The sequence below is a fragment of the Paraburkholderia monticola genome, from assembly GCF_001580545.1.
In the GTDB taxonomy this organism is placed as follows: domain Bacteria; phylum Pseudomonadota; class Gammaproteobacteria; order Burkholderiales; family Burkholderiaceae; genus Paraburkholderia; species Paraburkholderia monticola.
This window is the reverse complement of the sequence record NZ_LRBG01000022.1, coordinates 346028-403698: the sequence shown is the minus strand read 5'-3', so window position 1 is coordinate 403698 and position 57671 is coordinate 346028. Positions and strand designations below refer to the sequence as shown.

The window sequence follows — 57671 nt, the reverse complement described above, 5'->3', positions numbered from 1 at the left end:
GCTCTCAAGGAGCGGATTGATTGCGCAGACGATCCCGGCTGCTTCCCCGCCCCAGATCACAAGGTGCGTTTCAGGGAGGTTGGGCAGAACGTATGCGACAACCGAGTCGCGCTGTACTCCCAGACGCGCAAACATGTTCGCGGTTCGGGTGACATCCCGGACGAGTTCGCTATACGTCCAGCACTCGGCGTTCCGGTAGTCGTTGGACGCTGCAAAGAATGAAAGTGCCGGTGCCGACGGATTGATGGCGGCGCCCCTGCAGATCATCTCGTAGGTACTCGACGGGAGATCCGCCAGTTGTCCCTGCATTTCAATGGCAAGGACATCGTGTACATTTTCAACGCCTTTCATGCTGCCTCTTCCACAACGACGTTCTGCTGTACGCCCAGGTTGATCGAGCGGTCATAGCTGACGATATGCGCCTCCACGAGGTCACCCACGCGCAGGTACTGTGGCCTCGCCTCCTGCATCTTCAGGAAAAGCCCCCATCTTTCCGCCTCGGGCAGTTGCGCCGCGGCGCGCTGCTTCTCAGGTGACGGAATGCTCAGCGCACAACCGGAGGGCGTGCCGGTGGCGAGCAGGTCTCCGACGCGAAGATCATGTACACCGGAAAGCTCCGTTAAGGTTTCTGCCGGGCCGTAGACGAGGCCCGAGGTGCAGTCACTCTGGCGGACAGTTCCGTTTACCGTCAGCGTCAGCACAAGCTCCTTCAGCTTTGGAATATCCTGTTTCTCCAGGAGGCAAAGGTAAGGGCCGACAGGGCCAAACGTGCGATAACTCTTGCCCTTGTAGAACTGCATTTGCGGAATCTGGATATCGCGCGCTGAATAGTCGTTGACGATCACCGCGGCGGCGATGTACTCATGCAGGTTCTGGTCGGTGATAGCTGCGCGGGACGTAATGTCGCGTTTGAGGACGAGACCGAGTTCGATCTCGTAGTCGAGGAACTGCACCTCGTCTGGCTTAACCACGGGCGAGTTGGCCGGAACGATGCAACTCGTCGCCTTCGTGAAGATCATGTTGAATTTCTTCGCGTCCGGGTCCATGCCGGACTCGATCATATGCTGGCGATAGTTCGCGCCCTGGCAGATGAACTGCTGATTGGCGGTGACGGGCGACAACCATTGCACTTCCGATTCGGGAATCGTCGGGCCGCTCAGCAGGAACAGCCGCTCGACCGGGTTAGCCTCGATAAACTCGGCGGTGGACTTGAACTCGCCCGGAATCGGCGTGATAGCGCCATCAGCGACCACACCCCACTGGGCGCGGTCCTGATGCAAATAATGCAGGACGTGAAGTGCCATTTTTCGATCTCCGTATTCGATGGAAAAGGTTGGTTCAGGCAAAAATCTTTGCCAGCGTCAGCAGCTTGCTCAGCGTCAGGTCGGGGCTGCGGCGCAGGTTCCTGAAAAGTGCCACGATGCTCGCAGCCGTGAATTTGGGCTTCGTGAAGCTGCGCGGCATCGTCGGTCCCCACTGCGCCATCGCTTCGCGGCTTACCGCGTGCACACCCGCCGGCGCGTCGGCCGTAAAGAGATCGCCGTCGCAATAGTGTTCGTGCTTGTCGCCCCACGGGTCCTGCCAGTAGTCGAAGATCTGGCTGCCCAGGATATGGCGTCCGATCCCCCAGGCATGCGTCCAGCCCTTTTCGCGCAGGACGCGCTGACCCATGCCGACCGCGTCGGCATCAACGACTTCGTAGGCGCTATGGCTGTAGGTAGGCAGGAAGCCTTGTGCTAGCGCGAGCGTATGGTGATCGGCCGGCTTGTCACCAAGATCGAGCCGCATGAACGCGACAACAGGTGAGCCTTCGGGAAGCACCTGCACATCGCTCGGGATGAAGCCGAAATGCTGCGTGTACCATGCGCAGGTCTTCTGATAGTCAGCGAGTTCGAGCACCACATGCCCGAGCCGGATAACTTCGGGCGAGCACTCAGGCGGTCGCTGCGTTCCGTTAATCCGGACGGCCGCATCGACAGAGTTGAATGGCAATGGCGGCCGGTGGGACAGCGTCGAAGCTGGCGCCTGGCCCCATATTGCATCGACGCGAAAGCCGGAAGGGTCGGTCAACCGTACGATATAGCCGCCGCCGGGCAAAGTCGACGGTTCGGCCTCAGAGGCGCCTGCCAGCTTTGCAAGTGCATCAAGACCGGCCCTGTTATCGACCTGTAGCCCGAAACCAACGAACCGGGATTTCGGCGCTTTCCGGACGACATAGCAGAAATGCGAAGCACCCGTTCCTCGCAGCAGGAGGAGCGATCCATCGCGCGATACAGTTCGAAGCCCGAAGTCATTGAGAAACTGCTCGGCTTGCTCGAGGTCTGGCCGGTCGAATATCAGATAGGCCAATGCCGACGCTTTCGTCGTGGGATCGGGGTGACGGGCTGGCTTTGCAGTGATGAGTTTCATGATGGAAAGGAATTCAGACGGTTCAGATGGCGCATTCGGCTTCCAGCGTTGGCGCGCTGATGGGGTTGCCCAGCAAGGCAAGACTCTCGCGCACGAGACGGTTTGCATCGGTCGCCGGGCCGTCGTGGACGATCGTCTTGTCGGGCCGGACGACCGCAGCCCACCCGAGGGGCACCAGCCCGGGAAGAAATGCGCCTTCCAGATCTTCCCAACTGTCGCGCGGCGCAAGATGCAGCCGTTGCCCCCGATGGGCGATCTGGACAACACGCCCTCCGGCACGCGCAAAGCTTGCGGCAGTCTCGTGATCGAGCGCAGCCGCCGCATCCACGCCAAACCCGATCAGCGCGAGGCCCTGCCCGAGCACGTCGTCGCTTAGACGCGTAGTGCCATCCGAACCTCTCACCCAGCCTTGCGCGATGACAGCGCCACGAACGAGCTTCGTCGACGAGCGGCCCTTGACGAACAGCCCCCGGCGGAATGCATTCTTCGGCTTGATCTGCAACTCCTCGAATTGCGCGCGCAGGCGGGGCACCAGTCTCGACAGACGCATCAACCCGTGAGTCAACAAGGCGACGACACCACTTCGGGGCATGACGAGCCCGCCCATGAACTTCGCGAGGGTGATCATCGCCTTCGCGTGGGGGCGCCGCTCCTCGTCATAGGTATCGAGAATGCCTGGATCGGCACGTCCTTTCACCACCCATTCGAGCTTCCAGGAAAGGTTGGCGGCGTCCCGAAGACCTGCGACCAACCCCTGCCCGACGAATGGGGGCGTGATGTGGGCCGCGTCGCCCGCCAGGAACACCCGGCCCCTGCTGAATGCATCGACAGCGCGCGCATGGAAGCGATACACGGCCTTGCGCTCGATGACCATGTCTTCCAGATTGCCCCAGGGGGAAAGCAACTCCCGGATACGCGTCTCGGATTCCATGTCCTCGCGACGCTCGCCAGGCCGGAGCATGAATTCCCAGCGTTCACGGCCGCCGGGCGCGACCATATGCGGGATCGGCCGACGGTGGTCGCAGATGAACTCGATGTGATCGATCGGACGCGGTACGTGGCAGGCATCGACGATCAGCCAGTCCTCGGCGAACGTCTTGCCCTTGAATTCCTGTCCAATGAGCTGGCGTACCAATGAACTCGCCCCGTCCGCACCGACCAGATAGCGGGCCCGTACCAGATGAGTGCGCCCCTGGCCAAGATCTAACGATGCGAGCACATGATCCCGTTCCTCAGTGAAGCCCTTGAGCTCGACCCCTAAGGCGATATGCGCACAGTCGTATGCCTCGAGTCGGGCGCGCAGACATCGCTCCAGGTCTGGCTGGTAGAAGGTGACGAGCTTCGGGTGGCCATCCAGACTGCCCAGCGAATTCACCCTGCCGAACAGGCCCAGCATAGGCGACCGCATGCGGACGTACGGTATGGCAATCGTCTCGAAATCGCTCTCCGCCACGCCGGCAAGCTGAAGAATGCGCAGCGCTTCGTTATCGAGCGCGATCGCACGGGGCGCCATGAATACCTCAGTCGACCTGTCGACAACCATCACGTTCACGCCGTGCCGTGCCAACAGATTCGCAATCGTGGCACCCACCGGCCCGCAACCCACCAATAAAACATCTACGGCCGACGGAAATGTCCCGATCGGCGCACGACCCTCGCCCTCCCGGCTGCGCGGCGCGGAACCATCTTTTGCTGCTGTCTCCACAGTCACTCCGTCTGTTGTTTGTTGGACCGACGCAAGGCGCGCCGTTGATGACATTAAAGTCATAACTGATCGTTTTGTCAATGTAGACAATAGCATCTATAATTTGACATGGCTAGAACTGGACCGATCATGCCGAACACTTCAAATCGCCCGACAGCAAAACGTCCTACCCGTGCGGCGCCAGTCTCCCCGGCTGCCGTTCCCGAAGAACGCGAGCCGCGTGGCGCGCGTCGCAAGCGCGAAACGCGCACCCGCCTGCTCGATGCTGCACTCAGGCTGATGGCCGAAAAGGGCATGGAAGGCGTAGCCGTCAACGAAATTACCGAGGCCGCCGACGTCGGCTTCGGCTCGTTCTACAACCACTTCGAGTCGAAGGAAGCCATCTATGCGACGCTTGTGGACAACGTGTTCGAGGAGTTCGCCGATATGCTCGATCGCCTCGCGGCGGGCCTGTCCGACCCCGCAGAAGTGATCGCCGTCTCGGTGCGTCATACCCTGATGCGTGCGCGGCGCGATCCCGTATGGGGACGCTTCCTGATACGCGAAGGGTTTTCGGCAGGCATGCTGAGCCGCGGGCTGGGTCAGCGGCTACTGCGGGATATCGGAAATGGCATTGCCGCCAAGCGCTTCGTGGTTACCGACCCCTTCATTGGCTTTCTTTCGGTGGGCGGCACCGTGCTCGCGGCCATTGCGGCCGAGCTGAATTTCGTCGCGCCGGGCGCGCCGGCGGTGCAGTTGCTCGACGAGCTTGGCTTCAGCGGAGAGCACTTCGCCGAGCGTACGGCAGCAACGCTGCTGCAAACACTCGGACTCAAGCGCGCGGAGGCGGAGAAGATTGCAATGCGAGCGTTACCACTCGTCGAGGCGCAAGTCGATGGGGAATAAGGCGGGCGACGATTAGGTATGTCGCGGGCGATATCCACGGCCAGGTGTTGAATGTAGATCCGCTAAAGAGCCATCGCCTTACGTGGCCGGCTCACGCGAGTTGACCTCGACATCGACTGCCAAACGCAGTGAAATGGACAGCCTGTGTACGCCACCATCGAGCGGTACACGCACGCCTTCAGCACCGCAATCAACACTGGCGCCGTCAAGAACGGCACGCATCGCGTGCGCCTCCGAGGTAGACTCCACGCGGATCTCATAGCGCGTAGAGCTTATGTTGACCGTTGCTTCAAAGCCCGGCCACGCGTCGGGAATACACGGGTCAACCACCAGAAAATCCCCTTCCCTGCGAATCCCGAGAATGCCCTCGACACCCGCCCGGTACATCCATCCCGCCGACCCCGTATACCAGGTCCAACCGCCGCGCCCGACATGAGGCGCCACCGAATAGACATCGGCTGCGACGACGTAGGGCTCGACCTTGTAGCGCTCAACCTCTGTTGGCGTACGCGCATGATTGACGGGATTCAAAATCGAAAAGAGCTCTGCGGCCCTGTTACCGTCTCCCAGTTTCACAAATGCGAGAATTGCCCACATCGCGGCATGACTATATTGGCCGCCGTTCTCGCGCAGCCCCGGCGGATAGCCCCTGATATAGCCCGGGTCCAGCAACGTTTTATCGAAAGGCGGTGTGAACAGCAACGCGATTCCGTCCTCGCGACGGATAAGATGTTTCTCCAACGAAGCCATCGCCTGTGCGGCGCGTATCGGATCGGCCGAGTTCGACAAGACAGCCCACGACTGGGTAATCGAATCGATCCTGCACTCCCCGTCGCTATTCGAGCCGAGCCAGCTGCCGTCGTCGAAAGTCGCACGACGGTACCACTCGCCGTCCCAGGCCTCACGCTCCAGCGCACCACGCACCGACGCCGCATGGCTGCGCCAGCGCGCGGCACGCTGCGCATCGCGCGCTTCGGCCAGCGGTGCGAATAAATCGATCGTGCGCAAGAGCAGCCAGCCGAGCCACACGCTCTCTCCCTTGCCGTTTGCGCCGACGCGGTTCATCCCGTCATTCCAGTCCCCCGTGCCGATTAGCGGTAAGCCATGTTCCCCCGTCAATTCGATGCATTGATCGAGACCGCGAGCGCAATGCTCAAACAGCGACGCGGATTTTTCCGCGATCATGGGCTGGAAGAATGCGTCGTGTTCGCCGGGTTGCAGCAGCGGCCCGTCGAGGAACGGGACGATTTCGTCGAGAACCGCGTCATCGCCCGTACAGAAGATGTATGTCGCGACCGAATATGCGAGCCACACGCGATCGTCGGAGACTCGAGTGCGCACCCCCTGCCCCGAATGCGGCAGCCACCAATGCTGGACATCTCCTTCGCCGAATTGCCGCGACGCGGCGCGCAGCAGATGCCGCCGAGTTTCGTCGGGCCGCACGTGGGTCAGCGCCATCGTGTCCTGCAACTGATCGCGGAACCCGTAAGCGCCGCTCACCTGATAGAAGGCCGCGCGTGCCTCGACGCGGCACGCAAGCGTCTGATACAGCAGCCAACCATTCAGCATCAGATCCATGGCCCGGTCGGGCGTCTTCACCTGAACGGCGCCGAGCACGCTGCGCCAGTGGCGTGTCACCTCAGCAAGCACAGCATCGAGATTCGCACTGCGATAGCGCTCGATCAGTACACGTGCATCATCGACGGATGCGCATTGGCCGACGAAAGCAACCATCTCGATGACCTCGCCCGCGTCCAGATCGACGAACGTCTGCAATGCTGCGCACGGATCGAGCCCCGCGCCCGTCGCGCCCGATAACGGTACATGGCCCGTCAGCGCCGCGGGCGCGGCGGCTTCGCCGTTACGACCGAGGAATTCGGTGCGATCAGCTGTCCATGCTGTTTGCCGGCCGCCGAGGTCGGCGAACGCGATGCGCGTACCGAACGCGATATTCCATGGATTGCGCGCAAACATCGCGCCCGTAACCGGGTCAATTTCCGTCACGATGAACGGCGCCGACGCGCCTCGCGACGTGCCCAGCACCCATTCGTTCCACGACGTCACGGAAAGCCGGCGTGCGACGCCCGACAGATTGCGCAACGTCAGACGGGAAATCTTCAGCGGATCGGCAAGCGGTACGTATTGCAGCAGGTCGAGTGCGATACCGTTCGCGTTGTGTTCGAAACGGCTGTAGCCGTGGCCATGACGCGCAACGTATATGCCGCTGTCGCGGATCGGCAGCGCGGTGGGCGTCCAGATATCGCCCGTCGCTTCATCCCGCACGTAAAGGGCTTCCGTGGCGGGGTCTTCAACGGGGTCGTTCAACCATGATGTGAGCTGGTTCTCACGACTGCTTTCAGCCCACGTATAGCCGCTGCCTTCCGCCGCGACCTGAAAGCCGAAACGGGGATTGGCAATCACGTTCATCCACGGCGCAGGCGTGGCGGCGCCCGCCCCAAGCACGATCACGTACTCAGAACCGTTTTTGCCGAAGCCACCCAGACCGTTGAAAAATTCCAGTCCAGCTGTCATCGAAGGCGGTACGTCAGACTGATCAGGAGGCGCCGGCCACGACGACAGCAGCGGCTGCTTCCTCCGGCGCGGTGACGATGGCTGACCTCGGGTATCCAACAGCGTCCCGAGCTGTGCGGCAATGGACCCCCGGCGCGCGATCAACGCTACGCGCGCGATTGATTGCAAGAGCGCCCTCGACTCCACACTCATCAGATCCGCACGCAACGTATAGATCGCCCCCGGCGCGAGTTCATCGTCGAACCGCGGACGTGACTGGCTGCTGCGCACGGCCGTTTCGATCGCCTCCTGCAATCCCTGAATGTATGACGAGGCCCGCTCGTTGACGATCACGAGGTCGACGGCCAGCCGTTTCATTCGCCAGTATTCGTGCGCCTTTAACAACTGCCGGACCTGCGCGATATCTTCGAGGTCGCCGATACGGAGCAGCACGATCGGCAAGTCGCCAGAAATCCCGAGCGGCCACAAGCCCGCCTGCGTACCGCCGCCGCGAACGATTGCGTCCGGCTGTGCCCTGAAGCGCGCGTCGCTATAAATGATCGGCGCGGCGAGCTGCTGGAAGTCCGCCGCCTGCTCCGCCTCGATGCCGAGATAACGCAGTTGCACCTGAGCCTGTGTCCACGCGAGCGTTTTGGCCCGGTCGAATGCATTGCGATCGTGGTGCTGATCGATGAGATCGAGCAACTGCGCGCGTGAGGCGGCTACCATCGTCCAGAACGTGACGCGCACAATCTTGCCCGGCGGCACCAGCAAACGATATCGAAGCGCAAAGACAGGATCGAGCACGGTGCCCGTCGTATTGGAGAGCGCCTGGTCCTCGACGATCGAGGTCGCGGTGCGCGTGTTGCGCCCCCTGCCCAGAAAGCGCATGCGATCCGTTTCGTATTGGGGCTCGGCGACTATTTCACCCTCGACAACCGCGAAATGAGCGGCCCAAATCTGCGTATCGTCATGCGAACGCGGACGACGCGTCGCCACCAGCGCCCCGAATTCCGCAAGATGCTCGGTCTGCACGAACATGCGCGAAAAAGCAGGATGCGCGATGTCGGCGGCCTGCGCTCCCAGTGCGAGTTCGGCATACGAAGTCAGTTCGATATCCCTAGTGCCGCGCCCGCTGTTCGCGAGCGAGACGCGGCGGACTTCACCGTCCGCCTCACCCGACACGAGTACATCCATGCTGGTCGTGAGCGATCCTTCGCAACGGGTGAACTCCGCGTGATCTTCACCGAACACGACGCCGCTCGTTTCGGGTTCGCCAGCGAGCGGTCGCGAACTGGCGGACCACACCTGCCCGCTGGACATATCGCGCAGGAAAATGGCCGTCCCCCAGTCGTCAAGCGTCGCGTCTTCGCGCCAGCGCGTGATGGCCACGTCACGCCAGCGGCTGTAGCCGGCGCCTGTCGCTGTCAGCATCACTGCGTACCTTCCATTCGACAGCAGATGTGTAATGGGCGCTGCGCTGCCGGACGCGGGCTCGATGATGCGACGTACCGTCGACGGCGCAGTCCCTGCTTCGGCGGCGGACGTGCTCACTTCTTCGGCGCGCGGATGCGCCACCGCGACATTGCGCGGCATGCGCTCCTGCAATAGCAGTTCGCTCGCCTGAATCATCGGTTCACGATGAAAGCGCGTACGCATCACCCCATCGAGCAAGGTGTTCGCAATTGCAACGATCGTCATGCCCTGGTGATGCGCCATGAAGCCGCGGATGAGCGCGAAGCTCTCCCCTTCGGCCAGACGCGCACGGGTGAAATCGAGCGCTTCGTAGTACCCGTAGCGGCCCAATGCGCCGAGCGCGGCGAGTCGCCCGTAGTTTTCGCGGGCCGCCTGCGGCGCCACCATCGCCGCCAGTCCCGTTGCGTAGGGTGCGATTACCCGGTTCTCGGACAGTCCGCGTTTGAGACCGAGGCCTGGCACACCGAAGCTCGAATACTGGTAGGTGAACTCCAAGTCACGAGCTTCGTAAGCAGACTCCGATACGCCCCATGGAATGCCAAGCGATCGTCCATACGATCTTTGCCGCTCCACCACCAGACGGTTCGTCTGTTCCAGCAGACTGCCGACTGGTTCGCGCGCGACCAGCGACGGCATCAGGTACTCGAACATCGACCCCGACCATGAAATCAGCGCGGATCCATTGCCGATTGGTGTGGCCGAACGCCCGAGGCGGAACCAGTGACGCGTGGTCACATCGCCCTTCGCAATCGCAAACAGACTGGCGAGCCTGGCTTCGGACGCGAGCAGATCGTAGCAATTCGCGTCGAGGCTGTTATCCGGATGCGAGTAACCAATCGACAACAGCTTACGTTCCGGATCGAGCAGAAATGTGAAGTCCATACCGAGCGCAAGCGCACGGGAGGCGTTGGCTAGCGCGGTCAACCGTGCCTGCAGAAAATACGGCGCGATGGCGAGTTGCCGTTGGTCGCGACTGTGTTCGAAGATGCTTCGCCGCAACGCTTCGATCCAGAACGTCAGGTCTGCACCACTATCGTCGCCGTCGGCGGGCACGATGGCACGGGTCGCCTCCGCTGCCTTCTTCGCCAGCCGCGCCAGCGACCCCGAAAGCGCACGGTACGTCTGCGGACCGCGCAGTTGCGCATGGATTTCTTCGAGGGTCGCGGCAAGCTGTCTGCCACGCTCTCCACTGGCAGCAGGCAGCGCGGCCACAGTCTCGCGCGCGAGCTGCAGGCTATCGAGTATCCCGGATCGGGCAGACGGCGCAAGCGCCGAATGCGCCCATTCTTCGCATGCGTTGGCCAGTACGATCAAATGGCCGGCGAGATTGCCGCTATCGACCGACGACACGTAAGCCGGCGCCAACGTCCGCAGGTCCTGTGTGTCATACCAGTTATAGAAATGGCCCTTGAAGCGCGGGAGTTTTTCGATCGAAGCAAACGCGGCCTCGAGTCGCTCGACGGTTTCCATCGTCCCCGCCCAGCCGAAATCGCGCGCTGCGACTGCTGACAGCAAATACAACCCTAGATTGGTTGGTGAAGTGCGGTGCGCGACGACCGGCTTCGGATCTTCCTGGAAATTGTCAGGCGGCAGCATGTTCTCTGCGGCAGTGACAAAGGTCTCGAAGAAACGCCACGTACGGCGCGCGATCAGGCGCAAATCGCGCGCGTCCGACTCCGATAGCGCAAGACGCTGCCCGACCGTCGGCGAACGGCTCGCCCACATCGCAAGCGCCGGCGCAGCCAGCCATAACAACGCGAACGGCATCACGAGCGGCCACTGCGAGGGCGCGAGTGCAAGCGTGCCGATGGACAGCGCAAGCCCAAGCATGGTGCCGGCCGCCATCTGCCGATAAAAGCCGTGCAGATCGAGACGAGGGCTGCCCTTGGACTGCGCCGCCGTCGTCCATTCGAGTAGCCGTCGATGCGTGACGTACAGCCGCACGAGCGTCCGGACGATCGCATCGCCCATGCGCCACGCGTGATCGGCGAGAAAAGCGATCGAAAGAAATGTTTGCAATGTCGCGAGCCGCAGGTCGCCGCCCAGCACGTCGAGGTGATTGCGCAGACGGATACCCGTACGCGGCGGCACGATTGCGAATAGCGACGGCAGGAAAGCGGGAACGGCGAGCGTGGCGAACACCATCAGCGCGCCCGCAATGCCGGCCCGGATCGGCATCAACCAGCACAGGCCGAGCGTGGCGACCATGAGCGGCGCCAGCAGCGAGCGACGCAGATTGTCGAGCATCTTGAAGCGACCAATCACCGGCATGGCTAACCGGTCGCGGCCTCGATACCCAACGACCCACGGCAGCAACTGCCAGTCACCGCGGGTCCAGCGATGTTGACGTTTGGCCGTCACGTCATAACGTGACGGCACTTCCTCCACGACCTCGATATCCGATGCCAGCCCGGCGCGCGCGAAGACCCCCTCGAACAGATCGTGACTGAGCAGCGTATTTTCGGGTACGCGGCCATGCAAGGCTGCTTCGAATGCATCCACGTCGTAGATGCCTTTGCCCGTAAACGAGCCCTCGCCGAACAGGTCCTGATAGACGTCGGAAACGGCTGCCGCATACGGGTCCATCCCGCCGGGGCCGGAGAAAACGCGCTGATACACCGAACCTTCCTCGCCGACGGGCAGCGAAGGTGTCACACGAGGCTGAAGAATCGCATAGCCGTTGACGACGCGTTGTTCGACGTCACTGAATGTCGGCCGGTTCAGCGGATGCGCCATCTTGCCTATCATCCGCAAGGCGGCATCCCGGGGCAGACGCGTATCGGCATCGAGCGTGATGACGTAGCGCACGTTGGATGGTACTTGCGGCGGGCGTCCGCCGATAGACACGAAAGTTGTATCCGTCGCGCCACGCAACAGCCGGTTGAGTTCGTGTAGCTTGCCGCGCTTGCGTTCCCAGCCCATCCATTTGTTCTCGCTCCTGTTGAATACGCGGCGGCGGTGCAGCAGCAGAAAACGGTCGCCACCTTGAGCTGGCTCATAACGCCGGTTCAGTGCTTCGATCGCATCTGTAGCAACGGCGAGCAAATGCGCGTCACCCTCTCGCACCTCCTCGTCGGCATCGACGCCGTCAACCAGTAGCGCGAATGACAAATCTCCCCCGGCTCCCGCGAGGTGATGCACTTCGAGGCGTTCGATCTGCTCGCGCAGGTCGGCTTCATTGCTCAGGAGCGACGGCACCGCGACCAACGTCCGAAGCCCCGACGGCACACCTGCGGTCAGTTCGAGTCCCGGTAACATGACCGCGCCGAAGCTCCAGGTCACCGCGCGGTTAACAAGCGCGGTTGCGATCTCAGTGAAGGGCAGGAATGCGCACAGGGCAAACAGCACGACGAACCACGCATCGAGATGGCGCGGCGACTGATTCCAGAGCACCCACGACGCCACCATGAGCAACGTCGCGGCCAACGTCAGGATCATGCCGACATAGCCGCCCATGCCGAGGCCGATATTGAATCGGGTAACGCGCAGCCGCATGGGCGCACGGAATCCGATTGCCTGCTCCAATGCTCGCCGACCTTCCGCAATCAGGTGGTAGCCGGGGTCGCCGGCGCGTCCTGCATGCTCGGGATCGCACGCCTGCGCCACTGCTGCTTGCGCCGAGTGAAGCGCGAGATCGACGATTTCCAGTTCCGTGGCGGCCGAACCGCGCGCCAGTTGCTCGATCGCGCTGCGGTACAGATTGCGGGTCGGGAAGTCCATCGCGCCGAAGGAGCTTCCCGCGCGCAGTCGTGCATCGACGAGACTCACACTCTCGAACAGTTCTGTCCAGTCGATATCAGACATCAGGCGCATGCTGGTAATCACATTGCGCACCGTGACATTCGACGCGCCCTGCCGCTGCTGGGCATGCTGCACAACTTCATCGACAGACACCCCCTGGAGCCCGAGCCGCTCCTCGAGCCACCCAAGCGCGGGCATGGTGCGCGGATCCTGATCGCGCAACCGTTTAGCGAGTTGTGCGGCGAATAGCTCCGATAACACCCCGGAGGAACGCGTGGAGATATCCGCTTCCAGCGCCGAGCGGGCATTTCCCGTTTGCAACAGACGGCTGGTGAGCGCATCGGCATCCTCGCGCGCGCGCCGACCTGCCGTGATCTGGTCAGCGAGTCGCCGCAGGTTCTCAATCAGGACGACGCGCAGGGTGATCGCCACTGCCCACAGTTCCCCGATCGTGAGCGGCTGAACGCGCTGGTATGCGTCGATGAAACGTTGCAGCACGCGCGGGTCGAAGTGACTGTCTGTATGCGCAACGAACGCCCAGGCCAGGCCAAATACGCGTGGATAGCCGGCGAACGGCCCAGCCGCCAGCTTGGGCAACTGACGATAGTAACCGGGCGGCAGGTCGTCGCGAATCTCACGGATCTGCTGCTCGACGACGTGATAGTTGTCGAGCAGCCATTCGGCAGCGGGCACCACGCTCCCGCCATGTTCCAATTCTGCGGCGCTCGCACGGTAAGCTGCGAGCAGGACGGCAGCATTGTCGTTGAGGCGGGTGTGCAACGATCGCACGACAGGTGGCCTCTTCGTCACCGACTGCGCGGCGGCAAGGCTCTGCGCATGCTGCTCGAGGCGTTCAACGCTAAACAGTTCGTCGCGCACGGGCGACGTGTCCGTCCACGGCGGCGAGCTTGACCGAAATCGTGCGACATACTGATGGAACTGGTTCACGGGGGTGCTTCCTGCAACATCGGTGGACGCACTGGGAGGGTTCCCATCGGCGCGATACCTTTGAAGCGCAAACCGCATACCACGGTGACGTGGTCGCACGGCTCGCCCAGTCGACACAAGGTCTCCTTATTCCGTATCAACGGGATCAAGCCCAACGTGTGTCAAAGGAAGTCATGCTTTCCCGTGTGCTTGATTACACATAAACGGCCGAATGGAGAGGCGGACGCGTCATTCATCTCCCGGACACGGTGCGCGCGACTGAGCCGGACGTCGGTACGGTGCCGTACGGGCATGCACCTGCGTCGACGTGCGGCGATGAAGAATCCGGTCATGGGGACCACGGTGCCGCTAACATTGAAACGTGTCCGGCCCTATTGCCCGAGCCCCCCAGAAACACGGCACGATGCAGCGTCTGACACGCCCGAACTATAATCTGGAGGAGCGCGCCCCGCGCTACCGACAGGTTGCGGAGACGGCTGCGACACCGTCGCGGGGGGTTCCCCAGGAGGTCGAGGAGTGGTACATGGCAAACGTGGATCCCGCAAGGGAAAATCATCTGCTCGCCGTTCTGCAAGAAACGGAGTGGGCGCGGCTGTCATCTCATCTGGTGCGCGTCGATATGCCCTTGGGACAGGTCGTATACGAATCCGGTGATCGCCTCGATCACGTCTATTTTCCGACGACTTCGATCGTCTCATTGCTCTACGTAATGGAAGACGGTGCGTCTGCGGAAATTGCGATCGTCGGCAATGAGGGGCTCATTGGTATCGCACTGTTCATGGGTGGCGAGACAACGCCGAGCCGGGCGATCGTGCAAAGCGCCGGCGAGGCGTACCGGCTCGATGCGCGGATTCTGAAAGAAGAGTTCCGCCGTGCCGGCCCGGTCCAGCGACTGCTGCTGCGTTACACCCAGGCGCTCATCACCCAGATGGCACAGACAGCCGTGTGCAACCGTCATCATTCGATCGATCAGCAACTCTGTCGATGGCTTCTGCTCAGCATCGATCGCCTGCCGTCCAACGAACTGAAGATGACCCAGGAACTGATCGCCAATATGCTCGGCGTGCGGCGTTCCGGCGTCACTGAGGCGGCATTGAAACTGCAGGATGCGGGACTGATTCGCTACAGTCACGGGCATATCGAAGTTCTGGATCGCCCCGGACTGGAAGCACGCGTATGTGAGTGCTACAGCGTGGTGAGGCGGGAATTCGACCGCCTGTTACCCGATCTGAAAGCCGTGTAGCAGTTACGCCGTGTCTGCCCGCAAAACGCTCCCTGGATCTCGATGATCACGCCACTGCATAGTCGGGAACGACTGCGATTAAATTCGCACAAGCATGGCGTGCTTTATGGCGCCGCAGAGGCGGTTGCGCCGGTTTGTTAGAGTCGCAATGCCGCCCTTTCCGCCGACCAATACCCCGCCTTGCCGTAGAACGCGTACAACTGCGTTTCGAAATCGCGCTCCAGCGGAATCCTGTTGTCGTAGTCCGGGCTACCCTTGATGACGTCGCGTGTCAGTTGTGTCGAAACAGTCGAATCGAGCCAGTCAATCAGGAAGATCCACTCGGTTGCCAGCAACACTTCCTTTGACGCCCACCAGCTTTGCGTATCGACGGTGAGATAGCGAATAGTCCAGGCCTCATCGTCGAAAATGAATCCGGACACATGCCCAATGTCACCATCGGCCGCCTCGACGTGGTAACCATCCACCGCGTCCGTGCTATGAAGATGGCTCGCGCCCGGCGGCTTGTCGCCGAACAACGCGAGTTGCGCGAGCGTCTCCGGTGACACAGCCGATAGCGCCGCACGGCTGAACGCCGGATAGCTGCCCGCGCCCCACACGTCTACGCCACCCCAATACACGGGGTAACCGTAGTAGCGAAGATACTCGGCTTCGTGTTGACGTGAGACGGGTTCGTCGGTATCGACAGGAGGGCTGTCGCTCACCTGCTGCCGCGTGAGATCGACGTGGACGCTCAACGACCCCGGATCCATGCGGATGACCGAATAAGGCGAAATCAGCACGCGGCGCCCGTCGATCCAGTTTCCCGTTTTGACAACCAGGTAGCGGATACCCCATGCATCGTGATCGAAATAGACCTCTTCGATACTGCCTATTTCGCCATCGCTCGCGGCCACCGTACGTCCCTTCAGACTCTCGATACTTCGCAACATGATTCGATGCTCCTGCTATGTGTGGGACGGCATCAATGAATGCCTTCACCATTGCCGAACGAAGGATGAATATCCGCTGCGACGACCTTGCCCGTCACAGCGTCTTGAGTCGGGTCACTTTTGTACCGTCCACCGTCGCGCCGGCCATCAGGCCGCCATTCGTCAGCACGAATGCGTCGATCTGACCGGTTGCCGTGCCCGTGTCGACATCGCCGTTGGCGCCGATCTTCAATACCGCCACCGATGCATCAGCCCCCGCTGACCAGCCTTCGCTGCTGCGAAACCGATCGAGTGCGCTCGCGGTCATGAACAGAAAGACGATCGCCTTCGATTGCGCGCCGGCTTGCAAGCCAACCGAAGCACTCGCGGTGCTGTAGTACCCCACCGATTTTCCACCGACACGCAGCGCCCCTTCTCCATACTGACCGCCCAATCCGATACCGGCATTGATAACCGTCGGAAACACGAGCAAGCCGTTCGACTTGCCGACCAGTTCGCGGGCGCCCGGAGCCACGTTATAGAGCCGGGTGAGCGTAGAGTCGACACCGGAGTCGATGGTACGGCGCTTGTCCTTCTGCTCGCCCATCGTGTCAGACCCGGCAGGCGTCGTCGTACAGCTGGATAGCGACAGGCTGACCGCGATCATCGATCCCGGCACGCCCCAGAGGAATGTTCGTCGGTGCATACCCGTCTCCTTGTTTAACGGATGCGTCCGACGCTACGCGAGAGCCGGTACGGAAGCGGTACGGCAGCGTACAGACACGCCGCTGCGCACTCAATAGGCTCGAGCCTGGCGGTGAACCAACGGTTGGCCGTCCGGTGTAGTCGTGATGGATCTACTCATGATGATTCTCATGGGAAAGATGTGGGGCCCAACTTTCCGCTGCCAGTTCACCCAATGGTGACGGACACGGCAAAACGAAAGGGAAAATATGAGGCAACCCGCCAGCCCGCAGCAGGGCGCGCTGCTGCGGTGGAAGTCGGTACGGTGCCGGACGGATTCCGCGACCGCCGGCGCGTAACATAGAGTGAAGATGCACGCACTGCCGACGCCGGTTCAGCGGGCCACTGTGTGGTCACGAGGCAAGGCATGCGACGGTCGCACGAATCTCGACGTGTCGGCCGCCGCCTCCCACGACAGTGTTCCAGTCGCAATGTGGTGCCGGTCCGGGTCGGGGCCGACGGAATGCTCGACGCAGCCTTCAGAAACTAATCCGGCAAGGACATCTTCGATGGCGAGGTCCTTGCCGTTCCGCTCTAACTCAGCGAGGGTCGATGTGTCACATCATCACCTTGAAGACGATCTCGCTCACCTCGAACGCATAGTCCCGCAACTCGCCGCTGACAGCCCGTTTGGACTCGCCTATTGGCGCGGCCGTATTGCAGCGCTGGAAGCGGTTCAGGGTTCGCTTCCAGATGGTGCGCGGCGAGTGACGCGTCTACTGATTGCGTTCAAGCGGATCGAAAAACAATCCGCTTGACAGTCACGGCATCCTGCACAGGCGTCGCACGGAAACTTTCGTTGCCACAGACGTCCGATGGCAGGAGTTGCGCACGAAGCCGACATTCGCGTCCAGGCGCTTTGCCCGGTTGGGAGACTCGGTGCGGGTTCGCCGCCCGGTATGAGTGTATTAGTCCATCCGCGTCGCTGCAGATCGAAAAAGCCGCATCATTCTCTTCCGCCGCCGTTGATCCCGCTTCCACTTCTCCAGACCTGCTTGCCCCGTTCGGAGAGCTCGCCGCAGCTATGTGTCGCGTCGCTCTCCGTCCCTTCTATCGCCATCTCGCCCCCGGCCTGTTCCTGTGCCTTCTGCTTCTGCTTGTGACGCGCCGCCACGGCTTCGTCATGCGATCTGCCTGCGTAATTCAGGGTCATTTTGCCAACTCCTTTACATAACAGTCTTTAGTCCAGGACGCACCCGCCGCCGTGCGTCATTTCCGGGGCTGCGGTTCCAATTACTTCCGTAGCCCATGCAATAAATGGTGTTCATCGAGCCAGCGGATCTCCCGCTTTCGCAGAATGTTACGCCGATACCGACGCTGCGCAGCGGCGAACGTGAGCGCCAGCCCAACCACGATGCCCCACATTGAGTGCGTCACATTGTCCTTACTGGTTATTCCCGATTTGAGGCAGGCAAATGACGTGGGCAAGGAATCGCACGTTCCCATCCCGGCGCTTTCAGGAAGCACCCCGCACCGTGAGTCGTGTTCCTGAAATGAACCGGAAACCGATGGTTAGCCATCCTGCGTTTTCAGTTCGTGAATAAGTGCCAATGCGACGAATGCAGAGCGCGTCATCCGGCGATCTCTTGACTTTGCATCGACTTGCTGAAGAAGGCCCTCGAGCAGATTGACCTGAATGCCTACGGATTTGGAGGTAACACGCGCCAGATCGATGTCGACAAATACCCAGATCCCGTTGCCATCGTCCATTTGGAGCGCTTGCAATTCCGTTGTGTTGCAGGTGGGGGCGGGGATAAGTTGCTCGCTGCGGTCATACATTGCTTCCACGGTCGCCTGGGCATTGTGCATCAGTTCGTTAAACGAATCGCCACACGCATCAGCGGTGGGGAAATCGGGGAAGCTGGCGCGAAAGCCCGTATTGCCATTCCGGTGGACGTACAGCGGATATTGCATGATCAGCTCCTTGGAGTGGAGCGCCGACAGACGCTCGCTGTGCAACGCCACGCCAGGGATGTTGGATGTACAACCGGCAACTGACTGAGTCCGCACCCATGCTTCATTAGACGCTTCGTGTACGAATACGCAATGACTTTCTTGTGTCATTGCAACGCGATATCGAGGAAAGGCCGAAGCCACTTACCTATGGAGGAATCGCCCGGGCGGAGGGACACGCTCTGCCTCGATCTCCCGTCGTTCGGGCCTACGGGGCCATTGCGCGTTAGACTATTCGGGCCGCGGGTGACGAACGCGCGTGTAGGCTCCCCATGCTCCCAGTTGTGCCCAGACACGCTTGCTCCAAGGCTTCCGCAACATGTCCGCATCCGCATCAATGGCCGTCGCATTCTGCTCTGGCGCGACAGCCGCGCCAGATTCGGTCGCAGGCGCCCCGGCTTCTCTCAGTTTCCTGTTTTCCGCCATTTCTTCAGTGTCCACCTGGTCATCAGTCATGCTGCTCTCCCACTTTTATGAAAATCGGTCCGGGCACTGGCTTTTTTGCCTGTGTCGGGGACGGTGAAGGGACTTCTCATCGAATGGTGTCTCAAGTTCGTGGGACACCTTGAGCCTGACGCAGACTGGCCGCCTCAAGTGATCTCATTTCGTCGCTGCGTCGACTGCTATGGTGGTCTTTGAGGCGGGGGTGTGCAGACCGCGGGCCCTCAAGACACTGCCGGTCAAGTGGATGCCGACGAGTAACTCAGACGGGCTACCGCCATCAGAACCGAGGGACTAGTGTCGCTTCTTTCACTGGGGGTCCGGGCGTCCAGCAAGATTCGGAGCTGGCAGATTCATGCGCATTCCCGCGACATGGCCACAGATTATGAAATTGAGTACCGGTTCTGCGGACCGCTGACATACAGCTTCTTCGCGATTTCGAGGATCTTTTCGCGACCTTGGTCGAAGGCACCGAGTATCGACCGCTCATTGGATTCCACGCCAGGTTGCAGATTTCTTAGCATGGCTTCGTCGACCAGGAAGGTGATTTCCCGCGAATTGTCGTAACCCCAGAAACACACACAATGCCGGGAAGCATCGTAGCTCCGGCTGGGGTTGGGGAATTGAAGCGCCACAATCAGCCCGTAACGGGCGTGGCCAGGTAGCGCCACTTGCTAGCATTGGAGTCGATGGCAGCATAACTGGTGCGTCTCTTTTCCGTTCGCAATGCATCCGCTCTGTCGAGTGCCTGAGCCTGCATTTTGCGCTCGATGGCATACGCGCTCTCGCTGGTAGCTGTGACCGGGACGGATTTAATTGGCGATCGCATGATGGAACTCAGTTGAGGAGGTCGCTCAAGGCGACCGGTTCCTTCACTGTATACCCTTTGGGCGGCGCCACTGTCTTTTCTTGTCTGAACCAGGGGGAGTGCGAGTAATGGGGACGCGACTGAAGCTTATGTGGGACTGAACCCGGCTTGGAACAGACAGTCTCGCTCCGGAAAGCCTGTGCAGACGGTGCACACACTGGCGACTCGTCAAACGCTCGCTAGCGAGCTCCGCCGCGGCGCGACGGTCGGATTCATTGCAAGCACGGCGGCTCTGGCGATTCAGCGCGCTCCGGCTTTCTTTGCCCTGCAATGCGCATCCTCGCCACGCGAGGCGCACACTGAATCGCAAGGTGCCAGGACGGCGTCTATATCATGCTTTCAGCCGCATCCTCCCAGTTCCGAGATCCGCTGCTGACCGCGTTGAGCGGGCATTTCCATCATAGAAATCCGAAAGAGGAGCGATGTCGTGCGAGATCCTTTTTTGCTTCGACGACGATACGACCGAAGAAGCCGCGAGGATCATGCGGGAGAGCCACGGGCAGCGTCGGGCCGCTCTCGATCGTGCTGATAACATCTCACCGGCATCGTGTCGATGACCAGGTTATTCGGTGACGCCTCCGCGCGCCGACCTTACGAGGTGATCTTCTACAAGACGTTTTTTGATCATCAAGGGCATCCGCATCACAGTGAGTTGATGCGTACTGCAGTAGACCAGGGCACAAAAGAACAGGCAACTGCGACGGCCACTCGTCAGTTTGAAGAGATGAACGAGATCAAATCCTGGAATCAGCTCGCGAACGGAAGTTACGAGGTGGCGCGCTCCATCGGATCTATAGCGAGCACGGGGAATCGAACGTGGGCCTTCACCGTCGACCATCGCCTAAATCACGGTGCCGATATACGTCAGTGTGCTTCGTAGTGGAAACACGTCCCGCAGATTCCGTCGTTACTTTCGCCTCGTGACGCACACGCGGCAGCCGAGCGCCCTTCATGACAAAAAAGTCAGCGCGACGGCATTGTCTGGAATTGGACATCACGTCCTTTTCTTTGCGGCGCCGTCTGACAGGTCATCCGCTCGAAGCGTCGCGTTGGCCGCCACCAGGAGCCTCGCACCCTGCTCGAACAACGCTGTATCGATCGCGTCGAACGTCTGCGCCAGCACCTTTCGGCTTGCCTTGCTCTCGCCGCTCGTTTCTCCGACAGTGACCGCTTCCTTCTTCAGGCGTTTAACGAGCTTCGCGGCACATCGACTGTCCAATGTCTGATTCGCTACAAGGCTCTGGATGTGACTGGCCAGTGCAACGAGCGCCGACTGGGTGGTTTGAGTCCCGGCGAATTCCGCTTCAGTGTGTTTCTTGCTCACGATGCTTCTCCAATGTCTATTCCCGGCGCCCTTCTTGGGCGCCGGGCATATCGCATGCGCAAATTAGTAAACGGCCTGGAATCGGACCGTATTCAAGGCTTCTCCCACAGCAGCCAGGGTTGTTGCGCCTGTCCGACTGAACAAATAGATGGCGCCGGGCATCGCCCGGATCAGCGCCGCATGCTCCACCCTCGAGACCAAGAGATAGGCACCCACGGCGACAATGACGAGCGCAATGCGACTACTACCGCTGAACTCGACATCAGCCGAGGCACGGTCGCGGACCACCGAGCCGCGATCACGAGCCAGCATCACAGGCGTTCCACCTCGGTGGCCCGCGAGAAAAGCAAAGTGCTTACCTTCGTTTTGCGTGCAATGTCTTCCTAGGCGATTTCTGATGATCGGGGGCTCCGCTGATTTTTGTCACGCCGCCGATCGAGGGCGGATCGCTAGCTGGAAATGAGTCCTCGACAGCTTCGTCGATGTTGTGTTCACTCTTTTCACTATTCGGCTGCTTCTCGGGATACTGGGTGCGCATGATGACCTCCGCTGAGGGTAGCTGGGGCGCTATGCCCCGGAGTTTCGAGGCAAAGCGTGGCGTTATGGGCGAAACCACGCCGTGCGCCTGGTCGCGGTGCGCGCAACATCACCGCCGGACTTCTGATGGAACGAAAACCCGCAGGGTTAATCCACGGACTGGTTGTTCGCGAATGCGCGCCTTACAACGGCGGTCACGAAATGGCCGGCGCACGCAGGTGTAACGTCATGTTCTCACCGGCTACCGAACAGGTCTGTACGGTAGCGGTCAAGAATGCTTACCCACTGCAGTGTTACCCCGGCAGCCATCGCGACCCGTCGATCGCGAATCCCTGTATCGACGGACGCATTACCCAGCGTTCCATGCAATCCTCAGATGAGCGAGGACGGGTATCTTGATCACGTCGCGCGCCGCCGCAAAAAGCACCGTAGCAGCAAGCAGCCCCGCGACCACTGCGACGGGCAGCGACGTCATCGCGATTCCACCAACGGCCAGGACCATGGCGATCACGACATCCGTCACCGACGATGCGACCAGCCAGAGGCTGGGACAGGAGCCCCACCAGCGCCGGCGTTGATGAATCGCATACAGCGTATAGGTGAGGATGCGCTGGAACGTCACGCGGCCTTCCTTCACCGCTGCCACGATACCGCCTAGCCCGGGTTCGGTCAGCACCATCCCGGCAGCGGATTTGGCGGCGTCCGTTGCCGTCAACACCGCGATGCCGATTTGTGCGTGGCACAGCGCGGGCGCGTCGTTGGCGCCGTCACCGCACATGCCGACAATATGGCCGCTATGCTGGAACGCCTTGCGATCGAAGGTCTTCAAGGTGGAGAAACGGTGGGCCTGCCACAACGCCTGCATTCTGAATCAGGCTTCCGGAATCCGGCTCGCGTAAGTCGCGACTGAAAACGATTCGTTGTCGCCGTTGAACGTCCCATACGGGCGGAACTCGGAAGCCCAATCAAGTAGTCAGGTCTCCTTTCGCCTCTGTCGAGCAGGATGTAGCAGTTAGCCCGAGAACAGCATCCCCAGAAGCAGTTCAGTTCTGGATGTTTTCCTCGCAATCGTCCCAGTACCTCATTGGATCGTGATGCTGTGGATAGCGCAAGTTGAGCCACGCTGACAGCCTGGGCCAATCTGGATGGTTGGTACCAGTTTGAGCAGACCAGGTCGACGACCTCTGAAGAATTTGGCCGTTCTGGCGATCACGGACAAGCAGGCTGCCTAGTCCGCTTGAACTGTTCGCCTGTGACTCAACAAGATACCGTGGCAGAACCCTGAGTTCGGCATCCTTGGCCCACCCATATATGGCGCGGACCACGCCGGACGGATCTCGCAACTCGCTGGGGCCGCTTTCCGGGCGAACGGCGGTCCATCCTTCAGGAAACTCGGCGACAACCTCATTTTTACCCTCCCTCACCCACTTAACGCGCCATGTCCGCTCGATCGTCTCACGCATGCGAGACACCGACTCGTAGCCGGCAGGCAACTCGATCGCCATCGGAAGAGTGATGAGGTTGTCTTTCCAGAGTCTGGTTTCGTCGTCGACGCGCTCGACCGCGTCAAATACTCCTGCCTCGAACGGGTTTTCGGGACGGCTCGAAACTTTCACGCTCCCGCCGGGCAGACCCTCGAAAAGGCGCTCAGCATCATGGCGGGTAAGTTTTGTCTTGCCTTTCTTCATTGATCTCCCTGCAGCAAAGTTGTCTCGCTCACGCCTGCGCCCTAATGACCCCAGTCGGGCGCCACTTCCTCTCACGCGCGTCTGAAGGCGCTCACGATGCTATTCTGCGCTATTCGCCCGTTTCCGGCTTGCACGGCGACGATGGCAGGGCTTGTGCCGCCGTCCTTGCCGCTGGATATCGGATGGATCGATCCACGCCAAGGATTTGGGGATGTGCGGACGAGCGACTATCGAGTTCTCGCAAACTCGCTTTCTACGGCGCTGTCACCTTGGCGACGGTGTTCGCGAAACATGGTGTGATGACGAAGACGAAATCGCCTTATCACGGCCACCGGTTTCCTGCGGCGGTCATCAGCCGTGCGGTGCGGTGGTACTTCCGCTTCCAGCTCAGCCTGCGCGACATTGAAGAGCTGCTGTTCGAGCGTGGAGTGACGGTCAGCAACAAGACGATACGCCGCTGGTGCGAAAAGTTCGGCGCGCGCTTTGCCTATCGGGTAAAAGCGGCGCGCCGCAATCCCGGTAGCACGTGTGACCTCGACGAGATGTTCGTCACCCTGCGTGGCGAACCGTACCTGCTGTGGCGTGCAGTCGACGAGCACGGCGTCGAACTCGACATCTTGCTGCAAAAGCGACGCGACACGGTCGCCGCCAAATGTTTCTTCAAGCGTGTACTGCGCTCGAACCCGGTGCCACGGCAGATCGTCACCGATCAATTGCGCGGCTATCCGGCGGCGAAAGCCGACATTCCGGAGTTGGTCAACGAAGCATGTGTTCGTCAAGGCTGCGGTCCGTGTCAACAACCGAGCAGAGAACAGCCATCAGCCCACACGCGAGCCCGAGCGGCGCATGCGAGGCTTTCCCGATCCGAAGCGTACGCAGGCCTTTCTGTCTAGCTTCGGTCCGATCCGGCAGCACTTCGCACCGAAACGACATCTGCTGCGCGCTTCACTCTATCGCAAACACCTCGCGGCACGGATTGACGCTTGGCGCGAATTTACCAATGTCACCCAAACTCCGTCGAATGCTTTCTGAGCCGGAGTGCCTTATGCATCATCAACGACGAAGTCCCGCAAGTCGACAGTGCCCTGCAACCCTCTCCTCCTGAGCGCACGGGCGTCGCTAGCACGCCCGACCCGGGAAACGTCTTCGTACGTGCGACAGCCGGTCGATCCGCCAACCGCCTGGACGTGCAATTCCTTCGAACGAGTTCATCGGCAAGGTCGAACGGCAAAAGCGTGTCGCTCGTCCACCATAAAGGTCACATCGTTGCGACACCCACGCCCAGTCATGGGCACCAGTCGCGGCGCGTCCATCCTGATATTGGAGAACGAGATGAACCTGTTTCGACGTATTGCCGGCAAGGCGACCGCCGCTTTGATACTGGCGGGTGCATTGCACGGTGTGGCCCATAGCGTGACGCCTATTCCTATCGAAGATCATACGATTACCGTCAACGGCCTGAAGCTGCACTATCTGCAAGCCGGACATGGCGATGGCATGCCGGTCATCCTGCTCCATGGCTACACCGAAACTAGCCACATGTGGGTGCCGTTGATGGAGCAGCTTGCGGACCGCCGTGTCGTCATCGCGCCCGATCTGCCCGGCGCCGGCACGTCCGCGATCCCCCCGAGCGGCTATGAAAAGAAGGTGATGGCGCAGGACATTCATGCCATGGTGCAGCAGATCGGCTACCACAAGGTGAAGATCGTCGGCCATGACATCGGCCTGATGGTGAGCTACGCCTATGCGGCGCAATATCCCGACGAAGTGGACACCGTCACGCTCATGGATGCCTTCCTTCCCGGCGTGGGCGACTGGCAGAAGGTCTGGCTGTTGCGCGACAAATGGCACTACAACTTCTACGGTGAGACGCCGCTGAAGCTCGTTCAAGGCCGCGAACGGATTTACTTCGAGCACTTCTGGAACGACTTCGCAGCGGACCCGAAACATTCGCTCAGTGAGTCAGACCGCGAATACTATACGCACGTGTACGCCCAAAGTGGCCGGATGCGCGCGGGCTTCGAATACTTCCATGCATTCACGCAAGACGCGCAAGACTTCTCCGAGTTCGCGAAGACGCCGCTCACGATGCCGATGCTCGTCCTCACCGGTGAAAAAGCCTCGGGCAAGTTCCTGATCGATCAGGCACGTCTCGTCGACACCAATGTCGAGGGGGAGATCATCAAGGGCTCGGGCCACTGGCTCCTGTCCGAGGCGCCAGACCAGACGATCCCCCTGATCGTCAACTTCACCAATACCGTAGGTTCTCACTGAGGAGCATCACGATGGGTCTTCTCGTCAACGGCCAGTGAGTGGACCGCCGGTATGAAACCAGATCGACCAACGGCCGGTTTGTGGGCAAGGATGTGGCGTTCCACCACTGGATCACGGCGGACGGCTCGGCAAGCCCCACTGCGCGCGGCAGCTTCAAGGCCGAAGACGGCTGCTATCACCTCTACGTGAGCCTCGCCTGGCGTTGGGCGCATCGCACGCTGATCGTGCGCGCGCTGAAGGGCCTTAAATCAATGATCAGTGTTTCGTCGGTCAGCTGGCTGATACTCAAAAATGGCTGGACGTTCGAAACCGGACCCCGGTGTAGCGCCGGTCAACGTCAACGGTGCGCGGCTCATGCAAAACATGTACACGTCTGCCGATCCCGGCTACAGAGGGCGTGCGACCGTGCCGGTGCTCTGGGACAAGCAGAAAAACCATCATGACCAACGAATCGTCCGAGACCATCCGGATGTTCAACACGGCCTTCAACGGCCTCGGCGCAACGCCTCGCGACCACTATCCCGCTGCGCTGCGCGCCCAGATCGATGAGGCGAACGCCCGTGCGCACGACACCGTCAACGGCGTCTACAAGTCCGACTTCGCGACTACTGCCGAGGCATACCTCGAAGCGGTTCGCCCGCTATTCGACACACTCGACTGGCTCGAGGCACGGCTCGAGAAGCAGCGCTTCCTCGTTGGCAATGCGCTGACCGAAGCGGATATCCATGTAAGGACAGGTTCAGGCAGGAGAACTCCCGTGACATCCGCGCCGATAGTATCAACTTCCCTGGCAATTTAGACACAAAATTACTTGCGTGAGCCTTCAGTTTTTCACGGAAAGACAACGCATACTCACTATCAAGATAAGTTTTCTTCTACTTTTACCGTTGTCTTCAAGGACACCCGGAATCCGCTTATGCTCTTCCTGACAAGCGTGGTGAAGGCGTACGGGGGTTTCCGATTGCCTAGCAGAACTCTTCCAGCCTCTTCTGAGCGTTTGAACCGGCCAGCCACACCCGACAGCATCCGGATCGACCCAAGCCGTTATGCGCCACACGGCAGCTTCGTAGGCCACGGCCCTGATTTCCCCGTTCGCGTAGCGTCGTCAGTGCTCTCCAGCAATACACCAGAAAGCGTATTCGTTCGAACGGCTGCATCCACCGGTTGAAACCGCAGCCGGAACCCACTCAGATCATGAATTTCCCGTAGACACCAACAGCAGAGCTTTCACGCGCGACGCGCGAACGCCAACTGTTTGGAAGACACAATATGAAAACCAGGACCCAGTCAACGAATTTACTTCGCAATCCTCCATTTCCTGATCGAGTGCGCGAAAGGCTCGACATTGGTGTTTGCGATCGAGAACGTCTCGCTATCAAAGGTGTTCTAATCGCATGCCCGTTGCGGAAGTGTTCGACGCGATGGCAATGGCCTATCGCTGCCTGAAGCTTGCCCTGGAGAATCTCCTAACGAATGCGCTATTTGAAATACCGTCAAAAATTGGCAGCTGCAGCTGATAGATGGCGAATCCCAAAAACGAACAAACGCCGCGCTGGGCGCGGCGTTCGCTGGTTTTCCCGATCGACCCCGATAGCAGCCGATAGTCTCCAATAGTCTCCGTCACTCCCACTCGATCGTCGCCGGCGGCTTCCCCGAGATGTCATACACGACCCGGTTGATCCCGCGCACTTCGTTGATGATCCGGTTCGACACATGCCCCAGCAGTTCATGCGGCAGATGCGCCCAATGCGCGGTCATGAAGTCGAGCGTCTGCACCGCGCGCAGCGCGACGACGTACTCGTAGGTACGGCCGTCGCCCATCACGCCGACGCTCTTCACCGGCAGGAACACCGCGAACGCCTGGCTCGTCAGGTCGTACCACGACTTGCCGGTTTCCTTGTCGATCGTGTTGCGCAGCGTCTCGATGAAAATCGCGTCCGCGCGACGCAGCAGGTCCGCGAAATCGCGCTTCACTTCGCCAAGGATCCGCACGCCCAGACCCGGGCCCGGGAACGGATGGCGATACACCATCGAATGCGGCAGACCGAGCTTCACGCCCAGCTCGCGCACTTCGTCCTTGAACAGTTCGCGCAGCGGCTCGAGCAGCTTCAGGTTCAGCGTCTCCGGCAAGCCACCCACGTTGTGGTGGCTCTTGATGGTCTGCGCGCCCTTCTTGCCCTTGCCCGCCGATTCGATCACGTCCGGATAGATCGTGCCTTGCGCGAGCCACTTCGCGTCGGTCAGCTTGCCCGCTTCGGCCTGGAACACTTCGACGAACTCCGCGCCGATGATCTTGCGCTTCGCTTCAGGATCGGTCACGCCGGCGAGCTTGCCGAGGAATGCCTCGCTCGCGTCGACGTGAATCACCTTCACGCCGAGGTGATCGGCGAACAGCGCCATCACCTGCTCGGCTTCGTTCAGGCGCAGCAGGCCATGATCGACGAACACGCAAGTCAGCTGATCGCCGATCGCGCGATGCAGCAGCGCCGCCGCCACCGACGAATCCACGCCCCCCGACAAGCCCAGAATGACGTGCTCGTTGCCGACCTGCTCGCGAATCTTCGCGACGGCTTCGTCGATGTAGTGGCCCATTTCCCAGTCGGCCTTCGCGCCGCAGATCTGCAGTACGAAGCGCTCGAGCATCGCGCGGCCCTGCACCGTGTGCGTGACTTCCGGATGCCATTGCAGGCCGTAGAAGCGGCGCTGTTCGTCGGCCATCGCGGCGATCGGGCACGATTCGGTCGATGCCATCAGCGCGAAGCCCGACGGCATTTCCAGCACCTTGTCGCCGTGGCTCATCCACACCTTCAGCATGCCGTGGCCTTCGGGCGTGGTGAAGTCGCTGATGCCTTCGAGCAGGCTCGTATGGTTGCGGGCGCGCACTTCGGCATAGCCGAACTCGCGCAGATGGCCGATGTCGACCTTGCCGCCGAGTTGCTGGGCCATCGCCTGCATGCCGTAGCAGATGCCGAGCACCGGCACGCCGAGTTCGAACACCGCTTGCGGCACGCGCGGCGTATCTTCCTCGGTGACCGAGCTCGGGCCGCCCGAGAGAATCACGCCCTTCGGCGCGAAGTCGCGGATGAACGACGCGTCGACGTCGTAAGGATGGATTTCCGAATACACGTTGGCTTCGCGAACGCGACGTGCAATCAGTTGGGTGACTTGCGAACCGAAGTCGAGAATCAGGATCTTGTCATGCATGGCAGCGGACGGAATCAGAAATGAGCGGATACGGAATGCCGCGCGCGAGGCGCGGCGTCGAATTCAAAGCGGTCCACGCGGCCAAGGTCTCGACGTAGCGCGGACAGCAAACATTACGATGAAGCACACGGGTGCGGCCCACCGCGGAGCTTGCCGCTTGCGATGCGCGCGAACGAAACCCGGTAGCTTCGGCAAACGGATTGGCGCGCGGCGCGTCAACCATGAAACGGCGGGCGGGGTGCGCCTGGCACTTCATTGCTGGTGTCGCGCGCGGCGCGTTCGGACTCGCCCAGGCTGGGCTCGCCCGCGGCCGGATGAAGCGGTGGGTTGGCGACGGAAGCCGCGGCAGCCGGATTGACCGGCCGCGTGACCGGCACGACGGGCTCAGGCACGGGCTCGGCGTGATAAACCGGAAAGCCCGCGGTGACACGTGGCTCGCGCGCGCTGTCGCGTTCGAGTTCACGCTGCCGTGCGGCGTCCTTCTCGGCCTGCTTTTCCGCCTCTTTGGCGGCACGCTTGTCAGCACGAGTTTCAGCACGACCTTCAGCCTTGCTCGACGAGGACTTGACCACCGTCCCCTTCTCGCGCCGCCGCACCGCGCCCGACAAGCGCACGCCACCGAGCCCGATCACCACCAGCACGACGCCGGCCAGCACCGACACCATCTGTCCGAAGCCGGTCAGCGACGGCGTATGCAACCCCAGCAGCCAGACCAGCATCAGCACGCCGATCAGCCAGTGCACATGCCCGACGACCTTCGCGACCGTCGAGGTCAGCGCCCCGTCGAACGACGCGTGCACCGCGAGCCACGCGAGCCCGATCAGCGCGACGCCGAAGGCCTGGCCGACCAGCACCGGCTCCGTTGGCACCAGTTGCAGCGCGTTGTACAGCGAAGTCCACGGCGTCAGCACGAACAGCAGGCCGAACGCCAGCAGCACCAACGCATCCAGGATCAGTACAACACGCAGCAGTGGCTTCATGGGCGTTTAGTCCACGTGGTAGTTGGGCGCTTCCTTGGTGATCTGCACGTCATGCACGTGCGACTCGCGCAGGCCCGCGCCGGTGATCTGCACGAACTCGGCCTTCTCGTTCATTTCGGCGATGGTGCGGCAGCCGCAGTAGCCCATGCTCGCGCGCACGCCGCCGATCAGCTGGAACAGGATCGCGTTGACGGAGCCCTTGTAAGCGACGCGACCTTCGATGCCTTCCGGCACGAGCTTGTCGATGTTCGCCGAGTTGTCCTGGAAGTAGCGGTCCGCTGCGCCGTCCTTCATCGCGCCGACCGAGCCCATGCCGCGGTACGACTTGTACTGGCGACCCTGGAACAGGAACACTTCGCCCGGCGACTCTTCGGTGCCAGCGAACATGCTGCCCATCATGACCGCGCTCGCGCCGGCCGCCAGCGCCTTGCTGACGTCGCCCGAGAAGCGCACGCCGCCGTCGGCGACGACCGGCACGCCGGTTCCCTTCAGCGCTTCGGACACGTTGGAGATCGCGGTGACCTGCGGCACGCCGACACCCGCGACGATCCGCGTCGTGCAGATCGAGCCCGGGCCGATCCCGACCTTGACGCCGTCCGCGCCGTATTCGACGAGCGCCTTGGCGGCCGCGGCCGTTGCGATGTTGCCGCCGATCACCTCGACGTGCGGGAAGTTCTGCTTGACCCACTTGACGCGCTCGAGCACGCCCTTGCTGTGGCCATGCGCCGTATCGACGACGATCACGTCGACGCCCGCCTGCACGAGCAGTTCGACGCGCTCTTCGTTGTCCGCGCCGACGCCGACCGCCGCGCCCGCGCGCAGCTTGCCGTGCTCGTCCTTGCATGCGTCCGGGTGCTCGGTCTGCTTGGTGATGTCCTTGACGGTCATCAGGCCGCGCAGCTCGAAGGAGTCGTTGATGACCAGCACGCGCTCGAGGCGGTGGCTGTGCATCAGCGCCTTCGCTTCGGCGAGTGGCGTGCCTTCCTTGACGGTGACGAGGCGCTCGCGCGGGGTCATGATGTTGCGCACCGGCTCGTCCAGACGCTCTTCGAAGCGCAGGTCGCGGTTCGTCACGATGCCGACGAGTTGCGAGCCCTCGACGACCGGGAAGCCGGAAATGCCATGCTGGCGCGACAGCGCGATCACGTCGCGCACTTTCATTTGCGGCGGCACCGTGATCGGATCGCGCACGACGCCCGACTCGAACCGCTTGACCTTCGCGACTTCACGCGCCTGCTCGGCCGGCGTGAGGTTCTTGTGGATGATGCCGACGCCGCCCATTTGCGCCATGGCGATTGCCAGACGTGCTTCCGTGACCGTGTCCATCGCGGCGGACACGAGCGGCATATTGAGGGAAATGTTGCGGGTCAGCCGGGTCTTGAGGCTGGTGTCGCGCGGCAGAACATCGGAGAAGGCCGGGACGAGGAGCACGTCATCGAACGTGAGTGCTGTTTGGATCAGACGCATGGCAAATCCTATAGGCGCAAAAGCGAATTATACGCGATACCACCCCGGTTTTCACTGCGCGAACAGCAGCTTAGCGAATTTCGGACGATTTTTTACCGATCCGCCATGCGCCGATTTCGCTTGCCCGTTCGCGTCGGGTTCGATCGGGTTTCGTTTGCGCGTTCGCAGGCAAAAACGGAGGCGAACTGAAGCGGCGCCGCGGCGCGAGATCTGATCGGGCGGCCACCGAAGCGCCCGAATGCAGGATCGAACAAGACGCTGCGCCCGCAAAACAGCTATCCTGCCGGCCATTCCAGTTTATCCAGCAGGGGCAGTCGATGCAGCGCGGTGTCGTATATGGGGTCATGGCCGGAGCCTTATGGGGCATGGTGTTTCTGGTGCCGCGCGTGCTGCCCGACTTCTCGCCGCTGCTGCTCGTCGCCGGCCGCTACTCGATGTACGGTGTCGTGTCGCTCGCCGCGGCGCTGCCGATCGCGCGCTCGCTCGCCAAACGCCTGACCCGCGAGGATCTGATCGCGCTCGTTAAGCTCGCGCTGGCCGGCAACATCGTCTATTACCTGCTGCTCACGGCCGCCGTGCACCTGATCGGGATCGCGCCGGCTTCGCTGATCGTCGGCGTGCTGCCGGTCACGGTCACGCTGGTCGGCCGCCGCGATCACGGCGCGGTGCCGCTCGCGCGCCTCGCCTGGCCGCTCGCGACCGTGATGGCGGGCATCGTCTGCATCAATATCGACGTCTTCACGGTGACCGGCGCGACGCCGGTGAGCGTTGCGACGCGCCTCGTAGGCCTGGCTTGCGCGGTGGGCGCGCTCGTCTGCTGGACCTGGTTCGCGGTCGAAAACGCCCGCTACCTGCAGCGTCAGACGCACTTCACCGGTAACGAATGGTCGGTGCTGTGGGGCGTCGTGACGGGCGCGCTCGGCGGCGCGTTGTGGCTCGTGGTGGCGGTGCTGCCGTCGGGCGGCCCGCAGGGCGAGCTGGCCGACGCGCGCTGGCACACGTTCTGGCTGCTCAACCTCGTGCTCGCGATCGGCGCGTCATGGCTCGGCAACGGTCTGTGGAATGCCGCGTCGAAACGGCTGCCGCTGACGCTGTCCGGCCAGATGATCGTGTTCGAGACGCTGTTCGCGCTGCTCTACGCGTTCATCTACGACGAACGCCTGCCGCGCCCGCTAGAACTCGCGGCGATCCTGCTGCTGGTCGCGGGGGTCTGGTGGTCGGTGCGGCGGCATTCGGACGACGATTCGTCGGGTGCGGCGCGCATCGAAGGGATGGACGATAAGGCGCAGACCTCGGCGCCTTGATCTGAAAACGATGAGACACGGCAGGCGCGCGCAGCGTCGCCCGCCGCCCCGCGCCGCTTAGCGGGAATCCTTGTTCTGCCAGCGTCGCCCCTCGATTGACCCCGCCTTACGGGTCTTTTCAACGCGGCGTTGGCGCGATACCTTCGGATCCACCAGCAACGGCCGGTAGATCTCGACGCGATCGTGGTCGGCCAGCACCGTATCGAGCGGCTTGAGCTTGCCGAACACGCCCACTTTCTGCGTGTTCAGATCGATCGACGGGAAGCGCTGCAGAATCCCGCTTGCCTCGATGGCCTGCTGCAGCGTCGCGCCCGCGGGCAACTCGACCGTGAGCAGCGTCTGCGCGCCAGCGAGCGCATAGCAGACCTCGACGGTTAGCCGCGCGCTCATGCCTGACCATAGCGCTGATTGGCGCGCTTCACGAAAGATTCGACGAAGGTATTGGCGATGTGATTGAACACCGGCCCGATGATCTTCTCGAGCAGGATGCTGGTGAACTCGTAGTGCAGCGCGAATTCGATCTTGCATGCGTCGGCGCGCAGCGGCGTGAAGACCCAGAAACCGGTGAACTTGCGAAACGGGCCGTCGGCGAATTCCATGTCGATGCGCGTGGGGCGCTCCATCGAGTTGCGCGTAGCGAAATGCTGCTTGATGCCCTTGAAGTTGATATCGATCCGCGCCTCCATGCTGGTGTCGTCCCGGTGACGAATTTCGATGCCCCCGCACCACGGCAGGAAGTTGGGGTAATCGTCGACGTCAGTGACGAGGTCGAACATCTGCTCCGCCGAATGGCGAATCAACACGGTTTTCTGGACATCTGCCATAAATTGAACAGCGCGTGGCAAGGGTGGACGAGCGCCGCGGGCTTTCCTTGCCCCGCTTTGCTAAAATCGTGATTTTAAACGAGTTGGGCACTTTCCATTCATGAGCATTATCGACAACAGAAAGGCCTTCTACGACTATTCGGTCGAGGAGCGCTATGAGGCAGGCCTCGTGCTCGAAGGATGGGAGGTCAAGGCGTTGCGCGCCGGGCGCGGCCAGATCAAGGAAGGCTACGTGGTGATCCGCAACGGCGAGCTGTTCCTGATCGGCACGCACATCAGCCCGCTGCCCGAAGCGTCGACCCACATCCATCCCGATCCGGTGCGCACGCGCAAGCTGCTGTTGCACAGCGAGGAAATCAGCAAGCTGATCGGCAAAGTCGAGCAGCGCGGCTACACGCTCGTGCCGCTGAATTTCCACTACAAGAACGGCCGCGTCAAATGCGAGATCGGCCTCGCGAAGGGCAAGAAGATGCACGACAAGCGCGAGACCGAGAAGAAGCGCGACTGGGAGCGCGAGAAGGCGCGTTTGATGCGCTCGCCGACGTAAGCGCGATTCGTTGCCAGGTCATGGAAAAATGGCCCGCACATCGATGTGCGGGCCATTTGTTTTTGCATGTTGTGGTCAATGCGCGTTCAATGCACGCTGATGGCGCGCTGATCGCGTTGGCTCGTCAGCGCGAGTCGCTTCGCGACGGTTCCGCTGTCGGCCGGCCCTTGTTCACGATCGTCAGTGCCGATGCGATCATCGAGCTCATGTTCGACATGTCGCCGGGCACGATCAGCGTCGTGCCCTGCTTCGCGAGATTCGAGAACGCGCTCACGTACTGTTCGGCCACCTTCAGATTCACCGCGTCCATGCCACCGTTCAGCTGGATCGCCGCCGCGATCTTCTGGATCGCCTGCGCATTCGCCTCGGCGACGGCCAGAATCGCCGCGGCCTGCCCTTGCGCCTGGTTGATCGCCGCCTGACGCTCGCCCTCGGACTTCTGGATCGCCGCTTCGCGCCCGCCCGACGCGATATTGATCTGCTCCTGCTTGCGCCCCTCCGATGCCGCGATCAGCGCACGCTTCTCACGCTCGGCGGTGATCTGCGCCTGCATCGCGTGGAGGATTTCCTTCGGCGGCGTCAGATCCTTGATCTCGTAGCGCAGCACCTTGACGCCCCAGTTGGCCGCCGCCTCGTCGAGCGACGACACGATGCTGTGGTTGATGAAGTCACGCTCCTCGAACGTCTTATCGAGCTCCAGCTTGCCGATGACCGAGCGCAGCGTGGTCTGCGACAGCTGCGTGATCGCGAACACGAAGTTGCTCGATCCGTACGACGCCTTCATCGGATCGGTGACCTGGAAATACAGCACGCCGTCGACCTGCAACTGCGTATTGTCGCGCGTGATACAGACCTGGCTCGGCACCTCGAGCGGAATTTCCTTCAGCACGTGCTTGTACGCGATCCGGTCGACGAACGGAAACGCAAAGCTCAGACCGGGCGTCAGCGTCGCGTGATAACGGCCGAGCCGCTCGAGCACCCACGCATGCTGCTGCGGCACGATCTTGATGGTCTGCGCCGCGAGCACGATCACGACGATCAGCAGCACTGCCCCGACGATGGTTGAATCCATATCGCTACCCTCCGGTTCTGTTTCGAATTGTTGTGCGCAGGTAGGTCATGCCTGCGTGTTCAGCTTAAGTCTTTGTGCCTCGCCTTGCGGCGTCCGGATCGTCAGGTCGCGCTCGCGCGGGCCTTCGGCTGCCGGCTCGCGACGACGACGAGGCAACTGCCGCGCAATTCCCTGATCTCGTAGAGCTGCGCGTCTTCGGGTTCGCCCGGGACCAGTTCGACGTCCCATGCCGCGCCGCGATAGGTCGCGCGCGCTTTGCGCCCCTGCCAGGCCGGCACGGTCAGCGTCTGTCCGATATCCAGATTGACGTCCGGATTGCGCGACGCCTGCTCGCGCTTGCGGCGGCCAAAGCGCGAGCGTCGGAGCGCGACGACCGCCGCGAGCGCGACTAGCGCCGCCACCACGAATTGCAGGTCGGCCCCGGCGCCGGCAATGCGCGCAAGCGCAGCCGCCACGAAGCCTAACGCGATCATCAACAGATAGAAGGTGCCGCTCATCAGCTCCAGCACGACAAGCACACCCGCCCCGATCCACCAGAACAGTCCACCAGGCGCCACGTCCACCTCCACAAAGCAAAACACCCCGGATCTACCGGGGTGTTTATAGCACGAAGCGAACATGCATTTAACGCGTGGCGAATACCGCCTGCAAAGCAGGCGGCACCTCGCGCGTTACTGCTTCGCCTTCGCCAGTTGCTGCCACGTCTCGATGATCGTGTCGGGGTTCAGCGAGATCGACTTGATGCCCTCGTCCGTCAGCCATTGGGCGAAGTCCGGGTGATCCGAAGGCCCTTGACCGCAGATGCCGACGTACTTGTCGAGTCGCAGACAGGTCTCGATCGCGCGCTTCAGCATGAACTTGACCGCCGGGTCGCGCTCGTCGAAATCGACCGCGAGCAGTTCCATGCCCGAGTCGCGGTCGAGGCCGAGCGTCAGCTGCGTCAGGTCGTTCGAGCCGATCGAGAAACCGTCGAAGAACTGCAGGAATTCTTCGGCGAGGATCGCGTTCGACGGCACTTCGCACATCATGATCAGGCGCAGGCCCTTCTCGCCACGCTTCAGGCCGAACTTGCCGAGCAGCCCGACCACGCGCTCCGCCTGCTTCAGCGTACGCACGAACGGCACCATGATCTCGACGTTGTCGAGGCCCATCTCTTCACGCACCTTCTTCAGCGCGACGCATTCCATCTGGAACGCTTCGGCGAAGTCTTCGGCGATGTAGCGCGACGCGCCACGGAAGCCGAGCATCGGGTTTTCTTCGTCCGGCTCGTAACGCGAACCGCCGATCAGCTTCTTGTACTCGTTCGACTTGAAGTCCGACAGACGCACGATGACGGGCTTCGGATAGAACGCCGCCGCGATCGTCGCGATGCCTTCGGTCAGCTTGTCGACGTAGAACGCGCGCGGCGACGCATGACCGCGCGCGACGCTTTCGACCGCCTTCTTCAGGTCCTGATCGACGTTCGGGTACTCGAGGATCGCCTTCGGGTGCACGCCGATGTTGTTGTTGATGATGAACTCGAGACGCGCGAGACCCACACCGGCGTTCGGCAGTTGCGAGAAGTCGAACGCGAGCTGCGGATTGCCGACGTTCATCATGATCTTCACCGGAATCGGCGGCAGTTCGCCGCGCTGCACTTCAGTGACTTCGGTTTCGAGCAGGCCGTCGTAGATCTTGCCTTCGTCGCCTTCCGCGCACGACACGGTGACGAGCGCGCCATCCTTCAGTATGTCGGTCGCGTCGCCGCAGCCGACCACTGCCGGCACGCCCAGCTCACGCGCGATGATCGCCGCGTGGCAGGTCCGCCCGCCACGGTTCGTGACGATCGCCGACGCACGCTTCATGACCGGCTCCCAGTTCGGGTCGGTCATGTCGGCGACGAGCACATCGCCGGGCTGCACACGGTCCATTTCCGACGGATCGTGGATCACACGCACCGGACCCGCGCCGATCTTCTGACCGATTGCGCGACCGGTGGACAGCACGTTCGACTGGCCCTTCAGCTTGAAGCGCTGCTCGGCCTTGCCCCCGCCCTGGCTCTTCACCGTTTCCGGGCGCGCCTGCAGAATGAAGATCTTGCCGTCGCGGCCGTCCTTGCCCCACTCGATGTCCATCGGACGCTGGTAGTGCTTCTCGATGATGACCGCGTACTTCGCGAGCTCGATCACGTCTTCGTCGGTGATCGAGAAGCGGTTGCGCTGCTCGTGCGCGACGTCGACGGTCTTCACGCGGCCCGGCTCGCCCGGCTTCGTGAACTCCATCTTGATCAGCTTCGAGCCGATCGAGCGACGGATGATCGGGTACTTGCCTTGCGCAAGCGTGGTCTTGAAGACGTAGAACTCGTCCGGATTCACCGCGCCCTGCACGACGGTCTCGCCGAGGCCATAGCTCGACGTGATGAAGACGGCGTCCTTGAAGCCCGATTCGGTGTCCAGCGTGAACATCACGCCCGCGGCGCCGACGTCCGAGCGCACCATGCGCTGCACGCCCGCCGACAATGCGACTTCAGCGTGCGTGAAGCCCTTGTGGACGCGATACGAGATAGCGCGGTCGTTGTACAGCGACGCGAACACGTGCTTCATGCGATCGAGCACGTCTTCGACGCCGACCACGTTCAGATAGCTTTCCTGCTGACCGGCGAACGATGCATCGGGCAGGTCTTCCGCGGTCGCGGACGAACGCACGGCAAACGACAGCTCTTCGGGCGAGCTCTTTTGCAGCGTGTCGAACCCCGCGCGAATGTCGGCCTCGAGCTGCGGCTGCATCGGAGCGTCGACGATCCATTGACGGATCTCTTTGCCCGCTTCGGCGAGCGCCTTCACGTCGTCGACGTCGAGCGTTTCGAGACGTTTGGCGATGCGTTCGGTCAGATTGTTGTGCTGCAGGAAGTCACGGAATGCGAGCGCGGTGGTCGCGAAGCCGGTCGGCACGCGCACGCCGGCTTCGGCGAGCTGGCTGATCATCTCGCCCAGCGACGCGTTCTTGCCGCCGACGATTTCCACGTCGGTCATCCGCAACTGCTCAAACGGAACTACATACGCCTTGTCCTTTGCGACGGTAACTGCGTTAGTCATACAAGCCCCTAAGTGTGAAAGAAATTCACGGCTGTGCAAGTGGGCTTGAACACGGGCGGCCCATTGGAAGCTCGACCCCGTGTCTTGCACAACCTGTTAGATAAGCAATCGCCTTCACGATAGACATGCGCAGCAGGGGCGCGCCGGCCATGGGTGTGCCGAAAACCGCGGCGAAGAACGCGGAAGAACGGACTTACCGCTCGATCTCTTACGTTCAACGCATATTGACATCCGATAATGCGACGTTGAACGTTCGTTCGCGGCAAGTTAGCCGCCAATCGCCTGCAATTGCTTATCCAACAGGTTGCCGCTATTCTACCGTGCCGACTCCTGAAATGTGGCAGTCGGTGGAGAATTGCGCCTCGAATCGCGCCCCGACCCGGCCAGCAGGCTTTTGCGAGGCCGGCCGCGCGGGCGCGAGGCTGGCGCTCACGGCGCGCTGCGTCGACGCCGCCGTCTTCGGCTGACTGCCGGAGCGCGCGTCGGTCGCCGCGCGGTTTGATTCGAGCGCGTTTTGGCGCTCGCGCTTTCTGGCTCATTTGCCGTTCACGTTCACAGCCCCACTGATGCCGCCCACCGTATTCATCGTCTCAGACGGTACCGGGATTACTGCCGAAACCTTCGCGCATTCGATCCTCTCCCAGTTCGACCAGAAATTCCGCCTGGTTCGTGTGCCTTTCGTCGACTCGACCGAGAAGGCCTATGCGACGCTCGAGAAAATCAACGAAGCGGTCCTGCAGGACGGCCGTCGTCCGATCGTGTTCACCACGCTCGTCGATAGTTCGTCCAATCAGATCGTGAAGGATTCGAACGCGCTCGTGCTCGACATGTTCCAGACCTTCGTCGAGCCGCTCGAGCAGGAACTGGAGCTCAAATCGAGCCACGCGATGGGTCGCGGTCACCAGAACGCGGACACCGAGGAGTACAAGAACCGGATCGAGGCGATCAATTTCTCGCTCGCGCACGACGACGGTCAGTCGAACCGCAATCTCGCCGACGCCGACGTGATCCTCGTCGGCGTGTCGCGCAGCGGCAAGACGCCGACGAGCCTCTATCTGGCGATGCAGTACGGCGTGAAAGCAGCGAACTATCCGCTGATTCCCGAAGACTTCGAACGCAGCAAGCTGCCGACGCCTTTGCTCGGGCATCGACAGAAGATGTTCGGGCTGTCGATCGATCCGCAGCGGCTCTCGGAGATCCGCAACGAGCGCAGGCCGGGCAGCAAGTACGCGGCGCTGGAAAACTGCCGCTATGAGATCAACGAGGCCGAAGCGATGATGCGGCGCGAGGGGATCAAGTGGCTCTCGTCGACGCACAAGTCGATCGAGGAGATCGCGACGACGATCCTGCAGGAGATCAAGCTCGATCGACCGTCGTATTGAGTATTGAGGTGTAGTTGGGGCGTTGCGTTGCCTGACGAAGGCCCGCGCAACGCCAGGCGCGCGTCTACTTGTTACGCCCGCGCTGCTGCCGGCACTGCTCGAACACGCAGATCGCCGCCGCGGCCGCCACGTTCAGCGACTCCATGCCGCCCGGTTGCGGAATCGTCACACGCAACGACACGGCATCGCGCCACACCTGCGAGACGCCCGCCCCTTCGTTGCCGAACACCCATGCAAGCGGCTTGCCCAGGTCGCAGTCGTAGATCGCCTCGGCACCGTGCGAATCGGTGATGACGATCGGCACCGCGAGCCGTTCGATCAGCGCGCCCGCTTCGACATCTTCATGAATCTGCAGCAGGAAATGCGCGCCCATCCCCGAGCGCAGCACCTTCGACGACCACGCATACGCGGTGCCCGGCGCGCAGAACACATGCTCGATCCCCGCGGCCGCCGCGCTGCGCAGAATCGAACCCACGTTGCCCGCGTCCTGCACGCCGTCGAGTACGAGACAGTTCTGCGCGACGTGCTCGGGCAGCGGCGCATCGAGCTTCTCGACGAGAAGCAGAATCCCGACCCCATGCATGACATTCGACAACTGCCCGAACAACGCATCGGGCAGCGTGACGAGCCGATGCTCGTCGATGCGCGACACGATCGCCTGCGCCTCGTCATGACGCAGCGCGCCGTCGGTGACGACGCAAAGCTCCGGCTGACCGGCCACGTCGAGATACGCGCTCGCGAGATGGAAGCCCTCGAGCAGCGCATGGCCGCTGCGGCGCTGTTGATGCGTCGAGCCGGCTAGTGCCTTCAGGCGCTTGTAGAGCGGATTGTCCCGCGAGGTGATGGCTTTCACAGGCAGCGAAGGCGGTGAGAATGGAAAAGAAATGAGCGGCGAATCAATGGCGGTGGAGCGCGGCTTGCGCTTGAGGCGCTCCGATGGGCTCGCTCACGCGAAGCCGGCCTCGCCGAACGCGTCGCCGTCGAGCAGCAGTGCGTCAGCCACGAAAGCGGCGTCCGACGCGGGCAACTTCACGCCTGCGCCGAACCGCAGATGCGCTTCGCGCACCGGCGCGAACGAGCGCCGATGATGCTCGCACGGTCCATGCTCGCGCAACGCCGCGAGATGCTGCGGCGTGCCGTAACCGGCGTGCGCGTCGAAACCATACATCGGATACGCGTGATGCAGTTCGACCAGCATGCGGTCGCGCGTGACCTTGGCGAGAATCGACGCCGCCGAAATGCTCTTCACGAGCGCGTCGCCGCCGATCACCGCTTCGCTGCGGATGCTGAGCGTCGGGCAACGGTTGCCGTCGATCTTCACGAGCGTCGGCACGACCGCCAGGCCCTCGACCGCGCGTTTCATCGCGAGCATGGTGGCGTGCAGGATGTTCAGCGAATCGATTTCCTCGACCGTCGCCGAGGCGATGCAGTACGCGAGCGCACGCTCGACGATCTTGTCGTATAGCGCTTCACGCTTGTTCGCGGTGAGCACCTTCGAATCGTCGAGGCCGCGAATCATCGGCTTGGCCGGATCGAAAATCACCGCCGCCGCGACGACCGGGCCGGCCAGCGGCCCGCGCCCCGCTTCGTCGACACCGCAGACGATGTCGTCAGCGCTCTCGAAGTTTAGGCCGACCTGCGCGGCCACCCGAACGACGCCCGCGGTCTTGCGGCGCGGCGTGCGCGCGGCGGTCATGGCCGCCCCGCCCGCTGCTCGACGACGCTCGCCACGACCTCGGCCGCACGCTGCGCGGTGTTCTGCTTCAGCACGTGATGCATCTCCGTGAAGATTTCCGTCAGCGTGCGCCGGTTCGCTTCGTCGCGCAACTGTTTCAGGGTCGCCTCGGCGAGCGCCTGCGGCGTCGCGAAATGCTGCAGGATCTCCGGCACCACGAAACGGCCGGCCAGAATGTTCGGCAGGCCGACGTACGGCAGATAGCCCTGACGGCGCATGATCTGGCCGGTCAGCCAGGGCACCTTGTACGAGATCACCATCGGCTTTTTCAGCAGCGCGGCTTCGAGCGTGACGGTGCCGCTCTTCACGAGGACCGCGTCGGCGGCGGTCATCGCGAGCTGCGACTGGCCTTCGGTGATGGTCAGCGCGAGACCCGGATGCGCATCGACGAGCGGCCGCAACAACGCGCGCAACGCGGGCGTTGCCGCCGGCATCACGAAGCGCACGCCCGGCTCCTGGTGCTGCATCATCTCCATCGCCGCGAAGAACGTCGGGCCGATCAGATCGATCTCGGAGCGCCGGCTGCCCGGCAGCACCGCGATCACCGGTCCGTCTTCCGCGAGACCGAGCGCACGGCGCGCGCCGAGGGTGTCGGGTTCAAGCGGGATCTGGTCAGCGAGCGGATGTCCGACGTACGACGCCGCGACGCCCGCCTTTTCGAGCAGCGCGGTTTCGAACGGGAACACGCACAGCATGTGGTCGACCGCCTTGGCGATCTTCTTGATGCGCCCGCCGCGCCACGCCCAGATGGACGGACAGACGAAGTGCACGGTGGGGATGCCGGCATCGCGCAACGCGTGCTCGAGCCCGAAATTGAAATCGGGCGCGTCGACGCCGACGAACACCGAGGGCGGCTCGGCGAGCAGCTGACGCTTCAGCTCGTTACGGATACCGAGGATTTCAGGGATGTGCCGGAGTGCTTCGACATAGCCGCGCACCGTCAGCTTTTCCATCGGCCAGTGGGCGTCGAAGCCGGCGGCGATCATGCGCGGACCGCCGATGCCGTAGTACTGCGTGGCGGCCGGCAAGCGGCTGGCGAGGCCGTCGAGCAGCGACGCGGCGAGCAGGTCGCCGGACGGCTCGCCGGCCACCATCGCGACGCGCAGCGGACTGGGTTGCAACGTCATCGGTTAGCGGATGATGCCGCGCTGCGACGCTTCGACGAACGCGAGCAGCGTCTGCACGGGCGCGTCGCCGTCGCCGCCGGCCGAACCGAGTTCCTTCAGTTGCACCTTCGCTTCTTCGAGCGACAAGCCGTTCTTGTACAGCACGCGATACGCGGCGCGCAGCACCGAGATCGCATCCGCCGAGAAACCGCGGCGGCGCAGACCTTCGACGTTGATGCCATGCGGCTCCGCCTTGTTGCCCGCGGCGATCACGTAGGGCGGCACGTCCTGCACGAGCGCCGACGCGCCGCCGAGCATCGCATGCGCGCCGATGCGCACGAACTGATGCACGCCCGACATGCCGCCGATGATCGCGTAGTCGCCGATCGTCACGTGGCCGGCCATCTGCGCGTTGCTCGACAGGATCACGTTGCTGCCGACGTGGCAGTCGTGACCGATGTGCACGTAGGCCATGATCCAGTTGTCGTCGCCGAGCGTGGTGACGCCCGAGTCCTGCACCGTGCCGGTGTGGATCGTCGTGAACTCGCGGATCGTGTTGCGGTTGCCGATCACGAGCCGGGTCGGCTCGTCCCGGTACTTCATGTCCTGCGGACGACCGCCGACCGACGCGTAATGGCCGATGCGGTTGTCTTCGCCGAGCGTGGTGTAGCCTTCGATCACGCTGTGCGAGCCGACCGTGCTGCGCGCACCGATCGTCACGTGTGCGCCGATCACGGCATAAGGCCCGACTTCGACGGTTTCGTCGAGCTGCGCGCCCGCTTCGATGATCGCCGTGGGATGGATCCTGCTCATGCGTCCTCGCTTCTGATTCTGTTGCGTTGTCTGGATGGCCTGGCCGCCGGGCACACCGCGCGCGTGCCGTGCCGCGCCGCGAGCTGCCCGGACGTCGGCTTTACGCGTCTTTGTCCGTGTGGCGCACCGCGCACATCAGGTCGGCTTCCGCCGCAACGACGCCATCCACTTCGGCGCGCGCCTTGAACTTCCAGATGCCGCGCATGTGACGCTCGAACGTGCAGTTCAGGATCAGCTGATCGCCCGGCTCTACCACGCGCTTGAAGCGCGCGTTGTCAATGCCGACGAACAGGTACAGCGTATTCGACGGATCGCTCGGCTCTTCCGAGAACGTCAGTAGCGCCGCGGTTTGCGCGAGCGCTTCGAGGATCAGCACGCCTGGCATCACCGGCCGCGTCGGGAAATGTCCCTGGAAATACGGCTCATTGATCGACACGTTCTTCAACGCTTTGATGCTCTTGTGCGGTTCGAGTTCGAGCACCCGGTCGACCAGCAGGATCGGATAACGATGCGGCAGCAGCGTGAGAATCTTATGAATGTCGAGATTGATTTTTTCGGTGCTCATGGTGTTTCTGCTCACGCATTGACTGCGCGATGATGACTGCGGATGCTGGTGCAGGTGGGTTGAAAACGCGCGCGACCGGCGCCTCTCATGACCGGCGGCCGTGCCACCCGGTCACGGCCGCCGGCTTTGCTTCCTGATGCTCGACCGCCATTTTACGCGGTGCCGGCGGGCGGCCGTGATAACTGTCAGATCTTGTTGCCTGCGGGTTGACCCGCGGCGCCATCAGTGGCATTGCCGGCCTTGTCGGCCGTGGCGCTCTCCAGCGCCTTGATGCGATCGCGCAGCTTGTCGATGTTGCGCAGCAGCGCGGCGCTTTTGTTCCAGTCCGCGTGGTTCACGGCCGGGAACGCACTCGTGTACATGCCCGGCTTCAGCAGCGACTTCGACACGCCCGATTTCGCGGTGACGATCACGTAATCGGCGAGCGTCACGTGTCCGGCAATGCCGACCGCGCCGCCGATCATGCAATGACGGCCGATGGTCGTGCTGCCCGCGATGCCCGCGCAGCCCGCGATCACCGTGTAGGCGCCGACCTTGCAGTTGTGGCCGATCTGCACGAGGTTGTCGATCTTCACGCACTCCTCGATGATCGTGTCGGCCATCGCGCCGCGGTCGATCGTGGTATTCGCGCCGATTTCGACGTCGTTCGCGATCGACACGCCGCCGACCTGCGGAATCTTGACCCAGCTGCCGGTGCGCGCGTCGCCCTCGCCGACGAAGTCCGGCGCGAAGCCGAAACCGTCCGAGCCGATCACTGCGCCCGCGTGGACGATGACGCGCTCGCCGAGCTTGCAGCCGTGGTACACGGTCACGTTCGGGTACAGATGCGAATTCGCGCCGACCCGCGTGCCGCGGCCGATCACGACGTTGGCGTCGAGCCGCGCGTGCTCGCCGATCACCGCGCCCGCTTCCACGGTGACGCGCGGACCGATGACGGCGCTCGCGGCGACCTGCGCGGAAGGATCGATAGTTGCGCTCGGATGCACGCCGGGCACCGCCTTCGGCGCGGCGAGGTCAATGAAGGTTTGCGCGATGCGCGCGAAGTAAGCGTAGGGATTCGGCGTGACGATGAAGTTTCGACCTTCGCACGAAGCGAGCTTCGCGAGGTCGCCGGCATTGATCAGCACCGCGCCGGCACGGGTCGTTTCGACCTGCGACAGATACTTCGGATTGGCGAGGAACGCCAACTGGTCCGGGCCTGCCTGATCGAGCGGCGCGAGACTGCTCACGCGCTGCGACCCGTTACCGACTACCTCACCGCCGAACCGCTGGACGATGTCCTCGAGCGTAAATGCCATGCCTATCCTGTCTCCACCTGTTCAATCAATGCAAGGGCACGCGCCGACGCGCGCCGGGCGAGCGTGCGCCGCGCCTAGTTGCCCGATGCCGCCAGCGCCTTCAGCACCTGGTCGGTGATATCGATGCGCGGACTCACGTACACGGCTTCCTGCACGATCAGATCGTAGTGCTGCGTTTCGGCGATCTGCTTGATGACCTTGTTCGCGCGATCGAGCACCGCCGCGAGCTCCTCATTGCGGCGCTGGTTCAGATCTTCACGAAACTCGCGCTGCTTGCGCTGGAAGTCCGAGTCGAGCTGCGACAGGTCGCGCTGCTTCTGCGCGCGATCGGTCGCCGACATTGTCGCGCCGTTCTTGTCGAGCGCATCGGACATCGACTTGAGCTTTTGCGCCATATCGGCGAGATCCTTGTCCCGCTTCGCAAATTCGGCCTCGAGCTTCAGCTGCGCGGCTTTCGCCGCCGCCGATTCGCGCAGGATGCGGTCGGAATTCACCGCGGCGATCCTCGCCTCCTGCGCGTGCGCCACACCGACCCCGAGGGTCATTGCCAGCGCCAATGCGCACGCTACACGTTTCGAAAACATACCGGTTAGCAAAGTCATCCTCTCGATACTGTAGTTTGGCCGGGGCCGCCGCCGCAGCCGGCCACCCCGATCAGAACGCCGTTCCGATCTGGAACTGGAACTTCTGATACTGATCGCCAGTGTGCTTCACGAGCGGGAAACCAAGGCTCAACTTGAGCGGGCCGATCGGCGAGATCCACGCGAGACCCACACCGTAGCCGTAACGCAGACCGTTTGCGCCAGTCGACGTCGCCGCCGTGCTCGCGTCCGCCCAGACGTTACCAGCGTCCAGGAAGGTGAAGACACGCAACGTGCGATCGTAACCGGTGCCCGGCAGCGGGAACGTCAACTCGATATTGCCCACCAGCAGCTTCGAGCCGCCGATCGGGTCATTGGTCGATTTGTCGCGCGGCCCCAGGGAGCTCGGCTCGTAACCACGCACCGAACCGATACCGCCCGCGTAGTAGTTCTTGAAGATCGGATAGGGCTTGCCGCCCAGGCCGTTACCGTAGCCGCCCTGGAAGTTGAAGCCCAGCACGAAGCCTCGCGCAAACGAGTAATAGTACTGCGCGTTGATGTCGGCCTTGTAGTACTGGGTGCCGCCGATCGGCGTGCCGTATTCCGCGTTCGCCTGCGCGAAGTAGCCGCGGCTCGGTACGAGCGCGCTATCGCGCGCGTCGCGCGACCAGCCAACCGTAAGCGGTACGTTGTTCGACACCCGGCCGAAGTCATCCACGTATTGCTTGTACGAAGCCGGCGTGTTTGCGTCCACGTCCAGCTGGTTCTGCTCGAAGCCCGCGCCGAAGTACACGGTGTCGACTTCGGAGAACGGGATGCCGAACTTCAGGTCGCCGCCCATCGTGACGATCTTGAAGCTCGAATCCGTCGAGTAGTACAGCGGCTGGTACGTGCGGTAGTAGACGTCGGTGATCCGCTTGATGCCGTCCACCGTGAAGTACGGGTCGACCTGCGTGACCGTCAGCGTACGGTACGTCTTCGCCGTGTTCACGTTGACCGAGAGGCTCGTGCCGGAGCCGAACACGTTGTCCTGCGAGATACCCGCCGACAGCACCACCTTGTCCGTCGACGAGAAACCCGCGCCGAGCGTGATCGCACCGGTCGGCTTTTCGGCGACCTTCACGTCGATGTCGACCTGGTCGGGCGTGCCTTCGACCGGGATCGTCGTCACGTCGACGTCGGTGAAGTAGCCGAGACGGTTGATACGGTCCTTCGACAGCGCGAGCCGGTTCGAATCGAACCACGAGCTTTCGAGCTGGCGCATTTCGCGGCGCACCACTTCGTCGCGCGTGCGCGTGTTGCCGACCACGTTGATCCGGCGCACGTACACGCGGCGGCTCGGGTCGACCTGCAGCGTCAGGTCGACCGTGTGGTTGTTCTGGTCGATGACCGGCTGCGCATTGACGGTCGCGAACGCGTAGCCGTACTCGCCGAGCTTGTCGACGATCGCCTTCGTGGTGGCCTGCAGCTTTTCGGCCGAGAAACGGTCGCCCGGCTTGATCTTGATCAGCTTCTTCAGTTCCGCTTCGCGGTCGAGCAGATTGCCGGCGAGGCGGATGTTCGAAATCGTGTACGGCTCGCCTTCATGCAGCGTGACCGTCAGGTACATGTCCTTCTTGTCCGGCGAGATCGACACCTGGGTCGATTCGATGCTGAACTCGAGGTAGCCGCGGTTCAGGTAGTACGAGCGAACGTTCTCGAGGTCGCCGGTGAGCTTGTCTTTCGCGTACAGGTCGTTCTTCGTGTACCACGAGAACCAGTTCGGCGTGGACAGCTGCATTTCGTCACGGAGCGTGCCGGTGCTGAAGGTCTTGTTGCCGATGAAGTTGATCTGGCGAATCTTCGCGCTCGGGCCTTCGGCCACCGAGAACAGAATACCGACACGGTTGCGGTCGATCGGCGTGATCGTGGTGGTGACTTCAGCCGCGTAGAAACCGCGCGTCAGATACTGACGCTTCAGTTCCTGCTCGGCCTTGTCGACGAGCGCCTTGTCGTAGTAGCGGCCTTGCGACAGCCCGACCGCGCGCAGCGCCTTGATCAGGTTGTCCTTTTCGAACTCGTGGATGCCGGCGAAGTCGATCGTGCCGATAGCCGGACGCTCCTGCACCTGCACGACGACCACGTTGCCTTCGGTCGCAATCCTGACGTCGTTGAAGAAGCCGGTCGCGTACAGCGCGCGAATCGCTTCGGACGCTTTGTCATCGGAGAAGGTATCGCCTTGCTTGATGGGCAGGTACGCGAACACGGTACCCGGTTCGACGCGTTGCAATCCCTCAATGCGAATGTCTTGCACCACGAAGGGCGTCGTTGCGTGAGCAACCAGCCCATGCGCGGCGAACGCCGCGGCTACAACCGTCTTTGGACCAAAGCGATGAGGTTTGAACAACGTGCTTCCCCAGTGTGTATAGCTGCATCAGGCCTGGCGGCCGCCCTCGAGAACGCCGCCGGACACTTTAAAAATGGATTAAACGAGCCAGATCGTTGAACAGCGCAATCGCCGACAACGCGACGATGCAGGCGAGACCCGCCCTCTGAAAAACCAGTTGCCAGCGATCGGAGACAACTTTGCCGGTCACAGCTTCAACCAAGTAATATACCAGATGCCCCCCGTCCAATACCGGAATTGGTAGCAGGTTCAGCACGCCGAGGCTAATGCTGACAAGGGCCAGGAACGACAGAAACGCGGCAGGACCCAGGCGTGCGCTCTTTCCCGCGTAGTCGGCGATCGTCACGGGACCGGACAGGTTCTTCAGCGACGCCTCGCCGACGATCATCCGGCCGAACATCCTGACCGAGTACACCGCGAGATCCCATGTGCGCCGTGTGCCGAGGCGCAGGCTTTCGAGCGGGCCGTAGCGCACGTCGATCGACGGCACCTGGGTCGCCAGCTCCGCGCCGATGCGGCCGATCTGCTGCCCGCTCGCCGCATCGCGCTGCAGTTGCGGCACGATCGTGATGTCTTCGAACACGCCCGCCGCGTGTCCGCCGCGGCCGCCGCGCTCCACGCGCAGCGTGACCGGCACGCCGGCGTGCGATTTCACATAAGCGATGAAGGCCGAGGCATTGTCGGTCGGCGTGCCGTTGATCGCGCGCAGCCGGTCGCCGGCGACGAGGCCCGCCTTCTCGGCGGCGCTGCCCGCCTGCACGCCCGCCACCGTCAGCTTGCCGCCGCCGGGCTCGAAGCCGAGGCGCGACATCAGATCGTCGTCGACGTCTTTTTCGCCGAGGCCGCGCAGGTCCATCGGGAAATCGGACGTGCCGTGCGCATCCTTTGCGCTGAGCACGATGCGCTGCTGATCGAACGCGGCGCCGAGCAGCTTCCAGCGCAGATCCGACCACGACCGTACCGATTCGGTCTCGTCGCTATGGCCGCTGCGCACACCGACGATCGTCTCGCCGCCCTCGAAGCCCGCCAGCGCGGCCGGCGTATTCGGTGCGGGCGTCGCGATCACGGCCGCCGGTTCGGTCACGCCGGTCGCGAACACGAGCGCGAACAGCACGATTGCCAACAGGAAATTCGCGACCGGACCGGCCGCGACGATCGCGAAGCGCCGCCACACCGACTGGCGGTTGAACGCGTGAGGCAGATCCGAGTCGGGAATCGAGCCTGGGCCGGCTTCGCGCTCGTCGAGCATCTTCACGTAGCCGCCGAGCGGCAGCGCGGCAATCGTCCACTCGGTGCCCGTCTTCTGACTGACCCACTGAACGAGCGGCTTGCCGAAGCCGATCGAAAAGCGCAGCACCTTCACGCCGCACAGACGCGCGACGCTGTAGTGCCCGTACTCGTGGACCACCACCAGTACACCAATCGCAACCGCGAAGGCGAGCAGTTCGATCAGCAGATTCATGAGCGCCTCACTGGACGGCGCGTTCCGTGCGACGGGCGTCGTCGGGCAGACGCGCGATGAATTCGATCGCGGCGCGGCGCGCGGCGGCGTCCGCTTCGATGACGTCTTCTAGCGCGTGCGCGCTGCGGTTAGGCAATGCGCCCAGCACCGAGTCGACCACCTGGGCAATCGCCATGAAGCCGATGCGGCGCGCGAGGAACGCCTCCACCGCGATCTCGTTCGCAGCGTTCAGCGCGGCGCTCGCGATACCCCCCTCGGCGAGCGCCCTCATGGCGAGCGCGAGGCACGGGAAGCGGGCGTAGTCGGGTTTTTCGAACGACAGCGACGCGATCTCCGCGAGATCGAGCTGCGCGACGCCAGAATCGACGCGATCCGGGAACGCGAGCGCGTGCGCGATCGGCGTACGCATGTCGGGATTGCCGAGTTGCGCGAGCACCGAGCCATCCGCGTATGACACGAGCGAATGGATCACGCTCTGCGGATGGATCAGCACGTCGATGCGCTCGCCGGGCAGATTGAACAGCCAGTGTGCCTCGATCACTTCGAGACCCTTGTTCATCATCGTGGCCGAGTCGACCGAGATCTTGCGGCCCATCACCCAGTTCGGATGCTTGCAGGCTTCGTCAGGCGTCACGTCGACGAGCGTCGCTGGCTCGCGGGTGCGGAACGGGCCGCCCGATGCGGTCAGGATGATCTTCGAGACGCCGCCGTGCAGCGACGCTTCGCGCGGCAGGCATTGGAAAATTGCGTTGTGCTCGCTGTCGACCGGCAGCAGCACCGCGCCGTTGTCGCGCACCGCATCCATGAAGATCGCGCCGGACATCACGAGCGCTTCCTTGTTCGCGAGCAGGATGCGCTTGCCGGCGCGCGCGGCGGCGAGGCTCGGTGCGAGGCCGGCCGCGCCGACGATCGCGGCGACCACCGTGTCGCAGCCTTCGCTCTTCGCGACTTCGACGAGCGCCTGCGGCCCGTACGTGACCTCGGTCTTGCTGCCCGCTTCACGCAGCTTCGCGGCGACCTTCGCGGCCGTGTCGGCGTCGCCGACCACCGCCACTTCGGGCGCAAAGCGCAGACATTGCTCGACGAGCTTGTCGCCGTTGCGATGCGCGCTCAGCGCGTAAATCGAAAAACGCTCGGGATGGCGCGCGACCACGTCGAGCGTACTGTCTCCAATCGAGCCCGTGGAACCGAGCAATGTCAGACGTTTTTGCATATCTCTTTCTCTAGCCGAGCAGCAGCATGGCGAGCGGCAGCACGGGCAACAACGCGTCGATGCGATCGAGCACACCGCCGTGGCCCGGCAACAGGCCGCTCGAGTCTTTGACGCCGGCCTGGCGTTTCATCATCGATTCGAACAGATCGCCGACCACGCTGAAAACCACCAGCAGGGTCAGCGCGAGCACCGTGCGCAGCGCGCCCAGTTGCGCCAGCAGCGCAGAATACAGGGTCGGCTCGAACGCGTGCAAAAAGACCGCCGCCGCAGCGACGATCATGACCAGCAGCCAGCCGCCGATCGCGCCCTCCCAGGTTTTACCCGGACTGATGGCGGGTGCCAGCTTGTGCTTGCCAAACGCCTTTCCGGAGAAGTATGCGCCGATATCGGCAAGCCAGACCAGCAGCAGCAGCGACAGCACGAACGGCACGCCCTGCATGCGCGCGGCCACCAGAGCATGCCAGCAGGCGATGAAACCGACGATGCCGGCAAGGAACAGAAAGACGCGCCATGCGCCCTGCGCGAGCACGGGCTTGCGCAGCAGCACGAACGGCCCGCCGATCACCCAGAAGATCGCCGCCGCCTGGAAGAACGGCCGCGCATGTTCGGTGCCGACGCCCACGCGAGTGCTGGTGACGAGCCCAAGCGCCGCGACCAGCGCGTAGAGCACCGGCCCCGCGCCGCCGAGCTTCAGCAGACGCGCCCACTCCCACGCGGCGAACACGACGACGAAAGCGATCAGCGCGCCGAACGCGCCGACAGGCGCGAACAGCGTGACAGGCAGGAACACTGCCAGCAGCACGATCGCCGTGATGACACGGGTCTTTAGCATGGAAGCGAATCGACGTTCTGCGATTGCGGCTCGAGCTGAGCACTGGTGCGGCCGAAGCGGCGCTCCCGCTCGGCGTACGAAGCGATGGCGTGGCCGAGCGCGTCGGCGTCGAAATCCGGCCAGAACGTGTCGGTGAAATAGAACTCGGTGTAGGCGAGCTGCCACAGCAGGAAGTTGCTGACGCGGCGCTCACCGCCGGTGCGGATAAACAGGTCCGGTTCGGGCGCGTAGGCCATCGACAGATGCTCGGCGAACGAGTCCTCGCTGACCTCGACCGGTTTGCCCGCGGCCGCCGCCTGCTCGACGAGCTTGCGGGTCGCCTGCATGATGTCCCAGCGCCCGCCGTAGTTCGCGGCGATGGTCAGCGTGAGACGGGTGTTGCGCGCGGTCTTGGTTTCCGCGCGCCTGATCAGATCGCGAATCTTGTCGTCGAAACGCTCGAGATCGCCGACTACGCGCAAACGGATGCCGTTCGCGTGCAGTTTGCCGATCTCGCGCTCGAGCGCGGTGACGAAGAGGCGCATCAGGAACGACACCTCTTCGTTCGGACGGCGCCAGTTCTCGGAGCTGAACGCGAACAGCGTCAGATATTCGACGCCCCGTCGCGCGCACGCCTCGACGGCCGCCCGCACCGCGTCGACGCCGCGCGTATGGCCCGCCACGCGCGGCAGACGCCGCTGGGTGGCCCAACGGCCGTTGCCATCCATGATGATCGCGATATGTCGCGGCACCGCGGCGACGTCAGGCACGCGCACGGTTGAGCTGGTATAGGTCATGGCCGTCGGGACAGTGATGCCAGTAAAGAAGTGGAAATCAGAAGGTGCTGAGCCGAACGGCCTCAGACCGTCATGATCTCGGCTTCTTTCGTGGTGACGAGCTTGTCGATTTCGGCGACGAACTTGTCCGTCAGCTTCTGGACGTCGTCGCCGGCACGACGCTCGTCGTCTTCCGAGATTTCCTTGTCCTTGACGAGCTTTTTCAGTTGCTCGTTGGCGTCGCGGCGCAGGTTGCGCACGGCCACCTTGGCCGTTTCGGCTTCGCTGCGCACGACCTTGGTCAGCTCGCGGCGACGCTCTTCGGTCAGCGCGGGCATCGGTACGCGGATCACATCGCCATGCGTCGCCGGGTTCAGACCGAGGTCCGACTCGCGGATCGCCTTTTCGACGACCTGGACCATCTTCTTTTCCCACGGCTGCACGCCGATCGTGCGCGCGTCGATCAGCGTCAGGTTCGCGACCTGCGAAATCGGCACCGGCGAGCCGTAGTAGTCGCACTGGATATGATCGAGCAGGCCGGTGTGCGCACGGCCCGTGCGGATCTTCGACAGGTCGTTCTTGAACGCGTCGATCGAGCGCTGCATCTTCTGTTCAGCGCCCTTCCTGATATCAGCCACAGACATTTTTAAACCTCCGAACCATCAAAACGGTGCGAGCCGCCCGGCACGCGCGATGTGCGGCGGCCCAGGCTCGCGTCAAAGCCCACGTAATGTAAACGAAGTTTACACGTGGACGAGGGTGCCCTCGTCCTCACCTAGCACGATGCGCTTGAGCGCACCGGGTTTGACGATCGAAAACACGCGGATCGGCAACTTCTGGTCGCGGCACAGCGCGAAAGCCGTCGCGTCCATCACCTGCAGATTGCGGCCGATCGCCTCGTCGAAGCTGATCGTGGTGTAACGGGTCGCGCTCGAATCCTTCTTCGGATCGGCCGAATACACGCCGTCCACCTTGGTCGCCTTCAGTACCACTTCCGCGCCGATTTCCGAGCCGCGCAGCGCGGCTGCCGTATCGGTCGTGAAGAACGGGTTGCCGGTGCCGGCCGCGAAGATCACGACCTTGCCTTCCTCGAGCTGCCGAATCGCGCGGGGCCGGATGTACGGCTCGACGACCTGGTCCATGCGCAGCGCCGACTGCACGCGCGCCTCGATGCCGGCGTGGCGCATCGCGTCCTGCAGCGCCAGTGCGTTCATCATCGTGGCGAGCATACCCATGTAGTCGGCCGTCGCGCGGTCCATACCCGCCGCGCCGCCCGCGACGCCGCGGAAAATATTGCCGCCGCCGATCACCACGGCCAGCTGCGTTCCGAGACGGACTACTTCGGCCACGTCCGCCACCATTCGTTCGATGGTCGCGCGATTGATGCCGAAGGCATCGTCGCCCATCAGAGCTTCACCGGAGAGTTTGAGCAGGACGCGTTTGTAGGCAGTGGGCATAGGGGTATCCAGATCGCGCAGAACAGGGCAACAACAAGGGACTAATGTAGGGGTGAAATGCTGATTCGGGCAAGCACCGCCAAATTGTCGAACCTCGGGGTTCGCCAGCGGCGGCCGCGCGGCGAGGGTCAACCCGTGCGCGGCCTTGCGGTGCTGCCGAGCGCGGCGAGGTCTTGCCTCGCCGCGGGTGCAACGGTACGGCTATAAAGCTTAGGTAAAGCTTATTGTTGCTTTGCAGCAGCGACCTGAGCGGCCACTTCCGCAGCGAAGTCGTCCTGCTTCTTCTCGATGCCTTCGCCGACCACGAACAATGCGAACTTCTGCACGCTCGAGTTCGCTGCCTTCAGCATCTGTTCGATCGTCTGCTTGTCGTTCTTAACGAACGTCTGGTTCAGCAGCGACACTTCCTTCAGGTACTTCTGCACGCTGCCGTCGACCATCTTCGCGACGATTTCAGCCGGCTTGCCCGATTCGGCGGCCTTCTGTTCAGCGATGCTGCGTTCCTTGGCGATCAGGTCCGCCGGCACGTCGTCCGACGACAGCGAGACCGGCTTCATCGCGGCGATGTGCATCGCCACGTCCTTGCCGACCTGCTCGTCCGCGCCGGTGTACTCGACCAGCACGCCGATGCGCGTGCCGTGCAGGTACGCTGCCAGCTTGTTCGCGGTGTCGAAGCGCACGAAACGGCGGATCGACAGGTTTTCACCGATCTTGCCGACCAGCGCGAGGCGCACGGCGTCGACGGTCTGGCCGTCGAGCGGCAGTGCCGACAGCGCAGCGACGTCAGCCGGGTTTTGCGTCGCGACGAGTTCCGCGACCTTCTTCGAGAAAGCGAGGAAGTCGTCGTTCTTCGAGACGAAGTCGGTCTCGCAGTTCAGCTCGACGAGCGAACCAGCGTTGCCGTTGATGAACGATGCGACGACGCCTTCAGCCGTCACGCGCGATGCCGCCTTGCTCGCCTTGTTGCCGAGCTTCACGCGCAGCAGTTCTTCAGCGCGCGCCAGATCGCCGTCGGCTTCCGTCAGCGCCTTCTTGCATTCCATCATCGGCGCGTCGGTCTTCGCGCGCAGTTCTGCAACCATGCTTGCGGTAATTGCCGCCATCATTTGCTCCTTGAGTTCTGTCTGTCACACGCCGCCCGCACTTCGATGCCGGCGGCAGGAATTCGTTTCAGCGTTTTTGCGTAATTTTGCAAGCGACGCGTCTCGCGCCGCCTCGAGCACTCTGCCAGATGCCCGTTACAACACCTGTTACAGGCGTCGCGACTTAAAAAAAGGGGGCCTGTAGAAAGCCCCCTTTTATGCCGGACACTGGGCAGCCTTACGCTTCCGAGTTGACCTCGACGAACTCGTCGCCGTCGCCGCCACGTGCAGCCTGGACCACTTCGTTGACCGCGTTGGCACGGCCTTCGAGGATCGCGTCGGCCACGCCAGCCGCGTACAGGGCGACGGCCTTGCTGGCGTCGTCGTTACCCGGGATCACGTAGTCCACACCTTCCGGCGAGTGGTTCGTGTCGACCACGGCGATGACCGGAATGCCGAGCTTGTTCGCTTCGGTCACGGCAATCTTGTGGTAGCCGACGTCAACCACGAAGATCGCGTCCGGAATGCCGCCCATGTCCTTCACGCCGCCGATCGACTTCTGCAGCTTGGCCATTTCGCGTTCGAACAGCAGCGCTTCTTTCTTGCTCATGCGCTCGGTTTCACCGGCTTCCAGCGCTGCTTCCATGTCCTTCAGGCGCTTGATCGAAACCTTCAGCGTCTTGAAGTTGGTCAGCATGCCGCCGAGCCAGCGTGCGTTCACGAACGGCATACCCGCGCGCTGCGCTTCCTGGGCGATCGTGTCGCGCGATTGACGCTTCGTGCCGACGAACAGGATCGTGCCACGGTTCGATGCCAGCTGACGCGCGTACTTCAGCGCGTCGTTGTACATCGGCAGCGTCTTTTCGAGGTTGATGATGTGAATCTTGTTGCGATGACCGAAAATGAAGGGGGCCATCTTCGGGTTCCAGAAGCGGGTCTGGTGACCGAAGTGGACACCTGCTTCCAGCATTTGACGCATCGTAACTGCCATGAAATTCTCCACGAGGGTTGGGTCTTAAACCGGCTGCCGTATCGGCCGCGCCCGCCTCTATTTCGGCTGGAACGCGGCGACACCCTGGGTGCGCCGGCTTGCGAATTGGCTGCCTGACTACTTTCGATCTCGCGACGCAAGCAACCGAAGCGCCGCGAGAAGCCGTTCCGCCCTGCTGCCCTACGCGAATTTGCAACGAATTTGCCAATGCGCGAATGAAAGCGGACAAGGACCGACTTAGCCAAAGAGTATAGCACGCGACTACCGGTCGACTCAACCTGCCCGACCACCGGCCGATGGGCATGGGAACGAGAACCGCGGCCGGGCCCTGCGCCGTCAACGAGCCGGTTTGAGTCGCTTTTAGCGCATGACCGCCCGATCCAGCGCAACGACCCGGCCCCCACTGCTGTAAAATGGCGCGATTCCGCCATGCGCGAGGGATCGTTACCCACTGACCGGCATTCTTTGCCCGGAAAGGCCCCTTCGCCCGGCCACCGCAACACCCAGCAAGCCTTATCCAGCAAGGCTTCCGAGGAAACCATGGCTATCACCATCAAAAACGAAGACGATATCGCGAAGATGCGCGTCGCCTGCCGGCTCGCAAGCGAGGTGCTCGACTACATCACGCCGTTCGTCAAGGCCGGCGTCACCACCGGCGAGCTCGACCGCCTGTGCCACGAATACATGCTCAAGGAGCAAGGCACCGTTCCCGCACCGCTGAATTACCAGCCGCCCGGCTACCCGCCCTATCCGAAAGCCACCTGCATCTCCGTCAACGACGTCATCTGCCACGGCATTCCGGGCGACAAGGCGCTCAAGAACGGCGACGCGCTGAATATCGACGTCACGGTCATCAAGGATGGCTACTTCGGCGACACGAGCCGCATGTTCATCGTCGGCGAAGGGTCGATCATGGCGAAGCGCCTCGTGCAAGCCACCTTCGAATGCATGTGGCTCGGCATCGACCAGGTGCGCCCCGGCGCGCATCTCGGCGACATCGGCTATGCGATCCAGAAGCACGCCGAGGGCCTCGGCTACAGCGTGGTGCGCGAATATTGCGGCCACGGCATCGGCACCGTGTTCCACGAAGATCCGCAAATCCTGCACTACGGCCGCCCCGGCACCGGGCTGGAGCTGCAGACCGGCATGATCTTCACGATCGAGCCGATGATCAACGCGGGCCGCCGCGACATCCGCACGATGCCCGACCAGTGGACCGTCAAGACCAAGGACCGGAGCCTCTCCGCGCAGTGGGAGCATACGGTGCTCGTCACTGAGACCGGCTACGACGTGCTGACCGTGTCGGCCGGCACACCCGCGCGACCGCCCGTGGTCGCGGCCACCGCCTGACCGATTCCGACCTCACAGCCACCTGCCAATGAGTAGCGTTCCAGCCGTCGCCCCCTCCCATGCCTCGTCGCTCAAGGCGGACTACAAAGTGGCCAAAGCCCAGTTGCTGGAACGCTTCCGAACGGCCACCAACGTCGACACGTTGATGGCGGCCCTCGCGCGCGCCACCGATCATTCGCTGCGCGCCGCCTGGGACACCTGCGAGCTGCCCGACGACCTTGCGCTCGTGGCGGTCGGCGGCTATGGGCGCGGCGAGCTCGCACCGCACTCCGACATCGACATTCTGGTGCTGCTGCCCGACGCGCGGCTCGAGCATCTGGACGCACGCATCGAGCGCTTCATCAGCCTCGCCTGGGATCTCGGGCTCGAACTCGGCAGCAGCGTGCGCAGCGTGTCGCAATGCATCGAGGAAGCGGCCAACGACGTCACCGTGCGCACCTCGCTGCTGGAAGCGCGCCGCATCACCGGCAGCGCCACGCTGTTCGACGATTTCTCCCGACGCTACCGTGCGGCGCTCGACCCGAAGGCATTCT

General features: G+C 62.6%; 50 protein-coding genes and 2 pseudogenes (2 of these 52 running past the window's edge). 12 read left to right on the top strand and 40 right to left on the bottom strand.

Annotated features, from left to right (window positions below; all coding sequences use genetic code 11):
* The 4 genes in view from CI15_RS18640 to CI15_RS18625 are tightly spaced (at most 34 nt apart) and all read right to left on the bottom strand, a layout consistent with a single transcriptional unit that may run on beyond the window.
* Positions 1–351: the start of an acyl-CoA synthetase gene (locus tag CI15_RS18640; protein ID WP_062129754.1), read on the bottom strand. 1671 nt of this gene lie to the left of the window's left edge; 351 of the gene's 2022 nt are visible here — the first part of the coding sequence; it begins with the start codon at positions 349–351; its stop codon lies off the left edge, out of view.
* Positions 348–1304 (bottom strand): fumarylacetoacetate hydrolase family protein, encoded by a 957-nt coding sequence (locus CI15_RS18635; protein WP_062129753.1) that lies wholly within the window; start codon positions 1302–1304, stop codon positions 348–350. The genes CI15_RS18640 and CI15_RS18635 overlap by 4 nt, the downstream gene beginning before the upstream one ends.
* A gap of 34 nt (positions 1305–1338) precedes the next feature.
* Positions 1339–2409 carry a VOC family protein gene (locus tag CI15_RS18630; protein WP_062129752.1) on the bottom strand — a complete coding sequence of 357 codons (1071 nt, stop codon included), beginning with the start codon at positions 2407–2409 and terminating at the stop codon, positions 1339–1341.
* A gap of 22 nt (positions 2410–2431) precedes the next feature.
* Positions 2432–4114 carry a bifunctional 3-(3-hydroxy-phenyl)propionate/3-hydroxycinnamic acid hydroxylase gene (locus CI15_RS18625; RefSeq protein ID WP_420915865.1) on the bottom strand — a complete coding sequence of 561 codons (1683 nt, stop codon included), beginning with the start codon at positions 4112–4114 and terminating at the stop codon, positions 2432–2434.
* A 129-nt stretch (positions 4115–4243) separates the two neighbouring features.
* On the opposite strand from CI15_RS18625, the gene CI15_RS18620 reads away from it, so the two are divergent.
* Positions 4244–4999: a TetR/AcrR family transcriptional regulator gene (locus tag CI15_RS18620; protein WP_062129751.1), complete on the top strand. Its 756-nt coding sequence runs from the start codon at positions 4244–4246 to the stop codon at positions 4997–4999.
* Between the two features lie 78 nt (positions 5000–5077).
* Here the strand turns inward: CI15_RS18620 and CI15_RS18615 are convergent, their stop codons facing one another.
* Positions 5078–13675 carry a GH36-type glycosyl hydrolase domain-containing protein gene (locus tag CI15_RS18615; protein WP_062129750.1) on the bottom strand — a complete coding sequence of 2866 codons (8598 nt, stop codon included), beginning with the start codon at positions 13673–13675 and terminating at the stop codon, positions 5078–5080.
* A gap of 523 nt (positions 13676–14198) precedes the next feature.
* Here CI15_RS18615 and CI15_RS18610 point away from each other — a divergent pair.
* Positions 14199–14918: a Crp/Fnr family transcriptional regulator gene (locus tag CI15_RS18610; protein ID WP_062129749.1), complete on the top strand. Its 720-nt coding sequence runs from the start codon at positions 14199–14201 to the stop codon at positions 14916–14918.
* Positions 14919–15055: 137 nt separating this feature from the next.
* Here CI15_RS18610 and CI15_RS18605 read toward each other — a convergent pair whose 3' ends face one another.
* Entirely contained in the window at positions 15056–15850 is a 795-nt protein-coding gene (locus CI15_RS18605; protein ID WP_062129748.1) for a PRC-barrel domain-containing protein, read from the bottom strand.
* A 94-nt stretch (positions 15851–15944) separates the two neighbouring features.
* Entirely contained in the window at positions 15945–16535 is a 591-nt protein-coding gene (locus CI15_RS18600) for a BPSL1445 family SYLF domain-containing lipoprotein (RefSeq protein ID WP_062129747.1), read from the bottom strand.
* Between the two features lie 592 nt (positions 16536–17127).
* On the opposite strand from CI15_RS18600, the gene CI15_RS35450 reads away from it, so the two are divergent.
* On the top strand, positions 17128–17331 hold the full coding sequence (locus tag CI15_RS35450) for a hypothetical protein (protein WP_241495862.1): 204 nt from the start codon (positions 17128–17130) through the stop codon (positions 17329–17331).
* Positions 17332–17519: 188 nt separating this feature from the next.
* Here CI15_RS35450 and CI15_RS18595 read toward each other — a convergent pair whose 3' ends face one another.
* The 4 genes from CI15_RS18595 to CI15_RS18585 all read right to left on the bottom strand — a co-directional run bounded on the left by CI15_RS18595 (position 17520) and on the right by CI15_RS18585 (position 19602).
* Complete coding sequence (locus CI15_RS18595) at positions 17520–17726, bottom strand: hypothetical protein (protein WP_035546118.1); 207 nt, start codon at positions 17724–17726, stop codon at positions 17520–17522.
* A 359-nt stretch (positions 17727–18085) separates the two neighbouring features.
* Positions 18086–18487 carry a type II toxin-antitoxin system HicB family antitoxin gene (locus CI15_RS18590; protein ID WP_062129912.1) on the bottom strand — a complete coding sequence of 134 codons (402 nt, stop codon included), beginning with the start codon at positions 18485–18487 and terminating at the stop codon, positions 18086–18088.
* Between the two features lie 270 nt (positions 18488–18757).
* On the bottom strand, positions 18758–18982 hold the full coding sequence (locus tag CI15_RS36565) for a hypothetical protein (protein ID WP_153041137.1): 225 nt from the start codon (positions 18980–18982) through the stop codon (positions 18758–18760).
* A 368-nt stretch (positions 18983–19350) separates the two neighbouring features.
* Positions 19351–19602 carry a DUF1488 family protein gene (locus tag CI15_RS18585; RefSeq protein WP_062129911.1) on the bottom strand — a complete coding sequence of 84 codons (252 nt, stop codon included), beginning with the start codon at positions 19600–19602 and terminating at the stop codon, positions 19351–19353.
* A 786-nt stretch (positions 19603–20388) separates the two neighbouring features.
* Between CI15_RS18585 and CI15_RS18580 the strand changes: the two genes are divergently transcribed.
* A complete protein-coding gene (locus CI15_RS18580; protein ID WP_062129746.1) occupies positions 20389–20715 on the top strand; it encodes a hypothetical protein in 327 nt (108 codons plus the stop codon).
* A 114-nt stretch (positions 20716–20829) separates the two neighbouring features.
* Here the strand turns inward: CI15_RS18580 and CI15_RS18575 are convergent, their stop codons facing one another.
* The 5 genes from CI15_RS18575 to CI15_RS18560 all read right to left on the bottom strand — a co-directional run bounded on the left by CI15_RS18575 (position 20830) and on the right by CI15_RS18560 (position 23384).
* A complete protein-coding gene (locus CI15_RS18575; protein ID WP_063910544.1) occupies positions 20830–21159 on the bottom strand; it encodes a hypothetical protein in 330 nt (109 codons plus the stop codon).
* A gap of 63 nt (positions 21160–21222) precedes the next feature.
* On the bottom strand, positions 21223–21471 hold the full coding sequence (locus CI15_RS18570; RefSeq protein WP_062129744.1) for a hypothetical protein: 249 nt from the start codon (positions 21469–21471) through the stop codon (positions 21223–21225).
* Between the two features lie 43 nt (positions 21472–21514).
* Positions 21515–21697 (bottom strand): hypothetical protein, encoded by a 183-nt coding sequence (locus CI15_RS35435; RefSeq protein WP_075643731.1) that lies wholly within the window; start codon positions 21695–21697, stop codon positions 21515–21517.
* Positions 21698–22045: 348 nt separating this feature from the next.
* The gene (locus CI15_RS38050; protein ID WP_062129743.1) at positions 22046–22561 is read right to left on the bottom strand and encodes an HAD-IC family P-type ATPase; all 516 of its coding nucleotides are present in this window, start codon (positions 22559–22561) and stop codon (positions 22046–22048) included.
* A 178-nt stretch (positions 22562–22739) separates the two neighbouring features.
* Positions 22740–23384, bottom strand: a complete 645-nt coding sequence (locus tag CI15_RS18560; protein WP_062129742.1) for a hypothetical protein — start codon at positions 23382–23384, stop codon at positions 22740–22742.
* 299 nt (positions 23385–23683) lie between these two features.
* Here CI15_RS18560 and CI15_RS18555 point away from each other — a divergent pair.
* The 3 genes and pseudogenes from CI15_RS18555 to CI15_RS36560 all read left to right on the top strand — a co-directional run.
* Positions 23684–24416 (top strand): annotated as a pseudogene (locus CI15_RS18555) (IS6 family transposase).
* A 300-nt stretch (positions 24417–24716) separates the two neighbouring features.
* Positions 24717–25658 (top strand): alpha/beta fold hydrolase, encoded by a 942-nt coding sequence (locus CI15_RS18550; RefSeq protein WP_062129741.1) that lies wholly within the window; start codon positions 24717–24719, stop codon positions 25656–25658.
* Between the two features lie 38 nt (positions 25659–25696).
* Positions 25697–26394: pseudogene (locus CI15_RS36560) on the top strand (glutathione binding-like protein); the annotation flags it as partial.
* Between the two features lie 884 nt (positions 26395–27278).
* Here CI15_RS36560 and guaA read toward each other — a convergent pair.
* From guaA to guaB, 3 genes are all read right to left on the bottom strand, one after another.
* Positions 27279–28862: a glutamine-hydrolyzing GMP synthase gene (gene guaA, locus CI15_RS18540; protein ID WP_062129739.1), complete on the bottom strand. Its 1584-nt coding sequence runs from the start codon at positions 28860–28862 to the stop codon at positions 27279–27281.
* A 215-nt stretch (positions 28863–29077) separates the two neighbouring features.
* The gene (locus CI15_RS18530; RefSeq protein ID WP_062129737.1) at positions 29078–29842 is read right to left on the bottom strand and encodes a hypothetical protein; all 765 of its coding nucleotides are present in this window, start codon (positions 29840–29842) and stop codon (positions 29078–29080) included.
* A gap of 6 nt (positions 29843–29848) precedes the next feature.
* Complete coding sequence (gene guaB, locus CI15_RS18525) at positions 29849–31309, bottom strand: IMP dehydrogenase (protein ID WP_062129736.1); 1461 nt, start codon at positions 31307–31309, stop codon at positions 29849–29851.
* Positions 31310–31626: 317 nt separating this feature from the next.
* Between guaB and CI15_RS18520 the strand changes: the two genes are divergently transcribed.
* Positions 31627–32613, top strand: coding sequence for a DMT family transporter (locus tag CI15_RS18520; RefSeq protein WP_062129735.1), 987 nt, complete (start codon positions 31627–31629; stop codon positions 32611–32613).
* A 57-nt stretch (positions 32614–32670) separates the two neighbouring features.
* Here CI15_RS18520 and CI15_RS18515 read toward each other — a convergent pair whose 3' ends face one another.
* Entirely contained in the window at positions 32671–33003 is a 333-nt protein-coding gene (locus CI15_RS18515) for an RnfH family protein (protein ID WP_062129734.1), read from the bottom strand.
* Positions 33000–33437, bottom strand: a complete 438-nt coding sequence (locus CI15_RS18510; protein WP_062129733.1) for a type II toxin-antitoxin system RatA family toxin — start codon at positions 33435–33437, stop codon at positions 33000–33002. The genes CI15_RS18515 and CI15_RS18510 overlap by 4 nt, the downstream gene beginning before the upstream one ends.
* Positions 33438–33537: 100 nt before the next feature.
* On the opposite strand from CI15_RS18510, the gene smpB reads away from it, so the two are divergent.
* Entirely contained in the window at positions 33538–33984 is a 447-nt protein-coding gene (gene smpB / locus CI15_RS18505) for an SsrA-binding protein SmpB (RefSeq protein WP_013089686.1), read from the top strand.
* A 124-nt stretch (positions 33985–34108) separates the two neighbouring features.
* Here the strand turns inward: smpB and CI15_RS18500 are convergent, their stop codons facing one another.
* From CI15_RS18500 to ppsA, 3 genes are all read right to left on the bottom strand, one after another.
* Positions 34109–35056 carry an SPFH domain-containing protein gene (locus CI15_RS18500; RefSeq protein ID WP_062129732.1) on the bottom strand — a complete coding sequence of 316 codons (948 nt, stop codon included), beginning with the start codon at positions 35054–35056 and terminating at the stop codon, positions 34109–34111.
* Positions 35057–35157: 101 nt separating this feature from the next.
* Entirely contained in the window at positions 35158–35613 is a 456-nt protein-coding gene (locus CI15_RS18495) for an NfeD family protein (RefSeq protein ID WP_062129731.1), read from the bottom strand.
* 114 nt (positions 35614–35727) lie between these two features.
* The gene (ppsA, locus tag CI15_RS18490) at positions 35728–38130 is read right to left on the bottom strand and encodes a phosphoenolpyruvate synthase (RefSeq protein WP_062129730.1); all 2403 of its coding nucleotides are present in this window, start codon (positions 38128–38130) and stop codon (positions 35728–35730) included.
* Positions 38131–38696: 566 nt separating this feature from the next.
* On the opposite strand from ppsA, the gene ppsR reads away from it, so the two are divergent.
* Positions 38697–39512, top strand: coding sequence for a posphoenolpyruvate synthetase regulatory kinase/phosphorylase PpsR (gene ppsR / locus CI15_RS18485; protein ID WP_062129729.1), 816 nt, complete (start codon positions 38697–38699; stop codon positions 39510–39512).
* Positions 39513–39576: 64 nt separating this feature from the next.
* Here ppsR and CI15_RS18480 read toward each other — a convergent pair whose 3' ends face one another.
* The 16 genes from CI15_RS18480 to rpsB all read right to left on the bottom strand — a co-directional run bounded on the left by CI15_RS18480 (position 39577) and on the right by rpsB (position 55788).
* Entirely contained in the window at positions 39577–40365 is a 789-nt protein-coding gene (locus CI15_RS18480; protein WP_062129728.1) for a TrmH family RNA methyltransferase, read from the bottom strand.
* A 93-nt stretch (positions 40366–40458) separates the two neighbouring features.
* The gene (rnhB, locus tag CI15_RS18475; RefSeq protein WP_062129727.1) at positions 40459–41208 is read right to left on the bottom strand and encodes a ribonuclease HII; all 750 of its coding nucleotides are present in this window, start codon (positions 41206–41208) and stop codon (positions 40459–40461) included.
* Positions 41205–42374 carry a lipid-A-disaccharide synthase gene (gene lpxB / locus CI15_RS18470; protein WP_062129726.1) on the bottom strand — a complete coding sequence of 390 codons (1170 nt, stop codon included), beginning with the start codon at positions 42372–42374 and terminating at the stop codon, positions 41205–41207. The genes rnhB and lpxB overlap by 4 nt, the downstream gene beginning before the upstream one ends.
* A 3-nt stretch (positions 42375–42377) precedes the next feature.
* Positions 42378–43166 (bottom strand): acyl-ACP--UDP-N-acetylglucosamine O-acyltransferase, encoded by a 789-nt coding sequence (lpxA, locus tag CI15_RS18465; RefSeq protein ID WP_062129725.1) that lies wholly within the window; start codon positions 43164–43166, stop codon positions 42378–42380.
* A gap of 100 nt (positions 43167–43266) precedes the next feature.
* On the bottom strand, positions 43267–43731 hold the full coding sequence (fabZ, locus tag CI15_RS18460) for a 3-hydroxyacyl-ACP dehydratase FabZ (protein WP_006048683.1): 465 nt from the start codon (positions 43729–43731) through the stop codon (positions 43267–43269).
* A gap of 185 nt (positions 43732–43916) precedes the next feature.
* Positions 43917–45029 carry a UDP-3-O-(3-hydroxymyristoyl)glucosamine N-acyltransferase gene (gene lpxD, locus CI15_RS18455; RefSeq protein ID WP_062129724.1) on the bottom strand — a complete coding sequence of 371 codons (1113 nt, stop codon included), beginning with the start codon at positions 45027–45029 and terminating at the stop codon, positions 43917–43919.
* 74 nt (positions 45030–45103) lie between these two features.
* Entirely contained in the window at positions 45104–45625 is a 522-nt protein-coding gene (locus CI15_RS18450) for an OmpH/Skp family outer membrane protein (protein WP_153041146.1), read from the bottom strand.
* Between the two features lie 58 nt (positions 45626–45683).
* Positions 45684–47996, bottom strand: coding sequence for an outer membrane protein assembly factor BamA (gene bamA / locus CI15_RS18445; RefSeq protein WP_062129722.1), 2313 nt, complete (start codon positions 47994–47996; stop codon positions 45684–45686).
* A gap of 67 nt (positions 47997–48063) precedes the next feature.
* A complete protein-coding gene (gene rseP, locus CI15_RS18440; protein WP_062129721.1) occupies positions 48064–49458 on the bottom strand; it encodes an RIP metalloprotease RseP in 1395 nt (464 codons plus the stop codon).
* Positions 49459–49465: 7 nt separating this feature from the next.
* Complete coding sequence (locus CI15_RS18435; protein ID WP_062129720.1) at positions 49466–50671, bottom strand: 1-deoxy-D-xylulose-5-phosphate reductoisomerase; 1206 nt, start codon at positions 50669–50671, stop codon at positions 49466–49468.
* Between the two features lie 10 nt (positions 50672–50681).
* On the bottom strand, positions 50682–51503 hold the full coding sequence (locus CI15_RS18430; protein ID WP_062129719.1) for a phosphatidate cytidylyltransferase: 822 nt from the start codon (positions 51501–51503) through the stop codon (positions 50682–50684).
* Positions 51497–52279, bottom strand: a complete 783-nt coding sequence (gene uppS, locus CI15_RS18425) for a polyprenyl diphosphate synthase (RefSeq protein WP_062129718.1) — start codon at positions 52277–52279, stop codon at positions 51497–51499. Before uppS ends, CI15_RS18430 begins: the two co-directional genes overlap by 7 nt.
* 62 nt (positions 52280–52341) lie before the next feature.
* Positions 52342–52902 (bottom strand): ribosome recycling factor, encoded by a 561-nt coding sequence (gene frr / locus CI15_RS18420; RefSeq protein ID WP_013089702.1) that lies wholly within the window; start codon positions 52900–52902, stop codon positions 52342–52344.
* A 99-nt stretch (positions 52903–53001) separates the two neighbouring features.
* Positions 53002–53715 carry a UMP kinase gene (gene pyrH, locus CI15_RS18415; protein WP_013089703.1) on the bottom strand — a complete coding sequence of 238 codons (714 nt, stop codon included), beginning with the start codon at positions 53713–53715 and terminating at the stop codon, positions 53002–53004.
* Positions 53716–53936: 221 nt separating this feature from the next.
* Positions 53937–54818 (bottom strand): translation elongation factor Ts, encoded by an 882-nt coding sequence (gene tsf / locus CI15_RS18410; RefSeq protein WP_062129717.1) that lies wholly within the window; start codon positions 54816–54818, stop codon positions 53937–53939.
* A gap of 217 nt (positions 54819–55035) precedes the next feature.
* Positions 55036–55788 (bottom strand): 30S ribosomal protein S2, encoded by a 753-nt coding sequence (rpsB, locus tag CI15_RS18405; RefSeq protein WP_018417646.1) that lies wholly within the window; start codon positions 55786–55788, stop codon positions 55036–55038.
* A 429-nt stretch (positions 55789–56217) separates the two neighbouring features.
* Between rpsB and map the strand changes: the two genes are divergently transcribed.
* Positions 56218–57138, top strand: a complete 921-nt coding sequence (gene map / locus CI15_RS18400; protein ID WP_277621039.1) for a type I methionyl aminopeptidase — start codon at positions 56218–56220, stop codon at positions 57136–57138.
* 28 nt (positions 57139–57166) lie between these two features.
* Positions 57167–57671: the start of a [protein-PII] uridylyltransferase gene (locus CI15_RS18395; protein WP_062129715.1), read on the top strand. Its footprint extends 2075 nt past the window's final position; the window shows 505 of its 2580 coding nt (coding positions 1–505); the start codon lies at positions 57167–57169; its stop codon lies beyond the right edge, outside the window.

Coding starts and splice junctions, on each gene's coding strand:
- CI15_RS18635 (WP_062129753.1), bottom strand. CDS start 1,304: ATGGCACTTCACGTCCTGCATTATTTGCATCAGGACCGCGCCCAGTGG.
- CI15_RS18630 (WP_062129752.1), bottom strand. CDS start 2,409: ATGAAACTCATCACTGCAAAGCCAGCCCGTCACCCCGATCCCACGACG.
- CI15_RS18620 (WP_062129751.1), top strand. CDS start 4,244: ATGCCGAACACTTCAAATCGCCCGACAGCAAAACGTCCTACCCGTGCG.
- CI15_RS18610 (WP_062129749.1), top strand. CDS start 14,199: ATGGCAAACGTGGATCCCGCAAGGGAAAATCATCTGCTCGCCGTTCTG.
- CI15_RS18605 (WP_062129748.1), bottom strand. CDS start 15,850: ATGTTGCGAAGTATCGAGAGTCTGAAGGGACGTACGGTGGCCGCGAGC.
- CI15_RS18600 (WP_062129747.1), bottom strand. CDS start 16,535: ATGCACCGACGAACATTCCTCTGGGGCGTGCCGGGATCGATGATCGCG.
- CI15_RS18595 (WP_035546118.1), bottom strand. CDS start 17,726: ATGACCCTGAATTACGCAGGCAGATCGCATGACGAAGCCGTGGCGGCG.
- CI15_RS18590 (WP_062129912.1), bottom strand. CDS start 18,487: ATGCAATATCCGCTGTACGTCCACCGGAATGGCAATACGGGCTTTCGC.
- CI15_RS36565 (WP_153041137.1), bottom strand. CDS start 18,982: ATGACTGATGACCAGGTGGACACTGAAGAAATGGCGGAAAACAGGAAA.
- CI15_RS18580 (WP_062129746.1), top strand. CDS start 20,389: ATGACCAGGTTATTCGGTGACGCCTCCGCGCGCCGACCTTACGAGGTG.
- CI15_RS18570 (WP_062129744.1), bottom strand. CDS start 21,471: ATGCTGGCTCGTGATCGCGGCTCGGTGGTCCGCGACCGTGCCTCGGCT.
- CI15_RS35435 (WP_075643731.1), bottom strand. CDS start 21,697: ATGCGCACCCAGTATCCCGAGAAGCAGCCGAATAGTGAAAAGAGTGAA.
- CI15_RS38050 (WP_062129743.1), bottom strand. CDS start 22,561: ATGCAGGCGTTGTGGCAGGCCCACCGTTTCTCCACCTTGAAGACCTTC.
- CI15_RS18560 (WP_062129742.1), bottom strand. CDS start 23,384: ATGAAGAAAGGCAAGACAAAACTTACCCGCCATGATGCTGAGCGCCTT.
- CI15_RS18550 (WP_062129741.1), top strand. CDS start 24,717: ATGAACCTGTTTCGACGTATTGCCGGCAAGGCGACCGCCGCTTTGATA.
- guaA (WP_062129739.1), bottom strand. CDS start 28,862: ATGCATGACAAGATCCTGATTCTCGACTTCGGTTCGCAAGTCACCCAA.
- CI15_RS18530 (WP_062129737.1), bottom strand. CDS start 29,842: ATGAAGCCACTGCTGCGTGTTGTACTGATCCTGGATGCGTTGGTGCTG.
- guaB (WP_062129736.1), bottom strand. CDS start 31,309: ATGCGTCTGATCCAAACAGCACTCACGTTCGATGACGTGCTCCTCGTC.
- CI15_RS18520 (WP_062129735.1), top strand. CDS start 31,627: ATGCAGCGCGGTGTCGTATATGGGGTCATGGCCGGAGCCTTATGGGGC.
- CI15_RS18515 (WP_062129734.1), bottom strand. CDS start 33,003: ATGAGCGCGCGGCTAACCGTCGAGGTCTGCTATGCGCTCGCTGGCGCG.
- CI15_RS18510 (WP_062129733.1), bottom strand. CDS start 33,437: ATGGCAGATGTCCAGAAAACCGTGTTGATTCGCCATTCGGCGGAGCAG.
- smpB (WP_013089686.1), top strand. CDS start 33,538: ATGAGCATTATCGACAACAGAAAGGCCTTCTACGACTATTCGGTCGAG.
- CI15_RS18500 (WP_062129732.1), bottom strand. CDS start 35,056: ATGGATTCAACCATCGTCGGGGCAGTGCTGCTGATCGTCGTGATCGTG.
- ppsA (WP_062129730.1), bottom strand. CDS start 38,130: ATGACTAACGCAGTTACCGTCGCAAAGGACAAGGCGTATGTAGTTCCG.
- ppsR (WP_062129729.1), top strand. CDS start 38,697: ATGCCGCCCACCGTATTCATCGTCTCAGACGGTACCGGGATTACTGCC.
- rnhB (WP_062129727.1), bottom strand. CDS start 41,208: ATGACCGCCGCGCGCACGCCGCGCCGCAAGACCGCGGGCGTCGTTCGG.
- lpxB (WP_062129726.1), bottom strand. CDS start 42,374: ATGACGTTGCAACCCAGTCCGCTGCGCGTCGCGATGGTGGCCGGCGAG.
- lpxA (WP_062129725.1), bottom strand. CDS start 43,166: ATGAGCAGGATCCATCCCACGGCGATCATCGAAGCGGGCGCGCAGCTC.
- fabZ (WP_006048683.1), bottom strand. CDS start 43,731: ATGAGCACCGAAAAAATCAATCTCGACATTCATAAGATTCTCACGCTG.
- lpxD (WP_062129724.1), bottom strand. CDS start 45,029: ATGGCATTTACGCTCGAGGACATCGTCCAGCGGTTCGGCGGTGAGGTA.
- rseP (WP_062129721.1), bottom strand. CDS start 49,458: ATGAATCTGCTGATCGAACTGCTCGCCTTCGCGGTTGCGATTGGTGTA.
- CI15_RS18435 (WP_062129720.1), bottom strand. CDS start 50,671: ATGCAAAAACGTCTGACATTGCTCGGTTCCACGGGCTCGATTGGAGAC.
- CI15_RS18430 (WP_062129719.1), bottom strand. CDS start 51,503: ATGCTAAAGACCCGTGTCATCACGGCGATCGTGCTGCTGGCAGTGTTC.
- uppS (WP_062129718.1), bottom strand. CDS start 52,279: ATGACCTATACCAGCTCAACCGTGCGCGTGCCTGACGTCGCCGCGGTG.
- frr (WP_013089702.1), bottom strand. CDS start 52,902: ATGTCTGTGGCTGATATCAGGAAGGGCGCTGAACAGAAGATGCAGCGC.
- pyrH (WP_013089703.1), bottom strand. CDS start 53,715: ATGCCCACTGCCTACAAACGCGTCCTGCTCAAACTCTCCGGTGAAGCT.
- tsf (WP_062129717.1), bottom strand. CDS start 54,818: ATGGCGGCAATTACCGCAAGCATGGTTGCAGAACTGCGCGCGAAGACC.
- rpsB (WP_018417646.1), bottom strand. CDS start 55,788: ATGGCAGTTACGATGCGTCAAATGCTGGAAGCAGGTGTCCACTTCGGT.
- map (WP_277621039.1), top strand. CDS start 56,218: ATGCGCGAGGGATCGTTACCCACTGACCGGCATTCTTTGCCCGGAAAG.